Raw genomic sequence first — 54,747 nt, 5'->3', positions numbered from 1 at the left:
GCGCCGGTCGGCTGGGATCTCGCCCTCGCCCATCCCGACCGCGTTGCCGGCATCGTATCCCAGAACGGCAACGCCTATCTGGACGGGCTTGGCGAAGCGGCCTGGGCGCCGCTGCGGGCCTATTGGGCCAATCCGAACGAAGCTGCGAACGCGGCGGTGAACGCGGCGATCCGCGCCCGCATGACCTTCGACGGCGTCAAGGCTGCCTATACCCACGGCGTGCCCGATCCGTCCCGCATCGAACCCGAGGCCTACACGCTCGACGCCGCCATCCTGGCGCGGCCGGGCAATGCGGACCGTCAGGTCGCGCTCAAGCTCGACTACACGCGCAATCTCGCGCGTTACCCGCTGATCCAGGCCTATTTCCGTGCGCGACGCCCGAAGCTCCTCGCCATCTGGGGCCGCAACGACCCGTTCTTCATCCCGCCGGGAGCCGAGGCCTTCCGACGCGACATTCCGGAAGCGCGCGTCACGTTCCTCGATGCGGGGCATTTCGCACTCGAAACGAACGGCGATGTCATCGCGGAGGCGATCCGGTGCTTCTTCTGAGGTGCCCGGACCCTCCCCGCGCGATGCGCCGCGCCACGTCGGCTGCGCCAATGCCTTCCGCGACGGCCGGACTCGGTTACCCCCACGCCCGCGAGGCGCTACACTCTGGCCGTCTTGAGCGCCTGAATACAGCCGCACATCTCTACGGAGGGCGTGAATGCGTGTCGTCGTCGATCTCAACCGGTGCCAGGGCTACGCCCAATGCTGCTACGCCGCCCCGGAATATTTCGAGGTGCGCGGTCACGAGATTCTGTTCTACGATCCGGCGCCGCCGGAGGCGAAGCGGTCGCAGATCGAGCGGGCGCAGCAGGCCTGCCCGGTCCGGGCGATCGCGGTCGAGCCCGCCGGGCTCGCCGAGGATGACGAACCGTGATGGACGGGCAGCGACCGGGCATCGTCGTGGTGGGCGCCTCCCTGGCCGGGCTGCGCGGGGCCGAGGCGCTGCGGGACGGCGGCTATGACGGGCCCCTGACCCTGGTCGGTGACGAGCCGCACCAGCCCTACGACCGGCCGCCCCTGTCCAAGCACGTCCTCGCGGGCGAACTTCCCCCCGAGGCGACCGCGCTTCCGCGGCTGACCCGTCTGCGGGCGCAGTGGCGGCTCGGCCAGCCGGCGATCGCCCTCGATCGGGAGCGCCGGGTGCTGCGCCTCGCCGACGGCGCGGCGCAGCCTTACGAAAAACTCCTGATCGCCACCGGCGCCCGGGCGCGGCCATGGCCCGGAGCGGGCGCCGGACTCGCGGGAATTTTCACGATCCGGACCCTGGAGGATGCCCGCGCCCTGCGGAGCGCGCTCGCGAGTCGGCCGAGCCGGGTCCTGATCGTCGGCGCCGGCCTGATCGGCTGCGAGGCGGCCTCCTGCTGCCGCGACCTCGGCCTGGCGGTGACCCTCGTCGATCCCAACCCGACGCCGCTCGCCCGTCTGCTCGGCACCGTGATCGGGGCGACGCTGGCCGAACGGATGCGGGCGTCCGGTGTGGATCTCCGCCCGAACACCAAGGTGGAGGCCCTCTCGGGCGAGGCGGGACAGGTGCGGCACGCCCACCTGCCGGGCGGCGCGGTCATCGCGGCGGATCTCGTCATCGTCGCCCTCGGCGCGACGCGGGATACGGGCTGGCTCGCCGCGGCCGGCCTCGTCGCCGATGCGGGCGGCCTGACCTGCGATGCGGCCTGCCGCGCCATGGCCACGGCGGGGGCGCCCGATCCCGACATCTACGCCGCCGGCGACGTGGCGCGCTGGCCGAACCCGCTCACCGGCGGCCGCCCGGGCAGCATCGAGCACTGGGGCAACGCGGTGGATCAGGCCCGCCATGCGGCGGCGAACATGTGTGCTCCGGCGGGGGCCCAAGTCCCCTACGCGCACCTGCCGTCCTTCTGGTCGAGCCAGTTCGGCCTCAACATCAAGCTCGCCGGCCTGACCGCGGAGGCGGATGCCCTGGCGGTCGTCCAGGGATCGCGGGCCTCGGGCCGGTTCCTCGCCGTCTACGGCCGGGCCGGGCGCACGGTCGCGGCCCTCTCCTTCGATCAGGCGCGCTGGCTGCCCGCCTATGCCGACGCCGTGGCCGCCGGGGCGGCCTTCCCGCCCATCCTCGGCGCCACCGATCAGCCGCAGATCGAGGCGCGGGAGCCCGGCTTCGCCGGCCCGCGGCGATCCGCCGACCGAGCCGCGGCGACCCCGGAGACGGCCCATGCCTGACGAGACGCTGTTCGCGCAGGTCCTCGATCCGAGGAACCGGGCGAACCCCTACCCCCTCTACGCACGCCTGCGCGCGACGCCCGTGTCGCGGCAGGCGGACGGGAGCTACGTCGTCAGCACCCATGCCGCGCTCCGGAGCCTGATCTTCGATCCCCGGCTGAGCTCGGAGGACCTGCCGCCCTCGCGGCGGCCCAGAACGGGCAACCCCCTGAAGGACTGGATCCTGAACCCGATCCGGAACCGGGTGGTCAACGCACACCGTCCGCTGATCTTCCGCGATCCGCCCGACCACGACACCCTGCGCGGGTTCGTGATGAAGGAATTCACCATCGCCCGGGTGCGGGACTCTCACGCCAAGGTCGCGGCGCTGGTCGATGCCCTGATCGACAAGTGCCGGGGCCGCGACACGGTGTGCCTCGTGGACGACCTGTCCTATCCGCTGCCGGTGGCGGTCATCTGCGAGCTTCTGGGCGTGCCCGAGGCCGACGAGGCGCAGTTCCACGCCTGGGCGATCCGCCTCGCGACGGCGCTGGAGCCGGACGCCCGCCACGACGAGGCGGGGCGGCGGGAGATCACCGCGACCTTCGACGCGATCTCCGGCTACATGCGCCGGTTGATCCGCGCGAAGCGCCGCCATCCGGCCGACGACATGCTGAGCGGCCTCGCCGCCCGCGGCGACCGGAAGAACCCGGCCATGGGCGATATCGACCTGATCTCCACGGCGATCCTGCTCCTCGTCGCGGGCCACGAGACGACGGTGAACCTCATCACCAACGGCATGCTCACCCTGCTCCGGCATCCGGAGGAGCTCGAGAAGCTGAAGGCCGACCCCGAGCGGGCGCCCCGCGTGATCGAGGAGACGCTGCGCTACGAGCCCCCCGTCCATTTCCGCACCCGCAAGGCCCTCGGCGCCATCGAGATCGCGGGCACGACGATCCCGGCCGGATCGACGGTGGTCCTGCTCTTCGCCGCCGGAAACCGCGACCCGGCGCGGTTCGCGCATCCCGACCGGTTCGATCCGGACCGGCCGGACAACCAGCATTTCGGGTTCGGCGGGGGCCTCCATTACTGCGTGGGGGCGCCGCTCGCGCGGATCGAGGCCGAGATCGCCCTCGTCGCGCTCTGTCGGCGCCTCGTCGCGCCGCGGCTCCTCGACGACCCGCCGCCGTACCGGCCAGGCGCGTCCCTCCGCGGCCCCGAGAACCTCGCGATCGCCATAGCGGGCATCGCCTGATCCGCCTGGCGGTCGGAACGACGGCCCTCGCAGGGCGGGTACGCCGGAACCTGGCGGCGGAACGCCGGGCCGGATGTCGCCTCGGGTGCCGATTGTCTACCCGTCGCCGGCCGCTTGGCGCTGGCGGAGCGCGCGCTCGTCTGGGCTTGGCGGCTTCGTGGCGAAGCTGCCGGTCTGGACCGCGCCGTCCCGCGCGAAGGTCGCGACGTAGACGCCCTTCGACGCGTGCGCCTGCTCGACCAGCGTCCAGGTTCGGGCGGCCGACGGATCGTCCGCGTACCAGCGCTTGCCACGGCCGAGCATCACCGGGAACGTGATCAGGACGATCCGGTCGACGAGACCTGCCGGGAGCAGCGCCCGATAGAGCGTGCTGCTCCCCTGGATGAGGAGGTCGGGGCCATCGCTCTCCTTGAGGCGGGTGACCGCCGCGACGGGGTTCCCGACGAGACGCTGGCTGTTGGCCCAGCCGAGCGCCCGGTCGGACGACGTCACGACATGCTTGCGCACGGCATTGAAGGTCGCCCCGATCGGCTGATCGCCGTTATGCGGCCAGTAGGCTGCGAAGATCTCGTAGGTGCGCCGGCCGAGCAGCAATTCGTACGTGCCCCCGAGCAGCTTGCCCATCGGTCCGGCGAGCGAGGCGTCGAAATACGGGACCGTCCAGCCGCCCTGCGTGAATCCGGTCTGATCCTCTTCCGGACCACCCGGTGCCTGGATCACGCCGTCGAGCGACTGGAAGAGGGAGCCGGTGATCTTACGCATCGGCGGATTCCCCCCGGACGGCAGCCTCGATCCGCGCGATGTCGATCCTGCGCATGGTCATCATCGCCGCGAACGCGCGCCGGGCCGCGGCCCTGTCGGGATGACTGTTGGCGCGCAGCAGCGCGCGCGGCGTGATCTGCCAGGAGAAGCCCCAGCGGTCGGTGCACCAGCCGCACTGGCTCTCCGCCCCGCCGCCGCCCACGAGGGCGTCCCAGTAGCGGTCGGTCTCCGCCTGATCCTCCGTCAGCACCATGAAGCTGACCGCCTGATTGGCCTTGAAGGCGGGGCCGCCGTTCAGGCCGACGAACGGCCGGCCGAGGACGGTGAACGCGACCGTCAACTCCGCGCCCGCGGATCCGCCGGGGAAATCCGACGGGGCGCTCATGGGCGCGCCGACATGGCTATCCGGGAAGGTGGCGGCATAGAAGTCCGCGGCCCTGCGGGCCTCGCCGTGGTCGAACCACAGGCAGGTCGTCAGTTTGTCGCCTGTCATCACCGATCTCCCGTCACGCCGCCTGACGCGGACCGGCGAGGCCGATCCGGTTGCCCGCCGGATCGGCGATGTTGGCCGAGTAGCTGCCGCCGGGGATGGGATCGGGGCCCTGCAGCACCGTGCCGCCGCGCGCCCGCACCGTCGCGACCGCGGCGTCGATGTCGGCCACGTGGACGTACCAGTTCCACCGCGCCGGCGCGCCGGTGGCCGCGCTCGACATCACCGCGCCGGGTCTGAGATCGCCCCGGCCGATGAAGGTGTACGCGCCCATCGCGCCCATCGGCATCGCCCCGAGCTCGTCCCAGCCGAACAGCGTTCCGTAGAACGCCAGGGCCGCCTCCGGATCCGGCGTCGCCAGCTCGATCCACACGCCCTGCCCCAGGGTCCGCTCCGTCCCGAGCGGGACGGGTCCGAAGGCGCGGCTCTCGCCGGGGCGCGCCGCGTTCATCACGGCGAAGACCACGCCCTGCGGATCGCACACCATCGCGAAGCGACCGACATGGGGGATGTCGATCGGTCCGAACGGGATCCGGCCGCCGAGCTCGACGACGCGGGAAGCCAGGGCATCGACGTCGCGGGTCGCGAGGTAGACCGCCCAGCCGGGAAGGCCGGGCGCCTCGGGCATCGACCGCCGGATCCCGGCCACGGGCGTCCCGTCGGCGTGTGCGATCCGGTAGCCGCCATGCTCGGGCATCGGCGACGGCAGGACCTGCCAGCCGGCGACCGCCGCGTAGAAAGCCTGCGCGGCGTCCTGGTCGCTGGCGTTCAGCTCGAACCAGATGGGCGTCCCCTCGGCAGGTGGCATCGGGCGCTCCTCCGTGACACTCGGCGCGTCGGCCGCTTCGCGGCACGCCGCCCGGCCCCGTTTTGCTCAAGCTGCCAGGAGCGGTTATAGAAAGCAACCATGCAGTCAGAAAAAATAACTACCGCGGAATCCAGGCCGCGCGGGCGTCGTTACGACGATGCCTGCGGTACCGCGCTGGCCCTGGAGTTCATCGGCGAGCGCTGGTCGCTGCTGATCATGCGCGAGCTGGTCTTCGGCCCCCGGCGCTTCGGCGAGATCCGGATGAACCTCCCGGGCATCAGTGCCAACGTCCTGACGCAGCGTCTGGACAGCCTGGAGGCCGTGGGCATCGTCCGACATTACCGCCTGCCGTCCCCGGCCAACGTGCAGGTCTACGATCTGACCGCGTGGGGCCACGAGGCCGCACCGCTGATGCGCGCCTTGGGCCGCTGGGCCGCGCGCTCGCCCCGGCATGATCCGAGCCTGTTCATGTCGGCCGCCTCCGCGATGATGTCGCTCCAGGCCCTGGTCGAGCGCGCGTCGGCCGTGGCGTTGCCGGTGTCGGTCGCCTTCCACTTTCCCGGCGAGGATTTCGTCGCGGCTGTGCGCGATGGCGAGATCCACGTGAGCCGCGGCGTCGTGGAGGCGCCCGACCTTGCCTTCACGGGTGATACGATGGCACTGCGCCGCACGATCTACGGCAAGGCGCCCCTGGACCGGGACGGCGCGGGCGGCACGCTCGCCTTCGCGGGGGATGCCGCACTGGCGCAATCCTTCATCGACCTGTTCCAGCTGCCCGCCAAGGCCGCGTAGGGGCAGGCGGGTGCACGGGCGAGGGCGGGGTGCACCGGGGCGCCGAGAACCGGTCCGCATGCCGGATACGCGGCGGTTCCGGCCAGCCCCGCGCCGATCGGAGGCCCGCCCGGTTGCGCGGGGCACGTCGTCGAATCGGCCTCACCGGCAGCGCATGCGGCCGGCGACCAGCGCGACGGCGCCCGGCTCGGGACTGGAGAACATCAGCACGGTGTCGTCCTCACGCACGGCCTGGCCGGTTCCATCCCTGCGCGTGACGGCGATCGCGCGGGTGACGCGGGACTGCAGGTTGCTTTCGGACGATCCGGAGATGTGCGCGCCGAGGAAGGTCGCCGCGGCCTCCATCCGGGCCGCGTCGGCCGTCGTGCCCTCGGGGGGCAGAAGAAGGCCGGCTTCCTCGATCCGGTCGCCCGCCTCCTTGGTGAAGAACCGAACCAGGGTCGAACGGGAGTGATACATCGTCCCGCGCGGCGTCTCGATCGCGAAGCTCCAGTCTCCGGCTCCGAGCTGCTGCATCCGTATGCCGAAGGAGCTTCGAAGCTCGGTTGAGGTCTCAGGCATCGGCACCGGCACGCAGGCAGCCTGAACCGCGGCCGGTGCGAACGTCGCCAGCATCACAGCCAAGACCGAACGCATCGTCCGCCTCCTCGACAACCCGGGTTGACGGACGATGCGATGCAAGTGCGTCGCCAATCCCGGGACTGCCGGACGGCAGCCTCCTCAGGAGCGACCGGCCATCCGCGCCAGCACGTCGTCCCTCCAGAGGGCGCGGTGCAGCACCGCCATGGCGACGTGGCCGACCAGGATCGCCAGCAGGAGGAAGGCCAGCCAGTGATGCAGCAGGTCGCCCGGAGCGACCATCCAGGCGATTTTGTCGTCCCGGCCCGGCATGAGCGGGATGCCGTAAGGCGTAAACGGCTTGCCCGATCCGTACTGGCGCAGCAGCGCAAGGCCCGGCACGACGATCATCAGGGCGTAGATCACGGCATGCCCCGCCACCGCGGCGCGCCCCAGGCGACCCCGATGCGGCGGGCGGCGCGGGAGGTTGGCGAGGCCCCAGGCGCCGCGCAGCAGCGCGAGCGCGAACAACGTCGCCCCCAGGGTGAAGTGGCTCCCGCCGACGAGGCGCGTCACCGCCTTGTCGCCGAGGCCGACATAGAGCAGCGCCCCCGCGAACTGCCATGCGAACAGGGCCGCCATCAGCCAGTGGAAGGCGCGGCTGACGCGGCCGTAGCGCTGCGGCGTGTCGCGCCAGACGGCCCGCGCGGGTTCGGGACGGCCGCGGACCGCCCCCGCTCGGGAGATCCGGCTCACGGGGCGCCCCCATCCCACAGGTCGGCCACCCCCTCCCCGGCCGCCAGGATCTCCGCCGCCGCCCCGGTGAGCGCCCGGTCGGGCCCCGGCTGGCGCAGGTAGGTGGCGAGGTCGCGGGAGAGCTGCTCCAGGGGATGCCCGTGCAGGAAGCCCGGCAGGCCGACGGAGCGCTGGGCGAGCTGCAGCACGTCGAGCCCGGCCTTCTCCACCGCGAGCCGGGCGAGGTTGACGAAGGCGACGACGCGTGCGGCCGGCAGGGTCCCGCCGGTGGCCAGGGCCGCCGCCCGCGCCACCCAGTGCCGCGCCCCCTCGACCGCGATGGCGCCCTCGCCCAGCCGCGCGAGCTGATGGGGATCGGCCCCGCGCCCGAGGCGCACGAGATGGGCCCGCCACGCGTCGAACACGGCCTCGATGCCGCCGAGCTGCACCGCCAGGAACCGCCACGCGCCCCCTGAGAAGGCCGGCTGGCGGAAATAGTCGTCCGGGTTTCCGAGGATGGCGTCGTCCCGGAGGGCGATCGCGCCGAAATCGAGGGTTCCGGTGGCCGAGGCCCGCATGCCCTGCGCCCGCCATGCCGAGCGGTCGGCTCGGGTGCCGGGCTCCAGCGGCACCACCAGCATCAGGGTCCCGCCCCCGCGCGGACAGGGCGCCGTGACCAGGGCGCGGGTCACGAAGCCCGCGCCCGAGGCGAAGGATTTCGCGCCGCTCAGGCGCAGGCCATCCTCGTCGGCCTCCAAGACGAGGCCCGCCCCGGCCAGCTCGGTGTTCCAGACGCCGAACAGGTGGCCCGCGCGGGCATCGGCGAACAGGCGCGCGCGCTGACCGGCTGTGCCGTATTGGCCGATGAGCTGGAGGGCGTTGACGTGACCCTCGTAGAGCCGTCCGAGCGCCAGGCTGCCGGAACCGACGAGGCGCAGCACCTCGGCCAGCGCCCCGGCGCCCGGCTCCGCGCCGAGGCCCGCCCCGCCCAGAGCCGCCGGGACCGGCGCGGCGAGCAGGCCCAGGCGGGCGAGGTCGGCGACATCCGCGTGCGGGAACCCGTCGTCGCGATCCTGGCCCGCGGCACGCCGCGCCGCCGACAGGGCGATCGCGCGCGCCGCGGCCTCGGCGTCGCGGCTCAGATCGGGCGGTGTCCGCTGGTCCATGGTGTCCTTCCAACGGGCCGCATCGACCGGCGGAACCTTGCGACCCCGGGAAGACCCGGGATCACGGGTTCGTGAATCGTTGCACCATGCGACCAAAGGAGGCGCAAGCCGACGAAGAGCCGCGCATCGATCCGCTCGACGAGCCTCGGCGCAGGCCCGTCCGGCGCCAGGAGGCCGCCGGGGCTTGCCCTGGGGTATCCATCGTCTAGCCTCCAGGCCAATTCCACCGGGGGCCAGGCATGACGATCGAGACCGTCGAGGCAGCGGGCCGCCGCCGGGGCGCCGACCTCCTGGTGGAGGTGCTGCGCTCGGAGGGGGTGCGCTACATCTTCGGCAATCCCGGTACCACGGAATTGCCGCTGATCGACGCGCTCACCGAGGCGCCCGACATCACCTACATTCTGGCCCTGCAGGAAGCGACCGCAGTCGCCATGGCGGACGGCTACGCGCAGGGCGCGCGGCGCCCCGCCTTCCTCAACCTGCACACGGCGGGCGGCCTCGGCCACGCCATGGGCGGGCTGGTCAATTCCCAGGTCTCAGGCACGCCGCTGGTGGTCACCGCCGGGCAGCAGGACCTGCGCCACGCGCTGACCGATCCGCTCCTGATGGGCGACCTCGTGGCCATCGCCGACCCGGTGATGAAATGGGCGCGCGAAGTGACGAGTCCGGACCAGATCCCGATCCTGCTGCGCCGCGCCTTCCACGATGCGGGGGCTGCCCCCTCCGGCCCGGTCTTCCTGTCCCTGCCCATGGACGTAATGGAGGCGATGAGCACGGTTCCCGCGGGCGAGACCTCGACCATCGACCAGCGGGCGGTGGCGGGCTCCCTGGACCGGCTGGCGGAGGAACTCGCCGCGATCGCGCCGGGCCGCCTCGCCCTAATCGCGGGCGACGAGATCGACGCCTCGGACGCCTCGGCGCAGATGGTGGCGCTGGCCGATCTCCTGGCGGCGCCGGTCTACGGTTCGTCCTGGCCGGCCCACATCCCCTTCCCCACTGCGCACCCGCTCTGGGCCGGCAACCTGCCGACCCGGGCGGACGCCATCGCGGAGATCCTCGGGCGCTACGACGCGGTGTTCGCGCTCGGCGGCAAGTCGCTGATCACCGTGCTCTACTCGGAGGTCTCGGCGGTGCCACCGGGGGTGCAGGTGTTTCAGCTCTCCGCGGATGTCCGTGACCTCGGGCGCACCTACGCCACCGGCCTGTCGACGGTGGGCGACATCCGCGCCTCGCTGGAGGCACTGCTGCCGCTGCTCGAGCCCCGCCTCGCCGACCGGTCCGCGATTTTCGCGGACCTGCGCGACCGGGCCGTGACCGCCCGGGCCGAGCGCCGGGCGAAGCTCGCCGCCGCCGCGGATGCGGCCTTCGCGGATCCGGTGATCGCGCCGCTGGTGGCCGCCCGGGAGGTGGCCCGCGCGGTCGGGGCCGAGACCACCATCGTGGACGAGGCCCCCGCGACCCTGACCCACCTGCGCACCTTCCTCGATAGCCCCTCGGCCCATCAGTACGCGGCGATGCGCGGCGGCGTGCTCGGCTGGGGCATGCCGGCCGCGGTCGGCTTCTCCCTGGGCCTCGACCGCGCCCCGGTGGTCTGCGTGGTCGGCGACGGCGCCGCGCTATACTCGCCTCAGGCCCTGTGGACGGCCGCGCACGAAAAGCTGCCGGTCACCTTCGTGGTGATCAACAACGCCGAGTACAACATCCTCAAGACCTTCATGAAGGGCCAGGCACACTACGCCTCGGTGCGCGCCAACCGCTTCATCGCCATGGACCTCACCGACCCACGGATCGATTTTCCGGCACTCGCCGCCTCGATGGGGGTTCCGGCGCGGCGGGTGACGGCCGCCGCCGATATCGCCCCGGCGATCGAGGCCGGGATCCGGTCGGGGGGCGCCAACCTCGTGGAGGTGGTGGTGCGGGCGATGTGAGGGAGGGCGGTGGGGGCGAAAAGATCTTCTCTTCGTAAAGACGCGTGAAGGAGCTCCGATCGGATCGAGGTCCGTTCATGCTCCATCGTCAAGTCCAGGTTTTCGCGACTGAGAGATTATCCTCCATGCTGCGCACCATCTCGTCGTACGTCAGCACCAAAGCTGGTTGGCCTTCCACCTTAAGGTGATCGCGACGATGCTTGAACCTTTTACGTTCCACGTCGTCGGCCAAGCTCGCGTCGCGACCGCAAATGACGGCATAAGCATTCGTGGTGATCGGGCCACCAAAGCCGCCGAGCAGAACCGAATCGTTTGGATGATCGGATCGTACCCAAGCCCAATCGAGGATCTGGCTGAATCCATGCTCGATCCGCGGCGACCAGAAACGATATTGAGGGGTGCCTTTCTTGAAGATGCTCGTTGCTTCCGCATCCTCGAATTCGATGAGCCCGAACCGGCGTTGACCATCGTTACCAAGCACCAAGTCGGTGCGAAACATTCCTTTGAGCGCGAGTTCGAACTTGATCATATCAGGCGCTGGCAGACCTAACGTCGAAGCTAAAAGGCAGGCCATGTGTCGCCGCTTCTTGATTTCAGAAACAATAACCGTCTCGCCAACGAAATTCACCGCAGCGAGCCATGCCTTGAACGATGCCAATTCGGTGTCGGCGTGCCTCAGATCGAATTTGATTCTTTCAAAACTGCTCATTCAGGCTTGAGCAAACGAATGATCGACGATCGAGAGGATCTCCGGCGCGTTATCCGAGGATTGCCGACGCCACAGCACACGCTTGTTTCCGAGCCGGGATACGAAACGACCATCGCTGATCGGCTTCGTCGTTTCCGGCTGCTCGATCTCATCACTTGCGAACAGGCGCTTCAGGGCTGCCTTCTCGGCCTGGGGCAGCAACGCGAGCTGTGCAGCTGCCGGATAGCTGATCTTGAATTTGCCCGTGCGCATGACGCCATCCCCATAGCATAGACATAGGTCTCTCACGAGGCTCATGCTACGCGTCGGCTTCGCTTACCGACAACGCGTCATGTGAGCTGTGTGGGATTTTCGACATCTCTGCACAGCCAACCTGTGGGCTGCGGCTTGAGCCAACGATCGATCTGCGTCCGGTGACGCGAAGGCGTGGGCACGACAACCGCGCTGCGGGCTCTCACCCCAATCCCGGCACCGGCACCCCGAACGCCGCCGCCAGCAGCACCATGTTGAGTGCCAGCACCACCGCAGCCCCCGCCATGGCGGCCGCCTGGGTGAGCGGCCCGTTGGCAAAGGGCCCCATCACGCTCCGGCGCCGGGTGAACACCACCAGCGCCACCATTGGTACCGGCAGGGCCAGCGACAGCACCACCTGCGACAGGACCAGCGCCCGGGTCGGATCGACGCCGATCGCCACGACCACGAAGGCCGGCAGCATGGTCGCGAGCCGGCGGACGAGGAGCGGGATCCGCCAGCCGGTGAAGCCCTGCATCACCATCTGCCCGGCGAGCGTCCCGACCACCGACGAGGAGATGCCGGAGGCCAGCAGCGACACCAGGAAGGCCGCCCCCGCGGCGGGGCCCAGCAGCGGCGTCAGGGTCCGGTAGGCCTCGCCGATCTCTGCGATCTCGCTGTGGCCGAGATGGAAGGCCGCCGCCGCCATGATTACCATCGCGATGTTGACGAGGCCCGCCAGCATCAGGGCCACCACCACCTCGCGGTTCGAGTAGCGCACCAGCAGGCGCCGGTCGGCCTCGCTGCGGGGATTGCCCCGCCCCTGGGTCAGGCCCGAATGCAGGAACAGCGCGTGCGGCATCACGGTGGCGCCGATGATCCCGACCGCGATGGTGAGCGCCTCCGCGTCCGGAATTCTTGGGGTGACGAGGCCCTTGGCGGCCTCCCCCCAGGCCACCGGCGCGACCAGCAGCTCGACCGCGTAGCAGAGGCCGATCGTGCCGACCATCACGCCGATGGCGATCTCCAGGGGCCGGAAACCCTCGTGCTCCAAGAGCAGGATCGCATAGGTGATGACCGCCGTGACCACCATGCCGGCCATGAGCGGCATGCCGGTGAGCAGCGACAGGCCGATGGCGCCGCCGAGGAACTCCGCGAGGTCGGTCGCCATGGCGGCGACCTCACTGATGCCCCACAGGGCGAGGCGCACCGGGCGGGTCGTCGCGTCCCGGCAATGCTCGGCGAGGTTTTTTCCCGTGACGATCCCGAGCTTGGCCGAGAGCGCCTGGAACAGCATCGCGGTGAGGTTGGCGAGCAGCACCACCCAGAGCAGGCCGTAGCCGTAGCGAGCACCGGCCTGGATGTTGGTGGCGAAGTTTCCGGGGTCCATGTAGGCGATCGACGCCGTCACGGCGGGCCCCACGAACAGCAGAAACCGGCCCCGGCCGCTCCGACGCCCGTCGAGGACGTCGCGGATCGCGCCCTCGGTCCGCCGGCTCATCGCCCCGGGCGCGGCGCTTCCGGGGGTCGTCGCGGCGTTCGGTGACGCCATGCTCACCTTCTCCTCAAAAATATAGCGTTGGCTATATTCAGGGCTGAGCGCGCCGGATTCAAGCCCTAAATGGGGACTCTGTGGGACTCCCCTCCCGCGGGCGGTTCTTGCTAGACAGGGGCGGGGCGGCGCGTGCGTGCCGAGAGGGAGAGCCGATGCAGGAACCGTCCGAGCAGGGCCCGCCCGAGACCGTTCTGGTCGATCCCGAGCGGCACGTGGAGAGCTTTCGCCAGGCCCGCGAGGCCCGGCGTTCCGAGTTGGTCGAGGATTACGTCGAGCTGATCGACGATCTGATCGGCGATGGCGGCGAGGCACGGCAGGTGGACATCGCGGCGCGCCTCGGCGTGGCGCAGCCCACCGTCGCCAAGATGCTCAAGCGCCTATGCGAGGACGGGCTCGTCCAGCAGCGGCCCTATCGCGGCGTGTTCCTGACCGAGGCCGGCCGTCGGCTGGCTGCCCAAGCCCGGGAGCGCCACCGCATCGTCGAGCGTTTCCTCTGCGCGCTGGGGGTGAGCCCCGAGACTGCCCGGCGGGACGCCGAGGGGATCGAGCATCACGTCAGCGCCGAGACGCTCGAGGCGTTCCGTGCCTTCGCGGCGCGGCACGGGGGGGCGTGACGGGCGCGGATCCGCGTTGCGTTCGGGGGAGAGGGCTATCGTGTGCGCCATGAGTGTCCAGCGTCCGGACAGGCACGTGCCGCCCGCCGGGGCTGAGTGGACTGAGCCGGTTCGCGAACTCGATCGCGTGCGGGTTCTACTGCCTGTGACGGGTGACGACGACCTGACGGTGCCGGCCGGCGCGACCGGTACGGTGGTAGCTGTCTACACAGACGGTGCGGCGTTCGAGGTCGAGTTCACGGAGCCCTTCGACACGCTGGCCACGATCGATGCCGCTGCGGTGCGCCTCGTTGAACGGGCGGTCAGGTGACTACGAGCGAAGCGGATTGGCTGTCCCGCTTTCATATCGCTCCCGCCGAAATCGCGGATTACCTTCTCAACCCTATCACAAGGACGAAGCCGCGAAAGGCCGCTTCCTGGCGGTGTTCGGCCTTACGCCCCGTAACCCGGACGATGTTCGGGATGCGTTGCTCTCGCACTGTTGCCGGGCGCATTTCAAACGCGTCCTTACCGGCCACCAGGCCGTTAAGCTCTATTTCGAAAGGCCTCTCGCGGCGCTGATCGGAATGGACCCGCAGGTTCGGACCGTTTGGCAGACCGATGAGGGCGACCCGTCGCGGACGGCCCGGTTCATCACGCTGAAACCATTGCCGCGTCCCCGGCCGTGACCGGCCGCCGGGCCCTCACCCCGTCGCCGACGCTACCTTCTGGCGCAGGCCCATGATCACCGCGCGCAGCATCTCGGCCCCGGCCTCGCCGGCATCCGGCAGGGTGCCGGTGCGGGAGGCGTAGATCCGCTCGTGCACGAAGGCGAGCTTCGCAATCACTGTGGGCGTCAACTTGAACGGGTAGAGCGCCGACTGGCCCATGCTGTGGGACAGCGAATTGATCGCGTAGGTCAGCGGCAGCCACGCCGCGATCAGCCGGTCGAGGTCCAAGGTATTGTAGGGGTCGAAGTCGATGACCGTCGGCGACGCGGACCTATGGCGCAGGCGCGGGCGCACGTGCAACTCGAAGGTCGATGCGGTCTCGAGCGTGTCGACGATGTGCAGGTAATGCGCGAAGGTCTCGGCGAAATCCTCCCACGGGTGGGCCGTGGCGTAGGCCGAGACGTAGGATTCGTCCCAGTCGGCCGGCGCCCCCTTCGCGTAATGATCCTGCAGGGCTTGGACGTAGTTGCGGCGCTCGTCACCGAACAGCGCCCGGAAGGGCTCCCAGGCGGGGCCGTTCAGCACCAGCAGATACCAGAAATAATGTCCGATCTCGTGCCGGAAATGGCCGAGCAGGGTGCGGTAATGCTCGCCGAACAGGATCCGGCGGCGCTCCCGCTCGACGTCGTCGGCCTCGGCGATGTTCATGGTGATCAGGCCGTTGATATGGCCCGTCAGCACCGGCGGCCCGCCGGAAAAGCTCTCGGCGGGATCGACCAGGAAGTCGAAGGCCAGCCCGTCCGTGTACTGAGCGCGGGTGGCGAGCGGCAATTCCAGACGGAGCAGCGAGTAGAACAGCCGGTGCTTGGCGGCCTCGATCGGACGCCAGCGGGTCAGGTTCCAGGGCTGCGACAGGTCCGGCACAACCCGGTTGTGGCGGCAGGCGGTGCAGAAGATGTCGGTGCAGTCCTCCGGCACCAGCCAGTTGCAGGCCTCCGACAGGGCGTTGTTGCACAGGCGATAGCGTCGGCCCGGATCCGCGTAGGCGTGGAACACCCGCGCGCCGCCCATCAAAGGATGACCTGAGAGCCCCTGCGGCTCCAGGGCCGAGATCTCGTGAACTGCGCACACATAGCCGAGGCGCCGGGCGCAGCTCTCGCAGCCGGTCGCCTCGAAGGTGACCGGCTGGTCGCACGCCTGGCACTGGAAAATCTTCATCGGGCCGTCCCGGGCCGGCATCCGGCCCACCTGCCGATCAAGCGGGGCTGCGGGGCAAAGTTCCTGCCAGACAGCCGGGCCGCCGCACGGAAATTGCTTGTCGGTGGGTGTGTATCGCATAACTGCGCGGTTGGGTCCGGCGCCAGGGACCGGCATCGAGAACCGCGTTCGATCCTTTCGACGGAGCCATCGTGTCGATTAAAGCCGCCCTGCACCACGTCACGCATTACCGCTACGACCGGCCGATCAGCCTCGGGCCTCAGGTGATCCGCCTGCGCCCGGCGCCGCACGCGCGGACCAAGGTCCCGGCCTACGCGCTGACGGTGACGCCCGCCAACCACTTCCTGAACTGGCAGCAGGATCCGAGCGGCAACTGGCTCGCCCGGCTCGTCTTCCCGGAGAAGACCGACGAGTTGAAGATCGAGGTCGATCTCACCGCCGACATGGCGGTGATCAACCCGTTCGACTTCTTCGTGGAGGACTACGCCCAGACCCATCCCTTCGCGTATGACGCCGATCTCGCGGAGGAGCTGGCGCCCTATCGCCTGCCGGTCGACGCCGAGTGCCCCGAGATGGAGGCGCTGCTGGGCCGGCTGCCCGAAGAGCCCAACACAGTCCAGTTCCTGGTGGCGCTGAACGCCCAGATCGCCGGGGAGACCGCCTACGGCGTCCGCATGGAGCCCGGGGTCCAGACCCCCGCCGAGACGTTGCGGCTCAAGAGCGGGTCGTGCCGCGATTCCGCATGGCTGCTCGTGCAGGTGCTGCGCCGGATCGGTTTCGCCGCCCGGTTCGTCTCCGGCTACCTGATCCAGCTCGTGCCCGACACCACTGCGGTCGATGGCCCCACGGGAGCCTCGGCGGATTTCACCGACCTGCACGCCTGGGCCGAGGTCTACCTGCCGGGCGCCGGCTGGGTCGGCATGGACGCGACCTCGGGTCTGCTCACCGGCGAGGGCCACATCCCGCTGGCCGCGACGCCGCACTACCATTCGGCCGCGCCGATCTCGGGGGCGATGGAGCCGGCCCAGACCACCTTCGACTTCGCGATGAGCATCACCCGCGTCGCCGAGACGCCGCGGATCACCAAGCCGTTCTCGGAGGCGATCTGGACGTCCATGGACGCGCTGGGCGAGCGGGTCGATGCCGACCTCGCGAAGCAGGACGTGCGGCTCACCATGGGCGGCGAGCCGACCTTCGTGTCGGTGGACGATTTCGAAGCCCCCGAATGGAACATCGCCGCGGTCGGCCCGACCAAGCGCGGCCGCGCCGACGAACTGATCCGGCGCCTGCGCGACCGGTTCGGCCCCGGCGGGCTGCTCCATTACGGCCAGGGCAAGTGGTATCCCGGCGAGAGCCTGCCCCGCTGGGCCTTCGGGCTCTACTGGCGCAAGGATGGCAAACCGATCTGGCGCAACCCGGACCTGATCGCTCCGGAAGTTGCCCCCGGGGAGGAGGGAACGGCCACCATCGCGCAGGCCAAGGCGCTCGCCGACGCGCTGGCCCGTCGCCTCGGCCTGTCCGACTACGTCTTCCCGGCCTTCGAGGACGTTGAGCTCTGGGAGAAGAAGGTCGCAGCGCTGCCGGTCAACGTCACGCCGGCCGACGCCAAGTCCGGCTCGGTGGAGTTCGATGCGCGGATCAAGCGGGTCTACGCGCGGGGTCTCGGGGAGGCCGCGGGCTACGTCCTGCCGCTGGCCAGCCTGCCCACCGGCAAGGACGGCGATGCCGATCGGGTCTGGATCTCGGAGACATGGGAGTTCCGCCGCGGTGCCACCTTCCTGGTGCCGGGGGACTCGCCGTTGGGCTTCCGCCTGCCCCTGTCGTCCCTGCCCTACGTGCCACCGGAGCATTATCCCTACTACCAGCCGCAGGATCCCCTGGAGCCCCGCGCCGCGCTGCCCGACGGGCATCCCGGCGAGACGACCGTCAACGGCTCGGGCATCACGGGCGTGGCCGTGCGCACGGCGGTGTCGATCGAGCCCCGGGACGGGGTGGTGCGGGTGTTCATGCCGCCGGTGCAGCGCGTCGACGAATACCTCGAACTCGCCGGCCATCTCGAAGCGGTCGCCGCCGGGCTGAACCTGCCGATCCAGATCGAGGGCTACGAGCCGCCCTACGACCCACGGATCGGCATGATCAAGGTAACGCCCGACCCAGGTGTGATCGAGGTCAACGTCCACCCGGCCGCCTCCTGGCGGGAGGCGGTCGACATCACCACCGACCTCTACGCCGAGGCCCGCCAGACCCGGCTCGGCGCCGAGAAGTTCATGGTCGACGGGCGCCACACCGGCACCGGCGGCGGCAACCACGTGGTCATGGGCGGCGTCACGCCGGACGATTCGCCATTCCTGCGCCGGCCCGACCTGCTCAAGAGCCTCGTGCTCTATTGGCAGCGCCACCCTGCCCTCTCCTACCTGTTCTCGGGCCTGTATATCGGCCCGACCAGCCAGGCCCCGCGCATGGACGAGGCCCGCCATGACGGGCTCTACGAGCTGGAGATCGCGCTGGCGCAGATCCCGGCCCCCGACGCGCCCAACATCCCGCGCTGGCTGGTCGACCGGGTGTTCCGTAACATCCTGGTGGACGTCTCCGGCAACACCCACCGGTCCGAGATCTGCATCGACAAGCTCTACTCGCCGGACGGGCCGACCGGCCGCCTCGGCCTCCTGGAATTCCGCGCCTTCGAGATGCCGCCGGACGCGCGGATGAGCCTCGCGCAGCAGCTCCTGCTCCGCGCCCTCGTGGCGTGGCTTTGGCGCGAGCCGCAGACCGGGAGTTGTGTCCGCTGGGGCACGAACCTCCACGATCGCTTCATGCTCCCGCATTTCCTCTGGTCCGACTTCCTCGGGGTGCTGGAGGATCTGCGGGCGGCAGGGTACGCTTTCGATCCCGTCGCCTTCGAGGCGCAGGCCCTGTTCCGGTTCCCGGTCTTCGGCGCGGTGGAGCATGGCGGCGTCCGGATGGAACTGCGCCAGGCGCTGGAGCCCTGGCACGTGATGGGCGAGGAAGGGACAAGCGGGGGCACCGTGCGCTTCGTCGACAGCTCGGTCGAGCGGCTGCAGGTCAAGGTCGAGGGCTTCGTGCCCGAGCGGCACGTCATTGCCTGCAACGGCCGTCGCCTGCCCATGACCTCCACCGGCCGCGGCGGCGAAGCCGTGGCGGGCCTGCGCTTCAAGGCGTGGCAGCCGGCCTCCTCGCTGCACCCGACGATCCCGGCGCACGCACCGCTGACCTTCGACATCCTCGATGCCTGGAGCGGGCGCTCGCTCGGCGGCTGTCGCTACCACGTCGCCCATCCGGGCGGGCGCAACTACGAGACCCACCCGGTCAACGCCTACGAGGCGGAGGGGCGGCGCCTCGCCCGGTTCCAGCCGCACGGCCATACCCCGGGCCAGGTCGCGATGCCCCGGCCGGAACCGAGCGCGGAGTTTCCGCTGACCCTCGACCTGCGCACGCCGGCTCCGCAATGATCGGGGGGCCGTGATGGAGGCGGCGCTCGCGGAGAGCCTCGCCCGGGCCGAGCCGGCGGAGGACCCGCTGGCGCGCGTCGCCCGTTGGGCCGCGGGCTACCGGCCGGTCCCCGGGCGGCCGGACGAGTTCCTGGGGCCGGACGGCCAGCCCCGCGGGGCCTGGCCGCGCCTGCTCGACCGCCTCGGCGGCCTGACCGAGACGGAGATCCTGGCCCGCTTCGTCGCGGCGGAGCGGCACATCCGGGACGCCGGCATCTCGTTCCGCATCGCCGGCGACCAGCGCGAGCATCCCTGGCCGCTCGGCTGCCTGCCCCTGGTGATCGAAGGCGCCGAATGGGCTTCGCTGAGCGCCGGCATCGTCCAGCGCGCGGAGCTGATGGAGGCGATCCTCGCCGACGTCTATGGCGATGGAAGGCTGGTCGAGGAGGGGCTGCTCCCCGCCGCGATTGTGGCCGGCACGCCCGAATTCCTGCACCCGCTCCACCGGGTCATGCCCCCCGGCGGCCACTACCTGAAGCTCTACGCCGCCGATCTCGGCCGGGGACCGGACGGGCGCTGGCAGGTGCTGGCCGACCGGACGCAGGCACCCTCGGGCCTCGGCTGGGCGCTGGAGAACCGGATGGTCCTGGCCCGGACCTTCCCGGACCTCGTCCAGGACCTCCATGTCGAGCGCCTGCCGGCGTTCTTCCAGGCGTTTCGCGATGGGCTGACGCTGGGCGCCGAGCGGATCGACCCGCGGATCTGCCTGCTGACCTCCGGCCCCTACAGCAGCACCTATGTCGAGCAGGCGGCGCTCGCCCGCTATCTCGGCCTGATGCTGGTGGAGGGCGACGACCTCGTCATGCAGGATGGGCGCCTGCACGTGCGCACCGTCTCGGGCCTGAAGCGCGCCGACGCCGTGTGGCGCCGGATCGATTCCGACTTTCTCGATCCCCTGGAGCTGAACCCGGCTTCGCGGCTCGGCGTCCCCGGTATTCTCGAGGCCCTGCGCAACGGCTCCCTGGTGGTGACCAACATGCCGGGCTCGGGGCTCGTGGAGTCGGCCGCGCTCGCCCCCTATCTCGACGGCATCGCCCGCCGGATCTTCGGCGAGCCCCTGCGGCTCGGCCATCCGCGCACGTGGTGGTGTGGCGACCTCGAAGGCCTCGCGCACGCGCAGGCCAACCTCGACAGCCTGACCCTGCGCCCGGCCGCGACGCCCCAGCGTGGGGCGGGGCGCGACGCGATCCTAGCGGGCCCCGTCCTGGCAGCCGAGCGGGAGCGGGTGGTGGCGGCCCTGCGCGATCGACCGTTCGACTACGTCGCCCAGGAGGCCGCGCCGCTCTCGACCATGCCGGGCTGGGAGCGCGGCCCGGACGGCCTCTCGCTGGCGCCCCGCCCCTTCGTTGTCCGGGTCTTCGCCACGCGGACGCCGCTCGGCTGGCAGGTCATGCCCGGGGGCTTCTGCCGGGTCGCGGAACGCGAGGATGTCGATCCGATCGAATTGCGGCTCGGCATCCGCTCGGCGGATGTCTGGGTGCTCTCGGAAAAACCGGTCGCCGCGCCCGCGATCGGTCTGCACGCGGCACCGCGGGTGCGGCGGGTCGGCGGACACCTCCCCGCGCGGGCGGCCGACGGCCTGTTCTGGCTCGGCCGCTACCTGGAACGCGCCGAGGCAGTGATCCGGCTGGTGCTGGCTCATCTGCGCAGCGTCGGCGACGCGGTCGGGGCCGATATCTCGGGCGCCCTCGACACGCCGGCCGCCCTGGCTTTGCGGGCCCTCCTGTACGAGTGGGCCACCATCGGCGCGGCCGATCTGCCCACCGCCCGCCTCGCCCAGGAGGCCCTGGCCGGGCGCGAGCGGCCGGGTTCGGCCTGGGCCCATGTCGAGTCGGCCCGCCGCAACGCCGCCGCCTTGCGCGCCCGCCTCTCCGGCGAGGCCTGGAGGGTGCTCGCCGATCTCGGCGAGTCCCTCTCCCTCGACACCGGGTGGGCGCTGGCCGAATCCCAGCTCGCGGGCCGCGCCGAGCGGGCGCTGAGCCAGCTCGCGGCTTTGTCCGGCCTCACCCACGAGAACATGAGCCGGGCGGAGGGCTGGCACTTCGTCGAGCTCGGCCGGCGGATCGAGCGGGCGGTCAACACCTGCACCTTCGCGCTCGCCTTCGCCAACGACGAGGCGACGCCGGGCTGCCTCGGGGTGATGCTGTCGCTCTGCGACTCGCAGATCAGCTACGGGCGCCGCTACCTGCAGGGTGCGGCCCTCGATCCCGTGCGCGACCTGGTGCTGCTCGACCCCTACAACCCGCGCTCGATCGCCTTCCAGGCGGAGGCGATCACCCGCCACCTCGCCGACCTGCCGGCGCTCGCCGCCGACGGTATCCCGGAGCCGCATGTCCGCCTCGCCACCCGGATCCTGGCGGAACTGCGCAGCGGCAAGGCCGCCGATTTCGATGCCGTGCGCCTGACCGCCCTGGAGACCGACCTCGAACGCCTCGCCGACGGGATCGCGGCGCGCTACTTTCCGACGGGCCCGAACGCGCTGCGCCCGGAAAAACTGACGGGGCTGGCGTGATGATGGGCGTTCTTGACGCTGTCGCTTCAAGAACAATCCGCAGCACGAGCTGCGACGCGCCTTCGCTCTTGCCGGCGTCCACGGGCGACAGACGTCTCACGGCATGGCCGCCGGGATGATTTATACGCTGCGCCACCGCACCACCTACCGCTACGGCCGGCCGGTGCGCTTCGCCCGCTGCACCCTGCGGCTCAAGCCGCAGGACGGTGAGGGCCAGAGCGTGCTGGCGAGCGCCGTCACGATCGATCCGAGCCCCGCCACTGCGGTGACGCGGCACGACTATTTCGGGATCGACGCGCTGGCGATCACCCTGGAGACGCCCCACACCGTCTTCAGCGTCGAGGCGCTCTCCACCGTGCGAGTCGAACGCGCGGCCCCGCCGCCGCCGGAATCCGGGACGGCCTGGGAGCGGGTCCGCGACGCGGTGGTGGCCGGGTGCGATCTCGGCGGCCGGGCGCCGGTGCATTTCCTGTTCCCAAGCGGCCGGGTGCCGCTGCTGCCCGAGGTGACCGCCTACGCACGGCCGAGCTTTTCAGCCGGCCGCAGCGCCTACGGAGCGGCCCATGACCTGATGCTGCGGATCGGCAGGGACTTCCGGTTCGATGCCCGCGCCACCAACGTCTACACGCCGCTCTCCGAATCCTTCGCCCTGCGGGCCGGGGTCTGCCAGGATTTCGCCCACGTGATGATCGCGGGCCTGCGGGGCATGGGCCTGCCGGCGGCTTATGTCAGTGGCTACCTGCGCACGGTGCCGCCGCCGGGGCGCCCGCGTTTGCGCGGTGCCGATGCGAGCCACGCCTGGGTCGCAGTCTGGTGCGGCGCGGGCTGGCTCGGCCTCGACCCGACCAACGGCGTGCCGGTGCGGGACGACCACATCGTGGTGGCGCGCGGCCGCGACTACGGCGACGTGGCACCGCTGGACGGCATCGTCAGCGGCTCGGGCAAGCAGCGCCTCAAGGTCGAGGTCGATGTAATCCCCGATACCGAGACGCAGGATCTGGCGCTGGTGGGGTAAGGGCCCTCCGACCCGCACGCCCAGCGGCCTGATTCCGGCAGCGGGTCGGCTCATCCTCCATGCCGGCACGTGTCCTCCAATGCCGGAAGGTGCCCGACCAAAGTCAGGCCAGATACCGAAGATCGATCCCCAAGGCGGCGCACGGTCAGCGCCAAGAAACGCAGTGCGGAAGGCTATTTCTCTCCGGATGGCGTGCTGTTAAATCATGGCCCCGAGGCATGAGAGCGGCTGACGCCGCCAGGATGACTTGGAGTCTTCATGGCAAGGCGGCGACTCGGCTTGACCGCATCGACGGTCGTGGGACTTTCGCTCGCCGGGCCGGCGTCGGCGCAGACCGAGATGCAATGGGCCCGGCGCGATGGCGAGGGAACCATCCTGCTCGCTTACGAGGCGCCGGAGACCGACGACCAGAGCCTCGTGCTGATCTGCGACACACGAAGCCGCCGGTTTACCGTCTCCTACATCGATGGTCGGGACCGGACGCGTGACGGGACGCGAGCCAAGGTCGTGTTCGCGTCCGAGGGCGGCAAGCTCGCTTTGCCGATGCGCGCGCAAAAACAGGAACTCGACGACACCATCATCCTTAAGGCCGAGCCGGCTCTGAGTCCCGAATGGGTCCGTATTCTGTCCGGCCAGACACTCCGCATCACACTCTCGGATGACACGGAATCGATCCCGCTGGCCGGTGCCCGAAAGGGAGTCGCCGCCCTGGCTGCCGGTTGCAGCCGGGAGGGAGCCGCAGCGGAGTAAGCTTCGGCCCCTGAAGGCTGAGCTGAAACCGTACGGGAGCGGATCGGGTGCAACCGTTCCACGAAGGCGTCCGGACTGCAGCGGCGCAGCCCGTGGACCTCACCACATCGTCTTGGCCGCCCGTCCCGGCCATTCCGCATCGTAGCGCTGGCCGCCGACTTCACCCGCGGTCAGCGCGGCCAGGATCGCCCCGGGGGTTGGCAGGCTCGCTTGATCGACCCGGGCCTCCGGATCCCACAGCTTGGCCCGGATGATCGCTCGGGCGCACTGGAAGTACACCTCCGCGACCGTGATCACGATTGCGGTGCGCGGCACGTGGCCGTCGACGCTGAAGGAGGCGAGGAGGTCCGGATCGGCCGAGATCACCGCCCGCCCGTTCACCCGCAGCGTCGTGCCCGAGCCCGGGATCAGGAACAGCAGGGCCACCCGCGGATCGCGCACGATGTTGCGCAAGGAATCGATCCGGTTGTTGCCGCGCCGGTCCGGCAGGATCAGCGTGTGCGGATCGGCGACCCGCACGAAGCCCGGCCGGTCCCCACGGGGGCTGCAATCGAGCCCTTCTGGGCCGGAGGTCGCCAGTACCGCGAAGGGCGAGGCCGCGATCAGCGCCGCATAGTCCGGCGTGACCGAGACCGCCACCTTCACCGTGGAGGCGGGCGCCAGGGGTGCGTGGTAGATCGCCTCAAGGGCGGCGAGGCTGTCGACGATCATCGCAGGCTCAGGCCGCATTCTTGCCGGCCGTGAAGGCCTCGTGCTCGGCCACCAGCGCGCCCGACAGGGCCGCCGCGATCAGGCCCCGCGTCTCCTCGACGCCGTAAAGGGCCACGAAGGAGCCGAACCGGGGCCCCCGGGCCTCGCCGAACAGCACGTTGTAGAGGCTCGTGAACCACGCCTGCGACACGCCGGGCCGCCCGTCCGGGCTCTTGGCCTTGCCGGACGTGTCGGGGAAGTGGCGCCGCCCGACCTCGTAGACCGCTGCCTGCAAGGCCTCCGGATCGGTGGAGCCGGCATGGTCCGCCAGCGTCTCCGACAGATCCTCCAGGGCCGCCCGCTCCTCGGGGGTCGGCGCCCGATAGGTCTTGGCCGGCCGCACGAAATCCGAAAAATACGTCAGGGCGTGGACCACCAGCCGGTCGAGGCCCGGATGGGTCTCCGGCCCGGTCCGCGGCGCGTAGCGGCGGATGAAGCCCCACAGCACCGCCGGATCCTCGGTGTTGGCCACCGCCGCGAGGTTGAGCAGCATCGCGAAGGTCAGGCTCGCGCCCTCGACCCGCTCGGGCTCGGGCGGGGTGCCGGCGTGCAGGTGCCAGACCGGGTTGCCGAGCCGCAGCTTCGTGTCCTGGCCGGCGTAGCGGTCGAGGAAGCCGATATACTCGTCCACGTGCCGCGGGATCACGTCGAAGAACAGGCGCTTAGCCTCGCGCGGCTTGGTGTACATGAACAGGCTCAGGGATTCCGGCGTGCCGTACTTGAGCCAATCGTCGATCGTCAGGCCGTTGCCCTTCGACTTCGAGATCTTCTGGCCCTTCTCGTCCAGGAAGAGTTCGTAGTTGAAGCCCTCCGGCGGCTCGCCCCCGAGCGCCCGGGCGATCCTGCCCGAGAGCTTGACCGAATCGATCAGGTCTTTGCCGGCCATCTCGTAATCGACGCCGAGCGCGACCCAGCGCATCGCCCAATCGGGCTTCCATTGCAGCTTAGCGTGGCCGCCGGTCACCGAGGTCTCGTAGCGCTCGCCGGTGGTGGGATCGCGCCACACGATGGTGCCGCTCTCGGCCTTCACTTCGTCGATCGGCACCTGCATGACGTGGCCGGTGACCGGGTGGAGCGGCAGGAACGGGGAATAGCTCGCCGAGCGCTCCGCGCGCAGCGACGGCAGCATGACCTCCATCACGGAATCGTAGCGCTCCAGCACGCGTAGCAGCACCGTGTCGAACACGCCCGCGCGGTAGCATTCGGTGGCCGAGCGGAACTCGTAACTGAACCCGAACGCGTCGAGGAAGCGGCGCAGTTCGGCGTTGTTGTGCGCCCCGAAGCTGTCATGGGTGCTGAACGGGTCCGGCACGCGGGTGAGCGGCTGATTGAGATGGGCGGCCAGCATCTCGCGATTCGGCACGTTGTCGGGCACCTTGCGCAGCCCGTCCATGTCGTCCGAGAAGGCCATCAGCCGGGTCGGCACCGCGTCGCGGGTGAGCACCCGGAAGGCGTGCCGCACCATGGAGGTGCGGGCGACTTCCCCGAACGTACCGATATGCGGCAGGCCCGAGGGGCCGTAGCCGGTTTCGAACAGCACTTCTTTCTTGCCGGTCTTCTCAAGCCGCGCCACGAGCTTGCGCGCCTCCTCGAAGGGCCAGGCGGCGGCGGTGGTGGCGGCCTCGATGGTGTCGGGATCGAGTGTCAGGGCTGGGGGAGCGGGGGGCATGTCTTCTGGGATGAGCGCGAATTGGGAGCGCGCACCCTAGAGCGGTTCGCACCGGAGCGGAACGCCCGGCGGTGCAAGGCGGGGATTCAGGGCCGCGGACCAGAGGCGACACGGCGCCTCCGCTGGCGTTCAGGTTTGCGGCTGCCGAGCGGTGTGTCGAATCCCGAGGACGATGATCTCGTCATCGGCAACGCGATAGGTGATGGCATAGGGATACGGACGTGCCGCGACGGGCCTGATGCCGCCGCGGGCGGTCATCGAACCCACGAAGGGATGGTGCAGCAGAAGATCCATGAGCGCTCGCAGACGCTTCTGCACACGACGAGCCCCTTGCGGGTTCCGCTGGGCGCAGTAGGCGAGCACGCTATCGAGCTGGTCGGCCAAGGGGCGGATTAGACGCAGTCTCACAGCCCATGCTTGGCCCAAATGGCGCGCACCTCCGCATCCGTGGCGTAGTCGCCACGTGCAGCCGCAGCTTCGGATTCGTCGAGTTCCGCCTCCTCCTCCGGCATAAACCGATAGACGGAAGCCCCATCATCCACGATGGCCAGCATCAGCCGGGCAATCTCGTCCTGCATCTCCGGTGCGAGGACCCGTGCCTTCGCCACGGCCTTCTCGAGCAGATCCGTCATGCGCCGCTCCTGATCCATGGAGACCCGACGCCGTGCAGGATTCCCGCTTCGCGCTTCCAGTGGAAGCCTTGGTGTGTCTCAGAACGGGCTAACCGGAAAGAACCGCAGGTACAATTCGGTGTACTTGCCGTCGTCCCAGACCCGCTGGAGCGCATCGTCCAGGGCGCGCGAGAGGGCCGCGTCCTCCGGGCGGGTGATCAGGCCGATCCCCTCCCCAAAATAGCGGTTCTCCAGGTAGTCGCCGCCGGTGAGCGCGCAGCAATTCTCCGCGTCCTGGCCGCCGACATAGAGGGCGAGGTTGAGGCCGTCGGCGAAGAGGTAATCGATCTCCCCGCGCTTGAGCGCGCCCTCGGCCGCCGTCAGGTCGGTGAAATCCTTCGGCACCGCCTTCGGGAAGAACGCCTTCAGGTAGGCGGCATGCGCGCTGCCGGCCATCACCCCGACGCTGCGGCCGGCGAGTGCCGCAGCCGAGGGGACCGGCAGGCCCTTGTCGGTCCGGGCCGCGAAGCGCGCGGCCCATCGGAAATACGGGCGGGTCGCCAGGAATTTCTCGCGCAGGCCCGCCGTCAAGGGGATCGCGGCGGCGACCACGTCGCCCTGCTTGGTGTCCAGCGCGTCCAATAGGGTGTCGAAGCGGCGCGCCTGAACCGTGCAGGTGATGGCCAGTTTCTCGCAGACCGCGCGGGCGAGTTCGACCACGAAACCCGTCGGGTTGCCGTCTGGGCCGGCGAAGTGCAGCGGCGGGAACTCGTCGTCGGTGAGGAAGCGGACCGCCCGGCCGGTCTGGGGGGCCTCGACCCGCTCGCCGCGGCTGCGCGGATTCCAGAAATTCGGCACCGTGACGACGGGCGTCGCAGCCTGACTCTCCGCCGCCGCGGCGCTCCGTGGCGGCCCGCCCCACACAATGCACAGGGCGAATGCGAGCACGGCCGCCGCGAACCGGATGGGACTGCACCGTCCGCCGTGCCGCGCCGCGCGGGCGTTCCCCGGACGAGACGCAAGGTCAGCGCAAGAGAGCGGGCTTAGACTGGGCCTTAGAGCCGCCTTTGAGCGCGCCACATCCGTGGGCGCTTCCGAGAGGTGGGCTGTGCTCCGATCGGAGCGTGGGGACAGGGACTGGCTCACCCGCCGTCCCTATCACGTCCGGGGGCCACCGGGGGAGCGTGGCGTGCCGTTCCATCGCTCGTCGGCAGGGCCGGGGGGCCTGCCGCCGGAGATCGCCTTCCTGCGGGGGGAGGGAGTCGAGAGCCGGCTGCTGATCCGGGCCGCCGCCGACGCGGCCAAGGCCGGCACAGATGCGGCGACCGCGCTGCTGAATGCCGGCCTGATGGAGGAGGCGGCGTATTACCGTGCCCTCGCCCGGGCGCTCGGGGCCCCCTATCTGGCCGGCCCGATCCGGTTCGGTCCGGGCCTGCGCTTTCCCGAGAGTCTGGTCACCGGTCTCGCGCCGCTGGCCTCTGACTCGGCGGTGCCCTGGGTGGTGGCGCCGCGCGGCCAGATCATCGCGAGCCTGCTCGGCAGCCCACGCCGGATCGGCCCGGTGGCTATCACCAGCCCGACCCACCTGCGCGAGGCTGTGTTCGCCGCGATCCCGAAGCGGGTGGCGGATTACGCCACACAGGATCGCGCGTGGCACGCGCCCGGGCAGGCGAATGCGCGCGAGTCCGCCGTCTGGTGGTTGCTGGTCCTGGCTCTCACGCTCACCGCCGGGCTCTCGCTCTGGGCCGCACTTCCGGCGCCGCTCGCCCGCGCGGCGGTGCTGATCGTGCAGAGCCTGTTCCTGGCCCTGACGACCGTCCGCCTCGCAGCCCTGGCGATCGCGGCCCCGATCACGGCTGCGGTGCCGCCCCTCACCGATTCCGCCCTGCCGGTCTACACCGTCCTGGTCCCCCTCTACCGGGAGGCCGCGGTGGTTCAGGCGCTGCTGCGGGCGCTGGCGGCGCTCGATTATCCGGTATTATGCAGCAACCTCACCTAAAAGCGTTGAGGTCGATTGACGATTTCAGTACTTCGAAGTTTCGAACCTCCGGAGGTCCCAACCTCCTAACCTCCCAACCTCCCAGGTCGGATGAGAGGAGTGGCTTGCAAATATATTTAGAGTCGGGCACCTTGCTACCGCAACCGGAGCGCGTGGCGTGGCTGAGTCGTCACCTTGGAGCTTTAGCTTGACCCGCGAGGATATCCTCGCCCGGAAGGCAAAGCGTGATCAGATCGCAGAACAGATTGACACGCTTCAGCAAAAGCTCGCTGCTGAGGATCGGTGGCTTGACGCAGTCCGGTTGATTGTCCCCGCTCACTTCCTCTCCGGCATCGTTGAAGCGTCGGACAAAGAAGGCGATGGGACGGAACGATCCTCCGTCTGGCGACAAGCTGTTATGGAAGCGTTGGACGCTGCTACTACGGGCATGCTTCCCAAAGATATCGCTCTGTTCATCCGAGAGAATGGAGGTTTAGAGGCTAAAGATAAAATCACGCGCAATCCGAATGGTCTCTACAATGCGCTCAATCGGTTGCACAACGACGCCCAAATTACAAAGCATGGTGACAAATTTTATCGCCATAGCTTGTTTGAAGAACTGTCTGCGGCGGATACAATAGATGAAGACGCTGGATTTTCAGGCCTAAAAGGATCTAATCTCTTCATCTTTAACGCCATTCGAGAGAATGGCGAGCTAGCCCCGAGATCAATTATTGAGATGTTGCGCGAGAGCGACGAGTTTGGAGAACGCCAAAGCGGTAATCCGCAGTATGGCTATAGCGCTATTCAGCGCCTCGTTCGCCAAGGGGTGATCGAGAAGACCGGACTCGGTTGCTATAAGCTTGTCTCTAAAGAGAATGAGCCGTCCGACGTTCCAGCGTCGAACGGCTCAGATGCCGGGTCGGATGATGACGGGCGCCTTAAGGCGCTTCGTCTCGTCTGACCTATCCGTTCCACCCCGCGTCTGTCCGGCGCTAACAGAGGAGAACGCCATGGCCGACAACCATGCCCTCAGAAGAGGGTAACGGCTTCGGCCGGTGCGCTAACACCAGCCGAAGCCAGAACCATCATTTCAATTGCTATCCGGCTTGGACAGCGACCAAAAGCGACAGCCCCACAGGCTCAGAGTCGCACTTTTGGTCGTCTCGTTCAAGCCGGTCCCCTTCAATTCGCCTGAACGGCGTTAAGGACCAGCTATGACCACTTACGCTTGTGACCACCTCACCGCTTGCCACATCCTCCACGCCGTCAAGGTTCTCGGCTGGAAGCAGGATCGGGCCGCCTTCTACTTCTGCGTCAACGGCGGCACGGTCTCCAAGATCGTGCGCGGCCTCTCCCATCATGGGGCGATGCCCGTCCCGTTCTTCTCTGACGCTGCCGAGTAAGTGATCCCGGCCGGCTCATCCGTAAGGGTGATGCCGGCCTCTTCAAACGCGCGTCGCATTGCCAGCAGGTTGTTGGCGATCGGGGTGCGCAATCCGTTCTCAAACGAGCGGATCGTGCTCAAGCCCACGTTTGATCTTGTGGACAGATCGTTTTGCGACCAGCCCAACCATCCTCTCGCAGCTCGACAGTGCTCTGGCGTCATCGTGAGTTGGATCTAGCGCGTTCGCTTTTTTGCGTCAAGGCACCGAAAAGCGTTGACCTGATCCCAAGCAACGCATATCGTCCACCTCAATGCAAAACGTTCGGGTGGCCGCGATGGTTCAGCACTTCCTCCTCTCCAAAGCCGCTCGCTCCCTCTCCCTTGCTCAGGTCGCCCGTCTGTCCGACGACGCGGCTTGGGAGACGTTCAAGGCGATCCGCTGGGAGGCCACCGAGGGGCAGCCGTTCTGCCCGCGCTGCGGCTGCCTCAAGCACTCGTTCATCGCCACTCGCAAGCTGTTCAAGTGCGCTGGGTGCCGCCACCAGTACAGCGTCACCAGCGGCACCATCTTCGCCTCGCGCAAGCTCCCGATCCGCGATCACCTCCTTGCCATCGCGATCTTCGCCAACGGCGCCAAGGGTCACTCTGCCCTACAACTTTCCCGCGACCTGAACGTCCAGTACCGCACGGCGTTCGTGATGGCTCACAAGCTTCGTGAGGCTGTCGCGGCTGAGACGGCCGAAGCTACCGTGTCCGGCACCGTTGAGGTGGATGGCGCCTACTTCGGCGGCCACGTCCGCCCTGAGAACATGAAGGCGGATCGGCGCGACCGTCGCCTCGCTGAGAACCAGACCGGCAAGCGTCGCGTCGTCGTCGTGATCCGTGAGCGCAACGGTAAGGCCCTCACCTTCGCCTTCCGATCTGAGGCCGAGTCGGTGGAGACGATTGAGGCTCGCGTGCTGCCCGGCTCCGTCGTTCACGCGGACGAGGCGAAGGGCTGGGACCGGCTGCACAAGAGCTTCACTACCCACCGCATCAATCACCAAGAGAGCTACAGCGACGGCGAGGCCTGCACCAATCAGGCAGAGAGCTATTTCGCCCGTCTGCGCCGTTCTGAGATGGGCGTACATCATCGGATCGCCGGCCCGTACCTCGCCGCCTACGCGCGTGAGATGGCTTGGCGCGAGAACTACCGCCGCATGTCCAACGGCGGCCAGTACGCCATCATCACGGGCGCCGCGCTCGCCCATGCCCCGTCTCGGGTTTGGAAGGGCTACTGGCAGCGCCATCAGCTTCTGAAGGGGGCGGTCGCCTGATGGCCCTCCCTCAGATCGTCAACACCCTCACTGGGAAGCGTAACGAGATTGAGGCTCATATCCGTGAGCTTCGGCGCCAGCTCGCCGCTGCTGAGCGCGATCTATCCAGCGTCAACGCTGTGCTGGCGCTTTATGACCTATCCCCGTCCACACAGACCCGCTTCCCGGCCTACGCCAACCTCAACCGGTTGTTCGCCTATGGGGAGATGTTCAAGCTGTGCAAGGCAGCCATAGCGGAAGCTGGGAAGCCTCTGGATACGCGGGAGATCACGCGGGCCATCATCCGCGCAAAGGGCTGGGACGAAGATGACGTGATGCTGCGGAAAGCCATAGCTTACCGCATAGTTCAAAACCTCTCGCGGGCTGCGATGCAAGAGCGAATTGGCGATGCGGGCAAGCGGAAAGGTGTGCGCATGTGGCGCCTTTCTACCCTGGGCGCCTCAATAAGCGTCTGATCCGGTTCTGTTATTCAGAAACTCACAAACTTGGGCTCAAGGGATTCCCAGCGAGAATCGCTCCTTCTATGGTGTCAACCCCTAGAATCACCATATACCGATGATCGTTCACAGCTATGAAGCTAGCTGAGTCGGCGCTCGACACGACAGGCCTGTGTGCGCGTGGGACAGAATGCCACACACCATGCCTTGTTCCGGCCGGTAAGACCTTGGCAAGCTGGGCTGTAGCATGATCCTGAGGAGGAAGCCGTGTCCGTATCTACATTTGTGACTGGCGGTCACAAAATCGGCTTCGGCACTGGTATTAAGGTGTCTGCCGTGAAGCGCAAGTCGTTTTGGAGCGGCGTACTGCAAGGCCTATCCGGTCCTAGCATGATGGGTGCTCAGCCAGAAGTTCTAAATAATATGGTTGAGGTTCGAAATAATAAGATAAATTTAAAAACGCTTGAGGGCTCGCGCAGCTATGCATTTAACACTCAAGAGGATGCATCGATTATTGCGCAAGCCCTGACGGAAGCCATGAACAAGATCGCAACAAATAACCATCTGCTAATCACCACTGAAATTGTGCGCCGACTCGACCAAGAGGGCAAATTGCGTCAAGTACGCCGCCCAAAGGTTATGAGGCGCGCTCAGAATGGCCCGGAATAAGGATCACGAAAGGACGCACGTGACTGCGACCAAAGAGATCCGTGGGGAAGTGGAGCGCGCACTAAGCGGGACCACGCTCCCTGCGCAAGCGCGTCAAGAGGTCGTGACGCGCGCGAGCGCAGTAGTCGAACGGTACGCGAGTGCCTATCCTCATCCTGACATTCTGCGGCAAATTGAGCAGCTTGCCCCCGGATCCACTGCGCTAATCGTCAAAACTGCTTCCGACACAATATTGCACAACAATGAAATCGAGAGGCGGGAGCTTGATATTAAGCAAGAGGAGCTTGGCTTAATCAGAACAATAGCGACAGAGGATTTTTCGTCGGTGCGGCAGGGGCGCCGTTATGGTTTAGCTGCGTTTTTCTTCTTAATAATATTTTCTGGAGTCATGTATTATTTAGGTGCCGAAAAACTTTCATATATCGCATTTGGTGTTGGCTCGTTGGGTATTGTGGGCCAGCTTATCACCGGTGGTCGCAAGGTATCGTTTTTGTCGGCGGGTTCAGATGAAGCTGGGGATTCTGAAGTGCCAACTACGGAAGTTATTCCAGCTGGTAAGAAAAGTTGACGTAGCCTACCTCAACGCTTTTGGGTGAGGTTGCTGCATAATACCGCGATTATCCCCCGGCCAAGCTCGACATCAAGCTGCTGATCGAGGCCGACGATCTGGGGATGCGGGCGATGCTCGCGCGGATCCCCCTGCCCGCCCGGTTCGAGGTGATCGTGGTGCCGCCGGGCGGCCCGCGCACCAAGCCGCGGGCGCTCAATGTCGGCCTGCCACTGGCCCGGGGGGACCTGCTCACGGTCTACGACGCGGAGGACGATCCTGATCCCGGGCAATTGCGCCTGTCCGCCGCGCTGTTCGCACGCCTGTCCGTGCGCACCGCCTGCCTTCAGGCGCGGCTCGTGATCGACAATGCCGACGATTGCTGGCTCACCCGCGCCTATGCCGTGGAATATGCCGGCCTGTTCGACGTTCTGAACCCGGCGCTCGCCCGGTGCCGGCTGCCGGTCCCGCTTGGCGGCACCTCGATGCACCTGCGCGTCCGGGTCCTCCGGGCCCTGGGCGGCTGGAATGCCCACAATGTCACCGAGGACGCCGATCTCGGGATGCGGCTGGCGCTCGCGGGCTACACGGTCGGCGACCTGCCGAGCGCCACCGCCGAGGAGGCGCCCAACCGGTTCAGGCCGTGGCTCGGCCAGCGCATCCGCTGGCTCAAGGGCCTCGTCCAGACGAGTCTCGCCCACGGGCGCAGCCCGTTCTCCAATGCGCGCCGCCTCGGCCCGCTGGAGACGCTCTGCGCGGCAGCCCTGGTCCCCGGCACCGTGGTTTCGGCCCTGGTCTACCCGGCCTGTCTCGCGGCGGCGATCTGGGCCTTTCTCGTCCGCGAGATCCCGGCCGCCCCCCGCTTCCTGGACAATCTCGACACGGGGCTCGCCATCACCCTGTTCGGGACGGGGCTCGGAGCCCTCATCCTCCCCGCCCTGCTGGGCTGCATCCGCCGCGGCTGGGGCAATCTCGTCCCGTACGCCCTGGGGATGCCGGTCTACTTCCTGCTGGTGAGCGTGGGGGCTTGGCTGGCGCTGGTCGAGTTGGTCCGCGCCCCGGAGCACTGGAACAAGACGCAGCACGGCCTGGCGCGCACCTCGCGACGCGGCCATCTGCGGCACCACGCGCGAGCCGGCGCCCGGAAAACCCGGCGAGTCCTGATCGCGATCCGCCGGACCCGGCATGCGACGCGCTGACGACGCCGGCGCAACGCTTCGCGCATCCGCGTCGTTGTCGTCTTGGTATGTCTCATCAACCCTGGATCGTCATCATGGCCACGATCGCGATCCTGATCGGCACGAAGGCGGGGGCGCGCCTGCTGGCGGCCGGCTCCGAGCGGGAGGCGGCCCTGTCGGCCGAGGCGTTCCTGCTGCGCCTGCCCGTCCGGGCCCTGCCGGCGCCGCTCTGGGTGCAATGCGCCGATCCGGCGGTGAGCGGGCGGCTGACCGGCTATCTCAACGCCCTGCAGGCCGAACAGGTGCGCGAGCGCGGCGCCGGACCCTGACGCGATCGCGAAGCACCCGGCCGACGCGATCGCGAAGCAGGCCGCGCAGACCCGGATCAGGCCCCCGCGTGGAAGGGCTTGAGCCGCGCCGGATCCCGATCCTTTGCCGGCGCATCGCGGACGATCCGGCCCGCCTCCGGAACCACGATCCGGTCGGTATGGGCCAGCGCCCCGGCCGGTGGACCGGCCGACCTCGACCAGGGGCGCGTCGGCGGCATTGGTCACGGGGATGAATGTCGAGCGCCCGAACGGCTCCTGGATCGCCGGATCGGTGATGCCGGCGAGCGCCGCCCGCAAGCGCTCGGTGAAGCCCGCACCGGAGGTCTGATCCCTGTCGCCCCGGACGGTCCATTGTTCACCGGGGACGGTCGGGCTCGCCCCGATCACCGAGACGGTTTGTCGGTCGACCTTGCCGGCCTTGGTGTCGCGGTCCCAGACCGAATCGTCGACGGCGCCGACCGCGAAGGCGCCGGACTGGACGAGCTGGAGGGTGCGGCTGTGATCGCCCGTGACGCCGACCCGGGCCAAAACCTGCTCGGGGCTCGTCCCCGGAAAAGCCTGCCGGATGAAGTCTTCCGGCATCAGCCGCCCGGAGGTCGAGGCGCGGGCGCCGAACGTGCAGGTTTTTCCCGCGATGGCCTTCGGGAAATCCTGGCCCGGCTTCAGCCCGGTGGCGGCGTTGGCGATGCGGTGGTCTTGAACGCCGCGTCCTCGGCGCCCTGCGCGATCGCCTGGGCGCCCGGCACGGCTTTGCGGGCCTGGACCCCGGTGAAGCCGCCGAACCACGCGCGCTGCACCTGCCCGTTGGTGAAGGCGGTGACCGCCGCCGGGTAGCTCTTTACCGCGAGCTAGCGCACCGGCACGCCGAGCTTGGCTTCGAGGGTGGTGGCGACCGTGTCGAGGCGCGCGACGAGGCGGCTCTCGTCCTGATCGGGGATGCCGGTGAAGACCAGGGGTGGGACCGGCTTGGTCTGGACCTACGCGGGTGCGATTGTGGCGAGCGCCACGAGGCATCCCAGGGCGAACCGCCCCAACCGTCCCGCTCCCAGCATCCCATCCTCGCGGTGCGGCCCCTGCACGGGTGGGGGCTAGAGACCGGGGGCGTAACAGAAGCTGCGGGCGCGGGCACCCGCATTGACGGGAGCGCCCTGTGTCGTGCGGATGGTGCCAGTTCTGGTTTCGAAAGGTCGAGACCTTTCGCGGGTCCGGGACAGAGCCCTGGAGACCGTCTCAGGGCCCAAGATCTCAGGGCTCTGCCCTAAAACCCGCCAAAGGGCATGGCCCTTTGGAAGCCCAGGATCCCCGGTTCGAACGGGCTCTGAGACTGCTCGAACCGGCGGATGCGATGCTCAGCGCATATGACGGCGCATCATGTGATGACGGTGGTGGTGCCGGTGCATCATGCGGTGGCGCATCATCCGCGACTGCATCCGGGCGTTGCGGTGCATACCGCCCATATTGGTGTTGCCCGTGGCGGCGGCGTTGCGGTCGAGGCCGTCGCCGGGGGCGGCCAGGGTCGGGCTGGCGGCGCCGAGGACGAGGCCGAGCGCGAGCGTCGCGCCGAGGATGAGCTTGTTCATAGACTTTCCGTTCTCCGCGACGCTGCGCCGCGACGACCGAACGGATTCAAATCCTTTCGGGTTCCGGCACCGGGCGTCATGGCGTGGGGCGGCTCAGGCCATGGCGCCGGAGGCGGGCTAGGGGAGCCGCACAGCGCCAGCGGATAGCGACGCGGGCGGCAGAGCGTGGCCTTCTCCCTCTCCCCGCGTGCGGGGAGAGGCCCGCATGGACCTCGTCGTCCATGCGGGAAGCGCAGGCGAAGCCTGAGCGGCGGTGAGGGGGCGATTCCGGAGGAGTCTCGTCCTCAACCGCCCCCTCACCTTCGGCTGCCGCCTCGCATCCTGCCCCGACGAGGGGGCAGGAAGCCCTCTCCCCGCAAGCGGGGCGAGGGGATGCACACGCGGCCATCGTCGGCGGACGACATGTGGATCTGCAGGCCCCCACGCGAGCGGGGCCCCGCGCTCAGCCCTGAGCCGGTGCGGACGGACCCGATGCGGGAATCCGCATGCGCGGAAGGGCCGGATCGGGATCCGGCTCCCCCGCCACGGCGAACAGGGTGAGCGGCTCGGGCAGCACGGCCCCCGGCACCGGAACCGCCCGGATTCCCTCCGGCAGCGCCCCACGTAAAAGATCCACAAAATCCCCCGAGGCGGCGAGTTCGAGCTCGGCCGCCTTGGCCTGGGCCTCGATCCGCGACAGGGCGTTCATGGCCGGGCCCAGCACCGTGTATTCGGCCCGGACCCCGTCGTCGAACACCCCGACCAGCAGGTCGCCCGCGTGCAGCGCGACCACGACCCGGAGCGTGAACAGCCCCTCCGCGGCCCGCGCCGCGTTGAGGGCCGCGATCCGGCGGCGGAGCGACAAGGCGCAGGCCAGCGCCGCCCGCGCCTGCGCGTCGGGCGAGCCGATCACGAACTGCACCAGCACCGCGTCGCCGATATACTTGTCCACGAGGCCCCCCGCCTCGGCCACCGCCGCCTGCGCGGCCGCCCGCACGGCGAGCAGCGCCAGCACCATGGTCTCGGGCGGGTGCTCGCCCGAGAGCCGGGAGAAGCCGCGGATGTCGAGGATCATCAGGCAGGCGTGGCGCCGGTGGACGCCCAGCGCCGAATCGCCGCCCTCGGCCGAGAGATCGAGGGCGACCGCGTCGGGCACGAAGCGCGCCAGCAGGGTCCGCTCGTGCTCCATGCGCAGGGCCCGCGCCACCGCGGCGCGCAGGCGGACCACCCCGTCCACCACCAGCAGGCCCGCCGCCGCGAAGGTGGCCAGCCCCGTGAGCTGCGCGGTCGGGAAGGTTTCTTCGTTCGGGAACAGGTCCGGATGCAGCAGCCCGATCAGGAACGTCGCGCTCCAGCAGGCGATGACGACGCCGCAGAACACCACGGTCTGGGCCACCCGCATGCTCAGGCCGGTCTGGAGCAGGAGCAGGAAGGCCGGGAGGCGGCTCACCGCGTCGGCGCCGAGGCCCGCCCCGCCGCCGGCCAGCATGTGCTCGATCAGCACGTAGACGGCGAGCCCCGCGTTGAGCCCGGTGCCGGCCCAGCTATAGGCCGACGCCGCCGGCCCGCCGCCCCGCTCGCGCAGCCCGAACCAGACCGTGCCCAGGCCGTAGAGGGCGAGGATGAACCAGTGGCTCAGGGCGTGCAGCGAGCCGTCATAGGCCTGGGCCGCCATCAGCAGCACCAGCACGATCACGATGCGCAGGCCGAGCAGGCGCAGGCCGCCACCGGCCTGCATGGCCCGCAGCACCGCGTCCTCGTCCTGATCCGGCGGCACCGGGCGGTGCGCGACGGGGGTCCGCGCCGTCCGCAGGCCGGGGAGCGGCGGGTTGCCGGCGCGGCCTGAGGCCATCAGCCGCCCCGGCCGAGGCGCCGCGCCGCCGTGAACCGGTTGAGGAAGCGCGGCTCCTTCTCGGGGGCGATCCGCACCGCCAGATGCAGGGTGCCGTCGGCCTCCGACCGGCGGTCCAGAATCTCGGCGTTCTCGTAGAGCCAGTTCAACGCCGCCCCGTCCTCCGGCGGCAGCGCCACCGCGAAGCTCGCGCGGTTGCGCCCGATCCGCGCCTCGATCCGGCTGGTGAGGGCCGCGAGCCCCTCCCCGGTCAGCGCCGAGACCAGGACCGGCGCCGCGCTGTCGCGGTCGTTGCGGGTCCTGGCCTGGCCGCTGAGGTTCAGGAGCCGGGTGCGCTCGTCGTCGTCGAGCAGATCGGCCTTGTTCCAGACCTCGATGATCCGGTCGGCGCTGGTCTCGATGCCGAGTTCGCGCAGCACGTCGCCGACATCCTCGGCCTGGGCCTCGGAATCGACGTGGGAGACGTCGCGCACGTGGAGCAGCACGTCGGCCTCGATCGCGTCCTCCAGGGTCGCCCGGAAGGCCGCGATCAGCGCGGTCGGCAGGTCGGAGATGAAGCCGACCGTGTCGGACAGGATCACGGTCTCGCCGTGGGGCAGCTTGGTCGCCCGGGCGGTGGGATCGAGGGTGGCGAACAGCATGTCCTTGGCGGTGACCTCGGCCTGGGTCAGCGTGTTGAACAGGCTCGACTTGCCGGCATTGGTGTAGCCGACCAGCGCCACGATCGGGTACGGCACCCGCGCCCGGCTCTGGCGGTGCAGGCCGCGGGTGCGGACCACCGCGTCGAGGTCGCGCTCGATCCGGGTCATGCGCTCCTGGATCATGCGCCGGTCGGCCTCGATCTGGGTCTCGCCGGGGCCGCCCAGGAAGCCGAAGCCGCCGCGCTGCCGCTCCAGGTGGGTCCACGAGCGCACGAGCCGTGACTTCTGGTAGGCGAGGTGGGCGTGCTCGACTTGAAGGGTTCCCTCCCGCGTCGAGGCGCGCCGGCCAAAAATTTCCAGGATCAGGCCGGTGCGGTCGATGACCTTGGCGCCCCAGGCCTTTTCCAGGTTGCGCTGCTGCACCGGCGAGAGGGCGCAATCCATCACCACGAGGCCGATCTCGCGGGCGCGGATCAGGCCGGCGATCTCCTCCACCCGGCCCTTGCCGAGATAGGTCGAGGGGCGGATCCGCGGCAAGGTGATCGCGAGGCTCTCGAGCACGTCGAGTTCGATCGCGGCGGCGAGCCCCGTGGCCTCGTCGAGGCGGGCTTCGACGGAGCGGGTGGGCACGGCCTGCCCCGGCCCGGTCCCGTAGGCGCCGCGCGCCAGATAGGGGCCGATCACCAGGGTGTGGGTCGCCGCGGCGATCTCGCCCTCGGGGGCGGCCTGCGCCTGGAGGCGGGCTTCGCCGGAGGTCAGCGTTTCGGTCATACGGCCTTTAGCGCCGCCGGGCGGCCGGCGGTTTCGTTGGAGCGATCGGATTCGTCAGAATGGGGATGCGGGCGGGCCGGGCCAAGATGGCGGACGGGGATGGCCGCAGATATCCGCAACGCGCACGCGGTGCCGCGTCGCGTGCTCTCCGCGGAGGCTACGCGCGGTTCGATCTGGTCGACGACTGCAGAGCAATCCAAGTCGAAGGCCACCGCGCGTCTCCCTCCCCCTCTGCGGGCTACGATATTAACACATCGTTGGCCGAGACGCGCTCTCCTCCCCCTTGCGGGGAGGAGTTGGAGGTGGGGGTGGCGCAGGATCGAGCGTGACGGTGCCTTCTGTACCACCCCCACCCCTGGCCCCTCCCCGCAAGGGGGAGGGAAAAGCGCTTTACTCTGTGAGGGGTCGGCCTCGGGGGGAGAAGTGTGAATCCGCTAGCCCGCTCGGGAGAGGGAGACGCGCGGATCCAGCCTCCCTAACCCCATCACAACATCACGCCTTCTCGGCGGTCTCGTCCGGCTCGAACAACTGCACCGGGTGGCCCGGCATGATCGTCGAGATCGCGTGCTTGTACACCAGCTGCGAATGACCATCGCGGCGCAGCAGCACGCAGAAGTTGTCAAACCACGTCACCACGCCCTGGAGCTTGACGCCGTTGACCAGGAAGATCGTCAGCGGGATCTTGTTCTTGCGGACATGATTGAGAAAAGTGTCCTGAAGGTTCTGTGCGCGTTCGCCCGCCATCTTCTTGGCCTTCTTGTTGTCCCGGCTCGCTCGGCCCGGGATGGGTATGCCGCGGGCCGGATCGTCCGATCACCCCGTCCGCAGCCGTGTATACAACATGACGTCGTCAAAGGGTGGGCGCAAGCAACCCCTATACCCGGGCGATCCGTAACGGATCGGCGCCGTCCTCAACGCGTCCCTTTGCCCTAAAGCATGGCCCCGGGCATTGGAATTGCGGCGCGGCGTCAAGGTCCGGGTTGTCCATCGCCCCGTTCCGAAAGCCGGCGATTTTGTTTCGGGAGGCGGCTTCGAGCCCTCGGTCCGGCGGCGCGCGTGCATTCCGGACCGGCCGGACCGGGGCCCGCCCCGGCTCACGGGCCGATGCCGAGGGACTTCAACTTGCGGTGCAGGGCCGAACGCTCCATGCCGATGAATTCGGCGGTGCGGGAGATGTTGCCCGAGAACCGCGCGATCTGCGCCACGAGGTACTCGCGCTCGAAGATCTCGCGGGCCTCCCGGAGCGCCAGGCTCATCAGCTTCTCGCCGCCCGCGCCGCCCGGCGTCGTCGGCACCAGGGCCCCGATCTCGGAGGGCAGCATCTCCGATGTGACCTCCTGCTCCGGGTCGGCCTGCGTGAGGATCATCAGCCGCTCGACGTTGTTCTTGAGCTGGCGGACGTTCCCCGGCCAGTTGTGCGACTGCAGCACCGCCATCGCGTCCTCGGCGATCCGGCGCTTGGGCAGGCCGGTCTGGGACGAGATGTTGTCCATGAAGAACTGGATCAGCTCGGGCACGTCCTCCCGGCGCTCCGACAGGGCCGGCACCCGGATCGGCACCACCGAGAGGCGGTGGAACAGGTCCTCGCGGAACCGGCCGGCGGCGATTTCCTCCTGGAGATCCCGGGAGGACGAGGAGATGATCCGGACATCGACATGGACCCGTGTGGTGCCGCCGACCCGCTGGAAGTTCTGGTCGACCAGCACGCGCAGGATCCGGTTCTGGGTCTCCCGCGGCATGTCGGCGACCTCGTCGAGGTAGAGGGTGCCGCCATGGGCCTCCTCCAGGGCGCCGACCCGGCGGCCGCTCTCGCCCTCGACGCCGAACAGCTCCGCCTCCATGGTCTCGGGCAGGATCGTGGCGGCGTTCAGGAGCACGAACGGGCCGTTCGACCGGGCCGAGGCCTTGTGCAGGCTGCGGGCGGCGAGCTCCTTGCCGGCGCCGAGCGCCCCGGTGATCATCACCCGGGCGTTGGTCGGCGCCACCCGGTCGAGGGTCTGGCGCAGCTGGTTGATCGCGAGCGAGCCGCCGACGATGCGGTTGGTGGTACCGGAGCGCGCCGTCAGGTCGCGGACCTCGCGCCGGAGCCGCGAGGCTTCCAGCGCCCGCTCGGCCACCAGGATCAGCCGGTCGGCCTTGAACGGCTTCTCGATGAAGTCGTAGGCGCCCGCCTTGATGGCCGAGACCGCGGTCTCGATGTTGCCGTGGCCCGAGATCATCACCACCGGCAGGTCGGGATTGGCGGCCTTGATCAGGTCGAGCACCTGCAGGCCGTCGAGCCGGGAGCCCTGCAGCCAGATGTCGAGGAAGACGAGGTGCGGCCGGCGCGCCTCGATGGCGGCCAGCGCCTCGTCCGAGCCGCCGGCCGTGCGGCAGCGGTGGCCCTCGTCGTCCAGGATGCCGGCGACGAGGTCGCGGATGTCGGCCTCGTCGTCGACGATCAGGATATCGGCGCTCATGCGTGCATCTCCGCGATCCGGGGGGCCGTCGGTGCGGCGCCCTTCTCCTCTGTCGTGACGGGACGGGTCTCGGGGGACGCCGACGGCTCGGGCCCGTGCTCGCGCGGGATCCGCATCCGCACCTGGCCGCCCCGGCCGGCGGGATTGTCGTTCAGTTCGATCCCGCCGCCGTGCTCCTCAAGCACCTTGCTCACGATGGCAAGCCCCAGACCGGTGCCGCCCTCGCGCGTCGTCATGTAGGGCTCCAGCAGCCGCTGGCGCCCCTCGGCGGGGAAACCCTTGCCGTTGTCGGTGACGGCGATCACCGCGAACCCGTCCTCGACGGCGAGGCTCAAGCCGATCTTGCCCTTGCCGAGCTCGGCCTCGGGCACCTCGGCCACCGCCTCGACGGCGTTCTTGAGGATGTTGGTGATCACTTGGCTGAGCAGCCTGATGTCGAAGGCCGCCACGATCTTTTCCGCGCTCCCCGCGCCGCCCTGGGCCGAGAACGCGAAGTCGATATCGGGGTGCGCCACGCGCATCATGAACAGGTTCTGCTTGGCGATCTCGGTCAGGTCGTTCGGCGCGATCGCGGGCTTGGGCATCCGCGCGAAGGCCGAGAACTCGTCGACCATGCGCTTGATCTCGTCCACCTGCCGCACGATCGTGGCGGTGCACTGGTCGAACACCTCCTTGTCGGTGGTGATGACCTTGCCGTATTTGCGCCGGATCCGCTCGGCCGAGAGCTGGATCGGGGTCAGGGGGTTCTTGATCTCGTGGGCGATGCGGCGCGCCACGTCGCCCCAGGCCGAGCTGCGCTGCGCCTGGACGAGGTCGGTGATGTCGTCGAGCGTCACCACCCAGCCGCGGGTCGACCCTTGCGCCTGCTCGCTCGTGACCCGCACCGTGATGGTGCGCTCGCCGCGCGACCGGGTGAGCTGGATCTGCTGCTGCTGCAGGCTGCGCGGGCGGGCCTCGCTCTCGGCGAGCACCGGGGCGAGTTCCGGCACCGCCTGGGCGAGGGACTGGCCGACCAGGGCATCGCTCGCCAGATCGAGCATCCGCTCGGCGGCCGGGTTGGCGATGGTGACGAAGCCCGCCGCGTCGAGGCCGATCACCCCGGGCGACACGCCTGAGAGCACGGCCTCGGTGAACCGGCGGCGGGTGTCGATCAGGTCGCTCGCCGCGATCAGGCCGGCATGCTGGCGGCGCAGCTCCTGGGTCATCTTGTTGAAGCTCTCGCCGAGATGGGCGAGGTCGCCGCTGGTCTTCTTGGTCGGCACCTGGGCATAGAAATTGCCCGACGCCACCTGATCGGCGGCGTTGATCAGCCGGCGGATCGGCGCCACGAACCGGTTGGCGAAGTTCATGCCGAACCACACCGCCGAGAGCAGCGCGATCAGCGCGATCAGCAGGAACACCGACGCGAAGGTGATCTGGATCGAGCGCCGGAGCGAATCGTAGGTCAGGTACTCGGCCGCCGCCGCCCGGGACACGCCGGGGAAATCGATGGCGAGCTGGCTCACCTCCCGCTGCACCATCAGCACGGCGTCGTCATAGGCCGGCATGCGCATCAGCGCGGCGAAGACCCGTCCCTCGGTCGGCAGCAGGCAGATCGGATCCGCGGAGGATGCCGCATCCTCGAAGGCCGCCGCCGAGGGCAGGCGGTTGGTCTTCAGCACGTCGATCTTGGCCCGGGCCACCACCTCGGTCGGCCCGCGCATGATCTGGGCCACCGGCAGGCCGAGATTGCTCGCCCGGGTGGTCAGGAAGTTCTCGAACCAGTCCCGGTTCACGTCGAAATTCGGCCTTGCCCGGGTCAGGTCGTCGGCCAGGATGCGGATCTCCCGGGCGAGGCTCTGGCACTGGTTCTCCTGGTAGGCGTCGGCCACCTCCACGGATTTCAGCACCACGTCCCGGACCCGGTCGGTGAAGCCGAGCGACAGGCCGCGGTCGATGGTCACGGAGGCGACCACGGCGAGCAGGATCGTCGGCAGGATCGCGATCAGGCTGAACAGGCCGACGATGCGGGTGTGCAGCCGCGCCACCGCGGCGTTGGCCTTGCGGGCGTGCAGGAAGACCCGCGCCTCCCAGGCGATGATGATGGCGAGCCCGAGCACCAGGGCGGCGTTGATGGCGAGCAGCGTCACGCCGTAGGCGGGCGTGGGCGTCACCCGGATCACGCCGGCCAGGATCAGGAAGGTCGCCAGCGCCGAGATCAGGGCGGTGACCACCACGACCGCCCCGATCCAGCCCGGGCCGCGGGGGCCCGGCCGCAGCGACTCGGCCAGAGCCGCGTCCGGACCGGTTCCCTCGGCCGGCCCATATGAGTCCGACCCATGTGGGTCCGACCCTTGTGGGTCCGACCCATGTGAGTTTGACCCTTGCGGGTCCGGCGCGGGGCCTTCCACTATGGGTGAGCGCTGCAGGAACGGCATGACTGGTGCAGGGCCACAACAGTGTGGCGGAATTAATACGAATAGCCCCCGGTGATTACGCGTTCAGGTTGAATTCGCAACGGGTTTACCATCGCACGGAGCGAGGCGGCCCCGACGGGCACACCGAACTGACTCAGCCTCACAAGCATCCTTGGCGCGGCGGTTGGCGATGCGGTAAGCTTGACCGGAAGGTCGCCATGCACAAAGCCGCCCGGAACGAACGCATCTAGCTGACTGCGACCTGGTTGAATGGTGCGGCCGCGGCTGCCCTCGCGGACGGATGCTTTGCTCCGATCGTGACATCCATCACGTCGACAGCGTCGATCGCGCTCACGGGCTTGAATGTTCTGGTGATGACTCGGTTGTCCCTGAGCGTGGGCCTACATCTGATCGGGCGGCGCGTACTGCGGAGGATCGAGGAATGACGGGCGGTTTCCTGTCTGCTGCCATCATCGCCCCACTGATGCTCATGGTCGCCGCAGGCTTCGTCTCCTGGTTCACGGATCGGCACGACGCTTCGGAGCGTAGGCCCTAAGCAGGTTTCGCTAAAGTGGTCACCAGTTTTGCGACAAAAATCTGCGCTATAACAAAGACCTCAGCAGATGAAGCGTTGGCTTGCCAACGCAAATCCGCTTGGAGGCACCCTCCGACGAAGTGGACACAGGTTCGGCGCAAGAGTGCGCGTCACAACAAGAGCTTAGAGCCGCGCATGATTGCACAGCGCACAGGACACGACACTTGTTTGCCGACAGGGTTGGCAAGCGCGACAGGCCCCCTCTCCTGTGCGGGAGAGGGTTGGGGTGAGGGTCGAGAAGGTTCAGGATCGAGCATACTCTTGAGGCGCGGACAGGGGGCGCCTCGTTTTGAAAGTTCTCATCCCTCACCCGGCTTTCTGCGAAAGCAGACCTCTCCCGCACGGGAGAGGGGACCCGCGCCTCGTTCGGCGAAGATGGCGCCAGTGTCGCGTACCGTGTGCAAAGCGATCGGGCACGGCTCCAAGGCCTATCGGCAGCGGCCGAGGTCGAGCATGGCGATCCGGTGTTCCAAGCGTGCTGCCCGGCGCCGTCCGCGCGGCACAGGGACGACGCGGCGATGAGGGCCACGCCTGCGATCCGGGTCGGCCTGATCGGCTACGGCTATTCCGGCCGGACGTTTCACGCGCCCCTGATCCGTGCCGTCCCGGGGCTCGACCTGCGGCTGATCGGCTCGCGCGATCCCGCCCGGGTCGCGGCCGACCTGCCCGGTGTGGCGGTCGTCGCCGACCCCGTCGCGGTCGCCACCGCGGAGGCGGTCGATCTCGTGGTGATCGCCGCCCCCAACGACACCCACGCCCCCCTGGCGCGGGCTGCGCTCGTAGCCGGCAAGCATGTCGTGGTCGACAAGCCCTTCACCCTCGACGTGGCCGAGGCCCGCGGGTTGCGTCAAGCGGCCAGGAGCCGGAACCGGCTGCTCGCGGTGTTCCACAACCGGCGCTGGGACAGCGACTTCCTCACCGTCCGGGCGGCCATCGCGGACGGAATCATCGGCCCGATCCGGCATTGGGAATCGCATTTCGACCGGTTCCGCCCCCAGGTCCGCGACCGCTGGCGCGAGGGCGCCGGCCCCGGCAGCGGGATCTGGTACGATCTCGGGCCCCACCTCCTCGACCAGGCGCTCCTGCTGTTCGGCCTGCCCGAGCGGGTGACCGCCAACCTGGCGCGGCTCCGCCCCGGCGCGCAGGCGGACGACTGGGCCCACGTGGTGCTGGACTATCCGGACCTGCGGGTGGTGCTGCACGCCAGCATGCTGGTCGCCGGCGGATCGCCCCGCTTCGTGGCGCATGGCGAGGCCGGCAGCCTGATCAAGCGCGGCGCGGATCTCCAGGAGCAGCACCTGCTGGCGGGCCTCGCCCCCGGCGCCCCCGGATGGGGCGCGGATCCGGACGCGCTGGAGATCCATGACGGGACCGGACGGGTGAGCCGCGTGCCGGCCTCGGCCGGGGATCAGCGCCGGTTCTACCAGGGCGTGGCCGCGACGATCGCCGAGAGGCCGGTCGATAACGCGCCGGTCGACGATACCGCGGCGCTGGAGGCCGTCCGCGTGATGGCCTGCCTCGAGGCCGCCCGCATGTCGGCCCGGACGGGGGCGTCGGTCGGCCTGTCGCTTGCGCCGGACGAGCGGGGGATCTGAGGGTCGCGGCCCGGGCGCGACCTTTGCGCACGTCCCGGCGAGCTGGGACCTTGGCATGGGCCGAGCCCTTGACCCGGCTGGTGGCGGCCCGTAACCCCGATCCCGGAGGCGAACGGGGTCTGGTGGCCCTCCTGGTCTTCAAAACCAGCGGTACGCCAACAGCGTACGGTGGGTTCGATTCCCATCCGCTTCCGCCAAGATCCCGATCGGCATGCTCCGCTCATTCGGACCTATAACCGAGTCGTTATTGGTGATGAGGCGACACACGCGCTAAAACCGGCGATCCCGATCCGCCGATATGGTCGTTCCCGGCCGTCTCTGCGCCGACACGATCCCGCGCTGGTGCCCCCGTGAAGAACCGGTCCGCCCGCCCCGATCCGGCCGGCCGCCGGCCGCGAATTCTGAGGCCGGTCATGCTGGACACGCTCGTCGCGCTTTTCCCACCCGGCCTCCGCGAGGCGCTGCGCGCGCTGGCGACGCGTCGGCCTGTCGACCGGGCGCCGGGCGGGCCGGGCCCGATGCCGGGCTTCGACCCGATGCCGGCACCGATGCCGGTGGTCGCCCCGCCGGCCGCCACGAACGACAATCCGCTCCGGGCCGTCCACGACGCCGTGGAGCGGGACCTGCGCGCCAGCGGCCATCTGCGCTGAGGATCGTTCGCGCGGAAGACCGTCAGCGCCCGGCCGGTCCGGGCCGGTCGACCGCCCCCGCCTCGACCCAGTGGCAGACCGTGGTGTTGCGCAGGCTGGCGCAATCGTAGCTCCGGCCGCCGAGCGAGACCCGGTCGGCGATGCCGGTGACGTCCCCCCGCGGCAGGACGCTACAGCCGAGATGGTCCGCCTTGGGATCGGCCAGCAGCGCGGACGCCGCCGGCGCGCCGTCGTGCATCAGCATCCGGTAATTGGCCAGCGACGGACAGCCGATCACCGGCGGCCCGCCCCGCCGGTCGACGGCCTTGTCGGGACCGGGCCGAGCCGGCGCCCGGCTTGCCGTCTGGCTGGAGGCCGGCAGGACCGAAAGGCCGAGCGCCAGAACGGCGATGCGGAGTGAGACGCGTGTCATGACGTGCTGATAGCACGCCGCGCGGCCGGTCTTGCAGCGCCGGTCTTGCAGCCGCCGTAGGGTGCCTGAACAGCGGGCCTGCGGCCGAGGCGGGGCTCGGATGCGGCGTTTCAGGCTTGACCGGAGCCGCGCCATTTGCGAGCGCCGCGGATGCGTGTGGATGGCTGAGCGCGGAGGCGTGACCATGACGACGGCGATCGATAGCGACCAGAAGCTCCATTTGGTCTTCGGCGGCGAGTTGCAGAATCTCGACGGCATCCGGTTCCGGGATCTCGCGAATCTCGATATCGTCGGCATCTTCCCGGATTACGCCTCCGCGCAGGCCGCATGGCGGGCCAAGGCGCAGGCCACCGTGGACAGCGCCCAGACCCGTTATTTCGTGGTCCACCTGCACCGGCTGCTGGAGCCGCCGGCCGTCTGAACGCGGCACGGCCTGTGCGCGGCATCCGTAAGGACTGCGTGAAGGCATTGTGACACTTCCGGCCCGCTGCTAAGAGCCTCGCCCGTCATCGCATCGTTCCGGCCTGCAAGGGCCGGCCATCGGAGCGCGGCGGGCAGACCGGCCGCGAGTGAGCGGCCGCCCATGAAATCCTCGATCAAGATCATCGCCGGGAATTCCAGCCGGCCCCTGGCCGAGGCGATCGCGGCCTATCTGGAATTGCCGCTCGCCAAGTGCATGGTCCGGCGCTTCGCCGACATGGAGATCTTCGTCGAGCTCCAGGAGAACGTGCGCGGCGAGGACGTGTTCATCGTCCAGTCGACCTCGTTTCCGGCCAACGACCACCTGATGGAACTGCTGATCATGATCGACGCCGCGCGCCGGTCGTCGGCGCGGCGCATCACGGCGGTGATCCCGTATTTCGGCTACGCCCGGCAGGACCGGCGCACTTCGGGCCGGACCCCGATCTCGGCCAAGCTGGTGGCGAACCTGATCACCCGGGCGGGCGCCGACCGGGTGCTGACCCTCGACCTCCATGCCGGCCAGATCCAGGGCTTCTTCGACATCCCCACCGACAACCTGTTCGCCGCCCCCGTGATGGTGCGCGACATCAAGGAGCGGCTGCCGAACGCCGACCGGATGGTGGTCTCGCCCGACGTCGGCGGCGTGGTCCGGGCGCGGGCCATCGCCAAGCGGATCGACTGCTCGCTCGCCATCGTGGACAAGCGCCGGGAGCGCCCGGGCGAGTCCGAGGTGATGAACATCATCGGCGAGGTCGAGGGCCGGTCCTGCATCCTGGTCGACGACATCGTCGATTCGGGCGGCACCCTGGTCAACGCCGCCGAGGCGCTGCTCAATGCCGGCGCCAAGGACGTCTCGGCCTACATCACCCACGGGGTGCTGTCAGGCGGCGCGGTCTCGCGCATCGCCGCCTCGCGGATGAAGGAATTGGTGATCACCGATTCGATCCAGCCGACGCAAGCGGTGAAGCTCGCCCGCAACATCCGGGTGGCGACGATCGCGCCGCTGCTCGGCGAGGCGATCGGGCGGACGGCGACGGAATCCAGCGTCTCCAGCCTGTTCGACTGAGCGCCGGACAAAGGCATGGTTTCGAAAGGTCGAGACCTTTCGCGGGTCCAGGGCGGCGCCCGGATCTTCGTCAGGGCCTTGCCCTGACGACCCACCAAAGGGCTTCAGCCCTTTGGAGGCCCGGGGTCACAGTACCCCCTGCGCGCGAAGGCCCTATGTGCTGAGCCGAACGCGGCGTTGGTTCGGGAGCGGACACTGGGTCGGGCGCATATCATCGGCATCCACGGGCTCGCCAACAAGCCGCCGCGTGACGAGAAGGCGGGCTGGTGGCAGGCCGCGATCCGCGAGGGGCTCGACCGCAATCGCGGGATGCACGTGCCGGAGGGCCGCCTGCGCTTCACCTTCGTCTACTGGGCGGACCTGCGCTACCCGCAGCCGCTCACCGACGACAGCAACCGCGAGCCCTACCGGCCCGATTACGGGCTCGGCCCGTTCCCGTCGCCGGCGGGCGATCCCGAGAGCGCCGCGCCGACCCTCACCGACCGGATCTACCGCGGCCTGTCGCACCTGCAGGAGGCCGCCGGGCTGACCCCGGTGGACGACCTGATCCTCGAATACCGCCTCGACGACCTCTGGGGCTACTACACGGATGCGGGCTTTCGGGCGGCGGCCCGGGCGCGCCTGCGCGCGGTGATCGCCGAGGCCGCCGGCGACGACGTGCTGATCGCCGCGCATTCGATGGGTGGCCTGATCGCCTACGACGTGCTGCGCGCCGCCGAGGCGGACGGGACCGCCCTGCCCCGCTGCGCCCTGGTCACCCTCGGTTCGCCTTTGGCGCTGGCCGAGCTGAAGCTGAAGCTCGCCGACGAGCACGGCGCCCTGCGCGTCCCGGCGGCGCTGACCGCCTGGACCAACCTGATGGACCGCCAGGACATCGCCACGGTGGGCGACGACCTCGCGGAGATCTACGCGCCGAACGCCGCCGGCGTGCGGGTCCGGGACGTACCGGTGATCAACGCCTACCGGAGGCCGGATGGCACCGAGAACCGGCACAAATCCTACGGCTACCTGCGCACGCCGGAATTCTCCACGGTCCTGAACGGGTTCCTGGGCGCCGGCGGCTGAGCGGCGCCCGCCCGGTCCTCAGAGCCGGCCCGGGATCGCTTCGCGCAGGACGCGCTCGGCGGCGGCGTCCTCGATCTTGTTGATCAGCCGGTTCGCCTCGTGCTCGTCGCGCAGGGTCTTGGCCAGGGTGAAGGTCGTCCCCGTGAGGAACAGCGACGCCATGGCGAGGTAGCCCTTGATCCAGATATCCGCGGGCAGGAAGAAGATCCCGATCGTCAGCATGGCGGCTGCGGCGGCGAAACTGACCAGCGTGAAGGTCTTCCAGGCGCCGGTATGGGGCATCTGTGGGATCATGGTGCGGATTCCTGTTTGCTGTTCGAAGGATTGGGATGGATGCGGTTTGATCAGGTCGTCGCCCTGAGGCGGTCGAGCACCGCCCGCGGGTCCGTGCGGGGGCGGCCGTAGCCGGCGGTTTCCAAGTCGGCCTTCAAGTCGGCCTCGATCCCGCCTGCGGCCTCGGTCTCCAGCTCGCTCAGCGCCGCGGCGACATCCGCCTCGGCCTCGTGCCGGGCGCGCAGGCGGGCCAGCGTCCGCTCCGCCTCGCCGAGGGCGCCCGCCGAGAGGGTCGTGGCCCGGCGGCCCTCAAGCCCCGCCCGGCGCAGCGCCTCGGTGGTGCGGGCGGTCTGGAGCCCGCGGTCGAGATCCCGCAGCCGCTCTCCGCCTTGTGCGACCAGGCGTTTCAGCCGCTCGACCTCGGCGGCGAAGCGGTCGGCGGCCTCCCGACGGTCGGTGCGCTCGTCTTCCAGGGCGGCGATGTGGATCGCCGCCTCGGTCCCGAGATCCGCGCGGCCGTCGCCGAGCGCCCGCCGCGCCCCGTCCGACAAGGTGTCGATCCGGGTTCCGATCGCGTCGAGGGCGCGGGCCTCGGCGGCGTGGTAGGCCATGGCCACGGCGAGTTCCCGCCGGGCGGTCGCCAGGGCGCCGGCGGCGTCCCGGATCTGCTGGCGCAGGATCGTCACGGCATGGGCGTCGTGGATTGCCTGGGCGTTGTCGGCGATCACGCCGCGCATCAGGAGAGAGAGGGTCCTCGTCACGGTTCACCTCGCGGGAACGACGGTCCGGAGCCGGTCTGGATTTGATTGAACGTCGTTCACAAAACGAGGTAACCATGCGGCGGCGTCCGGCGCAAGGGATAAAATGAACGAGGTTCATAAAAAGATACGGGGGCGTCCGCGCAAGGCCTCGGTCGATCGTGCGGCGGATCGCCAGGCCCTGATCGACGCCGCGGTGGCGATCCTGAACGAGGCCGGCGCGGGGGCGCTGACCGCCCGCGGCGTCGCGGAGCGGGCCGGCACGGCGGTCGGCTCGGTCTACACGCAGTTCGACAGCCTGGAGGAGCTGCGGCTGGAGGCCAACGCGGTCACGATGCGGCGGCTCCGGGATGTCCTGGCGGCGGCGCTGGCCGCCTGCCCGTCGCGGGACACGGAGGCGCGGCTCCTGTGCCTGGCCGACGCGTATCTCGCCTTCGCGGCCGGGCACCATGCGGCCTGGGCGGCGATCTTCGAGCGCCGGACCGTGGCGGCGCCGGATTCGGTGCAGGCCGACATCGCGGCTTTGTTCGCGGTCCTCGAAGGGGTGCTGCGGGACGGCGGCGGCCTCGCCGAGCCGGCGATCCCCGTGATGGCGCGGGCGCTCTGGTCCAGCGTCCACGGCATGACCTACCTGGCCGATCTCGGCAGCCTCGGCCCGCTCGGCATGGACGACGTGCGGCCGATGATCGACGCCCTGGTCCGGGCGGCGGTCCGCGGCTTCGCGCGGCGCTGAACGCGCAGGCCGCCTTCACCTGCGTGAGGAACGCCCGGACCGTCCGGTCGAGGGCCTCCGAATCCCGGGTCAGCACCGCGTCCGAGGCCGTCGAGTCGGCGCCCTGGGCCTGCGCCCGGGACAGGTGCCCGGCCCGCGCCTCACCCGCGAAATAGGCCGCGACCCCGTAGGCCGTGTCCACGCGGTTGCGGGTCTTGGCCATGCGGTCGTGCTCGACCTGCGTCGTCCGGCTGACGTGTCCGATGCCCGGGACCGTGACGATGCCGACCGGCGCGGCCGCCGCGAGGGTGTGGAGCTTCGCCCCGATGCCGATCCTCACCCCTCGCCCCCGCGATGGTCATCCAGCGCGTCAAACCATGACGCGTCAGCATGAGCGGACGGTGAAGACGGGCGTGGGGCCTTGCGCTCGGCTGCGCGAGCCTGTCCACTCGTGTCCAATCACAAGCTCGGCACCGATACCAAGAAAACGCCGGGCCACAGGGAGAAGCGTCATGATGCGTACGGGCTCGTTGCGGCTGGGCGGGGTCTTTCGGATCGGGCCGGCTGCCCTGCTGCTGGCCGGGCTGGCCCTCTTCGCCCCCGCCCGGGCCGACGACGCCAAGGTCCGGATCAGCCGGCAGCCGGGCTTCGTCTACCTGCCGGCCGTGCTCGCCGAGCAGCACAAGCTGATCGAGAAGCACGCCAAGGCGGCGGGCCTCGGGGACGTGGCGGTGGAGTGGGTGAACCTGACGAGCGGCGCCGCCGGCAACGACGCGCTGCTCTCGGGCAACATCGACATCGTCGACAGCGGCTCCACCAACATGCTGCTCCTGAACGACCGGACGCGCGGCGACGTGAAGGGGCTGTGCGGGGTCGGTTCGACGCCGATGCTGCTGCTGACCCGCAACCCGGATGTGAAGGACCTCAAGGACTTTTCCGGCAAGGACAAGATCGCCCTGCCCTCCGTGAAGGTCTCGTCCCAGGCGGTGCTGCTCCAGATCGCCGCCAAGAAGGCGTTCGGCCCCGAGAACGCGACCAAGCTCGACCCGCTCACCGTCCAGCTCGGCCATCCGGACGCAGTGGCGGCTCTGGGCAGCCCCCACAACGAGGTCAACAGCCACTTCTCCCTGCCGCCGTTCCAGCAGCGCGAATTGCAGGACCCGGCGATCCACACAGTGCTGAACTCGTACGAGCTGGTCGGCGAGCCGGTGAGCAACGCGATCTTCTACGCGCGGACCGGCTGGTTCAACCGCAACCCGAAGCTCGCCGCCGCGATCGTGGCCGCCATCGACGAGGCCAATGCCGAGATCGCCAAGGATCCGCTCCAGGCCGCCAAGGACTACGTGGCGGCCACCAAAGAGAAGACCCCGCCCGAGACCCTGGTGGCGATCATGAAGGAGCCCGGGACCAACTTCTCGACCACGCCCTACGGCATCATGCTGCAGGCCCGGCACTTCTACGCGATGAAGACCATCAAGGCCGAGCCCAAGGACTGGAAGGACACGTTCTTCCCGATCGTCCACACCCTGCCGGGCCGGTGAGGCCGCTTGGGTCGGAGCCGTGCCGGGTTCCGACGGCGCTCTGACGATCGTTCCCGGCCGCCGACGCGGCGGCGGCGTCTGGTGCGATCGCGCTTGACCGGTCTCGAATCGCGCGCCCTTGTCGCCGGCACTTGGGGGCCGGTCGCCGGCACTTGGCGGCTGGTCGCCGGCACTTGGCGGCTAATCGCCGGCGAAGGGGGCGGTGCATGCGGCGACGGAACATCATCGGGCTGGTCGCGGGCTTCATCCTGATCTCGGGCCAGCCTGTCGTTCCGGCGGTCCCGGAGCGGCTCCGCCATGTGGTGGTCCTCTTCCCCATGCCGAAGAGCGACCCGCAATTCGGCGAGACCGAGCGGCTCCTCAGGAACGCCCTCGTCAAGCACGGGTGGGTGGAGGGCCGGAACCTCGTGCTGACCTTCGCCGCCGTCGGCCGCGACCCGGCGCAGATCGATCCGCTGCTGCCCGCAATCCTGACGCCCGAGCCGGACGTCATCGTCAGCCGCTCGACCGCGGTGGCGCTCGCCCTGCACCGGCGGTCGCAACGGACGCCGGTGGTGTTCACGCGGGTCGCCGACCCCGTCGGCCTCGGCCTCGTCGCGACGTTGCAGAAGCCCGGGGGCACCATGACCGGCCTGACCGGAACGGAGCCGTCCATGGGCCGCAAATGGGTGGGGCTGCTCCGGGAGATCGCCCCGGACCTGAAACGGGTCGCCTTCCTGATGCATGCGGCGAGCAGCCCGATCGCGCCGGTTCTGGCCGAATCGATCGAGCAGGTCAGCCCGTCCCTCGGGCTGGAGGCCGTGATCGTGCCGCTGCGCGAGCGCTCCGATCTGGAGCCCGCCTTTGCGAGGCTGGCCGCCCTGGGCGATGTCGGGATCCTGGTTTCCCCCGGCGCCTTCACCCTCGAGACCTGCCCCCTGATCGCGACCCTGGCGGCGCGTCATCGGATCCCGGCCGTCTACCCGTACCGGCCTTGCGTGACCGCCGGTGGCCTCGCCTCCTATGGGTCCGACGAGAGCGTCTGGTTCCAGCAGGCGAGCGACTACGTCGATCGCATCCTGCGGGGCGCGCATCCCGGAGACCTCCCGGTCCAGGCGCCGAGCCAGCTGAGCTTCATCCTGAACGCGCGGGCCGCGGCGGGGCTGGGCATCGCCGTCACGCCGGCTCTCCTGGCGCGGGCCGACGAGGTTCTCGACTAAGCAGGTTTCGCAAAAGTGGTCACCGGTTCGGCGTAAGAGAGCGCGGTCAAACAAGGGCTCTGAGCAGACTTGCGTGGGCGAGCCACACGGTACACGACACTTGTCTGCCGCCTGGGTCGGCAAGCGCGACAGGCCCCCTCTCCCGTTCGGGAGAGGGTTGGGGTGAGGGTCGAATAGGTTCAGGACCGGACGCACCTTCAAGGCTCCGGCAGGGTGCGTCTCTTCCGGAATCCGCACGTCCCTCACCCGGCTTTCTGCGAAAGCAGACCTCTCCAGCACGGGAGAGGTGACCGGCCCCTCATTCCCGGATGGTGGCGTCGCTGCCGTGTACCGTTCGTGTTTGGATCGGGTAAGGCTCTACGACCTTGTTTTGCCCCCTGCTCTTGCTCC

The 54,747-nt window shown here is 69.4% G+C and carries 56 protein-coding genes, 1 tRNA gene and 1 pseudogene (1 of these 58 only partly in view); 30 read left to right on the top strand and 28 right to left on the bottom strand.

The genetic code is table 11. The features are described 5' to 3' along the window. The 4 genes from MKK63_RS02120 to MKK63_RS02105 all read left to right on the top strand — a co-directional run. Nucleotides 1-549: the 3' portion of an alpha/beta fold hydrolase gene (locus tag MKK63_RS02120; protein WP_243998277.1), read on the top strand. Its footprint begins 471 nt before the window's first position; the window shows 549 of its 1,020 coding nt (coding positions 472-1,020); the start codon falls outside the window, past its left edge; the stop codon is at nucleotides 547-549. A 157-nt stretch (nucleotides 550-706) separates the two neighbouring features. Continuing rightward, nucleotides 707-922 (top strand): ferredoxin, encoded by a 216-nt coding sequence (locus MKK63_RS02115; RefSeq protein ID WP_243927402.1) that lies wholly within the window; start codon nucleotides 707-709, stop codon nucleotides 920-922. Then, the gene (locus tag MKK63_RS02110) at nucleotides 922-2,244 is read left to right on the top strand and encodes an NAD(P)/FAD-dependent oxidoreductase (protein ID WP_243998251.1); all 1,323 of its coding nucleotides are present in this window, start codon (nucleotides 922-924) and stop codon (nucleotides 2,242-2,244) included. Before MKK63_RS02115 ends, MKK63_RS02110 begins: the two co-directional genes overlap by 1 nt. Further along, the gene (locus tag MKK63_RS02105; protein ID WP_243998249.1) at nucleotides 2,237-3,478 is read left to right on the top strand and encodes a cytochrome P450; all 1,242 of its coding nucleotides are present in this window, start codon (nucleotides 2,237-2,239) and stop codon (nucleotides 3,476-3,478) included. The genes MKK63_RS02110 and MKK63_RS02105 overlap by 8 nt, the downstream gene beginning before the upstream one ends. 96 nt (nucleotides 3,479-3,574) lie before the next feature. Here the strand turns inward: MKK63_RS02105 and MKK63_RS02100 are convergent, their stop codons facing one another. From MKK63_RS02100 to MKK63_RS02090, 3 genes are read right to left on the bottom strand one after another with little or no spacing between them, the layout of a single operon-like run. Further along, nucleotides 3,575-4,240 (bottom strand): dihydrofolate reductase family protein, encoded by a 666-nt coding sequence (locus MKK63_RS02100; protein ID WP_243998247.1) that lies wholly within the window; start codon nucleotides 4,238-4,240, stop codon nucleotides 3,575-3,577. Beyond that, entirely contained in the window at nucleotides 4,233-4,733 is a 501-nt protein-coding gene (locus MKK63_RS02095; protein WP_243998246.1) for a VOC family protein, read from the bottom strand. The genes MKK63_RS02100 and MKK63_RS02095 overlap by 8 nt, the downstream gene beginning before the upstream one ends. Before the next feature lie 13 nt (nucleotides 4,734-4,746). Continuing rightward, nucleotides 4,747-5,538: a VOC family protein gene (locus tag MKK63_RS02090; protein WP_243998244.1), complete on the bottom strand. Its 792-nt coding sequence runs from the start codon at nucleotides 5,536-5,538 to the stop codon at nucleotides 4,747-4,749. A 99-nt stretch (nucleotides 5,539-5,637) separates the two neighbouring features. Between MKK63_RS02090 and MKK63_RS02085 the strand changes: the two genes are divergently transcribed. Further along, complete coding sequence (locus MKK63_RS02085) at nucleotides 5,638-6,330, top strand: winged helix-turn-helix transcriptional regulator (protein ID WP_243998241.1); 693 nt, start codon at nucleotides 5,638-5,640, stop codon at nucleotides 6,328-6,330. Nucleotides 6,331-6,471: 141 nt separating this feature from the next. Here MKK63_RS02085 and MKK63_RS02080 read toward each other — a convergent pair whose 3' ends face one another. From MKK63_RS02080 to MKK63_RS02070, 3 genes are all read right to left on the bottom strand, one after another. Continuing rightward, nucleotides 6,472-6,966, bottom strand: coding sequence for a hypothetical protein (locus MKK63_RS02080; protein WP_243998240.1), 495 nt, complete (start codon nucleotides 6,964-6,966; stop codon nucleotides 6,472-6,474). 84 nt (nucleotides 6,967-7,050) lie between these two features. Continuing rightward, nucleotides 7,051-7,644, bottom strand: coding sequence for a cytochrome b (locus tag MKK63_RS02075; protein ID WP_409564464.1), 594 nt, complete (start codon nucleotides 7,642-7,644; stop codon nucleotides 7,051-7,053). Then, on the bottom strand, nucleotides 7,641-8,789 hold the full coding sequence (locus MKK63_RS02070) for an acyl-CoA dehydrogenase family protein (protein WP_243998238.1): 1,149 nt from the start codon (nucleotides 8,787-8,789) through the stop codon (nucleotides 7,641-7,643). Before MKK63_RS02070 ends, MKK63_RS02075 begins: the two co-directional genes overlap by 4 nt. 239 nt (nucleotides 8,790-9,028) lie before the next feature. Here MKK63_RS02070 and MKK63_RS02065 point away from each other — a divergent pair, with 239 nt between their 5' ends. Continuing rightward, a complete protein-coding gene (locus MKK63_RS02065; RefSeq protein WP_243998236.1) occupies nucleotides 9,029-10,717 on the top strand; it encodes a thiamine pyrophosphate-binding protein in 1,689 nt (562 codons plus the stop codon). An 88-nt stretch (nucleotides 10,718-10,805) separates the two neighbouring features. On the opposite strand, the gene MKK63_RS02060 is transcribed toward MKK63_RS02065, so the two are convergent. The 3 genes from MKK63_RS02060 to MKK63_RS02050 form a co-directional block, all read right to left on the bottom strand. Beyond that, nucleotides 10,806-11,426 carry a Shedu anti-phage system protein SduA domain-containing protein gene (locus MKK63_RS02060; protein WP_243998234.1) on the bottom strand — a complete coding sequence of 207 codons (621 nt, stop codon included), beginning with the start codon at nucleotides 11,424-11,426 and terminating at the stop codon, nucleotides 10,806-10,808. Then, complete coding sequence (locus tag MKK63_RS02055; protein WP_243998232.1) at nucleotides 11,427-11,678, bottom strand: hypothetical protein; 252 nt, start codon at nucleotides 11,676-11,678, stop codon at nucleotides 11,427-11,429. A 202-nt stretch (nucleotides 11,679-11,880) separates the two neighbouring features. Next, nucleotides 11,881-13,209, bottom strand: coding sequence for an Nramp family divalent metal transporter (locus MKK63_RS02050; RefSeq protein ID WP_243998229.1), 1,329 nt, complete (start codon nucleotides 13,207-13,209; stop codon nucleotides 11,881-11,883). Nucleotides 13,210-13,364: 155 nt separating this feature from the next. On the opposite strand from MKK63_RS02050, the gene mntR reads away from it, so the two are divergent. Both mntR and MKK63_RS02040 read left to right on the top strand, forming a co-directional pair. Next, on the top strand, nucleotides 13,365-13,826 hold the full coding sequence (gene mntR, locus MKK63_RS02045; RefSeq protein ID WP_243998227.1) for a manganese-binding transcriptional regulator MntR: 462 nt from the start codon (nucleotides 13,365-13,367) through the stop codon (nucleotides 13,824-13,826). A 49-nt stretch (nucleotides 13,827-13,875) separates the two neighbouring features. Then, nucleotides 13,876-14,136 (top strand): DUF4926 domain-containing protein, encoded by a 261-nt coding sequence (locus tag MKK63_RS02040; RefSeq protein ID WP_243998273.1) that lies wholly within the window; start codon nucleotides 13,876-13,878, stop codon nucleotides 14,134-14,136. Between the two features lie 373 nt (nucleotides 14,137-14,509). On the opposite strand, the gene MKK63_RS02035 is transcribed toward MKK63_RS02040, so the two are convergent. Further along, entirely contained in the window at nucleotides 14,510-15,694 is a 1,185-nt protein-coding gene (locus MKK63_RS02035; RefSeq protein WP_243998225.1) for a putative zinc-binding metallopeptidase, read from the bottom strand. Nucleotides 15,695-15,885: 191 nt separating this feature from the next. Here MKK63_RS02035 and MKK63_RS02030 point away from each other — a divergent pair, with 191 nt between their 5' ends. The 4 genes from MKK63_RS02030 (at nucleotide 15,886) to MKK63_RS02015 (ending at nucleotide 23,480) form a co-directional block, all read left to right on the top strand. Continuing rightward, entirely contained in the window at nucleotides 15,886-19,164 is a 3,279-nt protein-coding gene (locus tag MKK63_RS02030; protein ID WP_243998224.1) for a DUF2126 domain-containing protein, read from the top strand. A gap of 13 nt (nucleotides 19,165-19,177) precedes the next feature. After that, on the top strand, nucleotides 19,178-21,715 hold the full coding sequence (locus MKK63_RS02025) for a circularly permuted type 2 ATP-grasp protein (protein WP_243998270.1): 2,538 nt from the start codon (nucleotides 19,178-19,180) through the stop codon (nucleotides 21,713-21,715). A gap of 115 nt (nucleotides 21,716-21,830) precedes the next feature. Beyond that, entirely contained in the window at nucleotides 21,831-22,730 is a 900-nt protein-coding gene (locus MKK63_RS02020; RefSeq protein ID WP_243998268.1) for a transglutaminase family protein, read from the top strand. A 279-nt stretch (nucleotides 22,731-23,009) separates the two neighbouring features. Beyond that, on the top strand, nucleotides 23,010-23,480 hold the full coding sequence (locus MKK63_RS02015; protein WP_243998223.1) for a hypothetical protein: 471 nt from the start codon (nucleotides 23,010-23,012) through the stop codon (nucleotides 23,478-23,480). 99 nt (nucleotides 23,481-23,579) lie between these two features. On the opposite strand, the gene MKK63_RS02010 is transcribed toward MKK63_RS02015, so the two are convergent. From MKK63_RS02010 to MKK63_RS01990, 5 genes are all read right to left on the bottom strand, one after another. Continuing rightward, nucleotides 23,580-24,191: a pyridoxamine 5'-phosphate oxidase family protein gene (locus tag MKK63_RS02010; RefSeq protein ID WP_243998222.1), complete on the bottom strand. Its 612-nt coding sequence runs from the start codon at nucleotides 24,189-24,191 to the stop codon at nucleotides 23,580-23,582. A 7-nt stretch (nucleotides 24,192-24,198) separates the two neighbouring features. Beyond that, complete coding sequence (locus MKK63_RS02005; RefSeq protein WP_243998220.1) at nucleotides 24,199-25,899, bottom strand: lysine--tRNA ligase; 1,701 nt, start codon at nucleotides 25,897-25,899, stop codon at nucleotides 24,199-24,201. Nucleotides 25,900-26,028: 129 nt separating this feature from the next. Continuing rightward, on the bottom strand, nucleotides 26,029-26,307 hold the full coding sequence (locus MKK63_RS02000; protein ID WP_267427177.1) for a type II toxin-antitoxin system RelE/ParE family toxin: 279 nt from the start codon (nucleotides 26,305-26,307) through the stop codon (nucleotides 26,029-26,031). After that, entirely contained in the window at nucleotides 26,304-26,531 is a 228-nt protein-coding gene (locus tag MKK63_RS01995; protein WP_243998218.1) for a hypothetical protein, read from the bottom strand. The genes MKK63_RS02000 and MKK63_RS01995 overlap by 4 nt, the downstream gene beginning before the upstream one ends. A 78-nt stretch (nucleotides 26,532-26,609) precedes the next feature. After that, nucleotides 26,610-27,434 carry a transporter substrate-binding domain-containing protein gene (locus MKK63_RS01990; RefSeq protein ID WP_243998265.1) on the bottom strand — a complete coding sequence of 275 codons (825 nt, stop codon included), beginning with the start codon at nucleotides 27,432-27,434 and terminating at the stop codon, nucleotides 26,610-26,612. 265 nt (nucleotides 27,435-27,699) lie between these two features. Between MKK63_RS01990 and MKK63_RS01985 the strand changes: the two genes are divergently transcribed. The 3 genes from MKK63_RS01985 to MKK63_RS01975 all read left to right on the top strand — a co-directional run bounded on the left by MKK63_RS01985 (nucleotide 27,700) and on the right by MKK63_RS01975 (nucleotide 29,894). Beyond that, nucleotides 27,700-28,509, top strand: coding sequence for a hypothetical protein (locus MKK63_RS01985; protein ID WP_243998216.1), 810 nt, complete (start codon nucleotides 27,700-27,702; stop codon nucleotides 28,507-28,509). Between the two features lie 187 nt (nucleotides 28,510-28,696). Beyond that, entirely contained in the window at nucleotides 28,697-29,452 is a 756-nt protein-coding gene (locus MKK63_RS01980; protein ID WP_243998213.1) for a hypothetical protein, read from the top strand. 253 nt (nucleotides 29,453-29,705) lie between these two features. Further along, nucleotides 29,706-29,894: a hypothetical protein gene (locus tag MKK63_RS01975; protein WP_243998211.1), complete on the top strand. Its 189-nt coding sequence runs from the start codon at nucleotides 29,706-29,708 to the stop codon at nucleotides 29,892-29,894. On the opposite strand, the gene MKK63_RS01970 is transcribed toward MKK63_RS01975, so the two are convergent. After that, complete coding sequence (locus tag MKK63_RS01970) at nucleotides 29,849-30,097, bottom strand: multiprotein-bridging factor 1 family protein (protein WP_243998209.1); 249 nt, start codon at nucleotides 30,095-30,097, stop codon at nucleotides 29,849-29,851. The two genes, MKK63_RS01975 and MKK63_RS01970, sit on opposite strands and share 46 nt — an antisense overlap. A gap of 113 nt (nucleotides 30,098-30,210) precedes the next feature. Between MKK63_RS01970 and MKK63_RS01965 the strand changes: the two genes are divergently transcribed. The 6 genes from MKK63_RS01965 (at nucleotide 30,211) to MKK63_RS01940 (ending at nucleotide 34,351) form a co-directional block, all read left to right on the top strand. Beyond that, nucleotides 30,211-31,191 (top strand): IS1595 family transposase, encoded by a 981-nt coding sequence (locus MKK63_RS01965; RefSeq protein ID WP_243998206.1) that lies wholly within the window; start codon nucleotides 30,211-30,213, stop codon nucleotides 31,189-31,191. After that, nucleotides 31,191-31,646, top strand: a complete 456-nt coding sequence (locus MKK63_RS01960) for a hypothetical protein (protein WP_243998204.1) — start codon at nucleotides 31,191-31,193, stop codon at nucleotides 31,644-31,646. The genes MKK63_RS01965 and MKK63_RS01960 overlap by 1 nt, the downstream gene beginning before the upstream one ends. A 249-nt stretch (nucleotides 31,647-31,895) precedes the next feature. Further along, entirely contained in the window at nucleotides 31,896-32,297 is a 402-nt protein-coding gene (locus MKK63_RS01955; RefSeq protein ID WP_243998202.1) for a hypothetical protein, read from the top strand. A gap of 19 nt (nucleotides 32,298-32,316) precedes the next feature. Further along, nucleotides 32,317-32,865, top strand: a complete 549-nt coding sequence (locus MKK63_RS01950) for a hypothetical protein (RefSeq protein ID WP_243998200.1) — start codon at nucleotides 32,317-32,319, stop codon at nucleotides 32,863-32,865. Nucleotides 32,866-32,936: 71 nt separating this feature from the next. After that, nucleotides 32,937-34,043: a glycosyltransferase family 2 protein gene (locus MKK63_RS01945; RefSeq protein WP_409564466.1), complete on the top strand. Its 1,107-nt coding sequence runs from the start codon at nucleotides 32,937-32,939 to the stop codon at nucleotides 34,041-34,043. Nucleotides 34,044-34,117: 74 nt separating this feature from the next. Further along, a complete protein-coding gene (locus MKK63_RS01940; protein ID WP_243998197.1) occupies nucleotides 34,118-34,351 on the top strand; it encodes a hypothetical protein in 234 nt (77 codons plus the stop codon). A gap of 56 nt (nucleotides 34,352-34,407) precedes the next feature. Here the strand turns inward: MKK63_RS01940 and MKK63_RS31895 are convergent, their stop codons facing one another. The 9 genes and pseudogenes from MKK63_RS31895 to MKK63_RS01905 form a co-directional block, all read right to left on the bottom strand. Continuing rightward, nucleotides 34,408-34,569, bottom strand: coding sequence for a hypothetical protein (locus tag MKK63_RS31895; RefSeq protein ID WP_313901738.1), 162 nt, complete (start codon nucleotides 34,567-34,569; stop codon nucleotides 34,408-34,410). A gap of 55 nt (nucleotides 34,570-34,624) precedes the next feature. Then, nucleotides 34,625-34,987: pseudogene (locus MKK63_RS31890) on the bottom strand (PhnD/SsuA/transferrin family substrate-binding protein); the annotation flags it as partial. A gap of 26 nt (nucleotides 34,988-35,013) precedes the next feature. After that, complete coding sequence (locus MKK63_RS31885; RefSeq protein WP_313901737.1) at nucleotides 35,014-35,148, bottom strand: hypothetical protein; 135 nt, start codon at nucleotides 35,146-35,148, stop codon at nucleotides 35,014-35,016. A 552-nt stretch (nucleotides 35,149-35,700) separates the two neighbouring features. Continuing rightward, the gene (locus MKK63_RS01930; RefSeq protein ID WP_243998195.1) at nucleotides 35,701-35,931 is read right to left on the bottom strand and encodes a hypothetical protein; all 231 of its coding nucleotides are present in this window, start codon (nucleotides 35,929-35,931) and stop codon (nucleotides 35,701-35,703) included. A 442-nt stretch (nucleotides 35,932-36,373) separates the two neighbouring features. Then, the gene (locus MKK63_RS01925) at nucleotides 36,374-37,762 is read right to left on the bottom strand and encodes an adenylate/guanylate cyclase domain-containing protein (protein ID WP_243998193.1); all 1,389 of its coding nucleotides are present in this window, start codon (nucleotides 37,760-37,762) and stop codon (nucleotides 36,374-36,376) included. Next, nucleotides 37,762-39,174, bottom strand: a complete 1,413-nt coding sequence (hflX, locus tag MKK63_RS01920) for a GTPase HflX (RefSeq protein ID WP_243998191.1) — start codon at nucleotides 39,172-39,174, stop codon at nucleotides 37,762-37,764. The genes MKK63_RS01925 and hflX overlap by 1 nt, the downstream gene beginning before the upstream one ends. Before the next feature lie 492 nt (nucleotides 39,175-39,666). After that, nucleotides 39,667-39,918 carry an RNA chaperone Hfq gene (gene hfq, locus MKK63_RS01915; RefSeq protein WP_007563033.1) on the bottom strand — a complete coding sequence of 84 codons (252 nt, stop codon included), beginning with the start codon at nucleotides 39,916-39,918 and terminating at the stop codon, nucleotides 39,667-39,669. Between the two features lie 350 nt (nucleotides 39,919-40,268). Then, entirely contained in the window at nucleotides 40,269-41,633 is a 1,365-nt protein-coding gene (locus MKK63_RS01910; RefSeq protein ID WP_243998189.1) for a sigma-54-dependent transcriptional regulator, read from the bottom strand. Next, nucleotides 41,630-44,050: a sensor histidine kinase NtrY-like gene (locus MKK63_RS01905; RefSeq protein WP_243998187.1), complete on the bottom strand. Its 2,421-nt coding sequence runs from the start codon at nucleotides 44,048-44,050 to the stop codon at nucleotides 41,630-41,632. Before MKK63_RS01905 ends, MKK63_RS01910 begins: the two co-directional genes overlap by 4 nt. 1,092 nt (nucleotides 44,051-45,142) lie before the next feature. Between MKK63_RS01905 and MKK63_RS01900 the strand changes: the two genes are divergently transcribed. From MKK63_RS01900 to MKK63_RS01890, 3 genes are all read left to right on the top strand, one after another. Continuing rightward, nucleotides 45,143-46,219, top strand: a complete 1,077-nt coding sequence (locus tag MKK63_RS01900; protein WP_243998185.1) for an oxidoreductase — start codon at nucleotides 45,143-45,145, stop codon at nucleotides 46,217-46,219. A gap of 104 nt (nucleotides 46,220-46,323) precedes the next feature. Then, nucleotides 46,324-46,416 (top strand) — tRNA-Sec (locus MKK63_RS01895). Between the two features lie 216 nt (nucleotides 46,417-46,632). After that, a complete protein-coding gene (locus MKK63_RS01890) occupies nucleotides 46,633-46,869 on the top strand; it encodes a hypothetical protein (RefSeq protein WP_243998183.1) in 237 nt (78 codons plus the stop codon). A 22-nt stretch (nucleotides 46,870-46,891) separates the two neighbouring features. Here the strand turns inward: MKK63_RS01890 and MKK63_RS01885 are convergent, their stop codons facing one another. Continuing rightward, nucleotides 46,892-47,281, bottom strand: coding sequence for a hypothetical protein (locus tag MKK63_RS01885; protein ID WP_243998181.1), 390 nt, complete (start codon nucleotides 47,279-47,281; stop codon nucleotides 46,892-46,894). 184 nt (nucleotides 47,282-47,465) lie between these two features. Here MKK63_RS01885 and MKK63_RS01880 point away from each other — a divergent pair, with 184 nt between their 5' ends. The 3 genes from MKK63_RS01880 to MKK63_RS01870 all read left to right on the top strand — a co-directional run bounded on the left by MKK63_RS01880 (nucleotide 47,466) and on the right by MKK63_RS01870 (nucleotide 49,874). Next, on the top strand, nucleotides 47,466-47,702 hold the full coding sequence (locus tag MKK63_RS01880; RefSeq protein WP_243998263.1) for a DUF4170 domain-containing protein: 237 nt from the start codon (nucleotides 47,466-47,468) through the stop codon (nucleotides 47,700-47,702). 162 nt (nucleotides 47,703-47,864) lie between these two features. Further along, the gene (locus MKK63_RS01875) at nucleotides 47,865-48,809 is read left to right on the top strand and encodes a ribose-phosphate pyrophosphokinase (RefSeq protein WP_243927331.1); all 945 of its coding nucleotides are present in this window, start codon (nucleotides 47,865-47,867) and stop codon (nucleotides 48,807-48,809) included. Between the two features lie 177 nt (nucleotides 48,810-48,986). Beyond that, entirely contained in the window at nucleotides 48,987-49,874 is an 888-nt protein-coding gene (locus tag MKK63_RS01870; protein ID WP_243998179.1) for a hypothetical protein, read from the top strand. A gap of 18 nt (nucleotides 49,875-49,892) precedes the next feature. Here the strand turns inward: MKK63_RS01870 and MKK63_RS01865 are convergent, their stop codons facing one another. Continuing rightward, the gene (locus MKK63_RS01865; RefSeq protein ID WP_243998177.1) at nucleotides 49,893-50,168 is read right to left on the bottom strand and encodes a YiaA/YiaB family inner membrane protein; all 276 of its coding nucleotides are present in this window, start codon (nucleotides 50,166-50,168) and stop codon (nucleotides 49,893-49,895) included. A 50-nt stretch (nucleotides 50,169-50,218) separates the two neighbouring features. Next, nucleotides 50,219-50,908: a PspA/IM30 family protein gene (locus MKK63_RS01860; protein WP_243998175.1), complete on the bottom strand. Its 690-nt coding sequence runs from the start codon at nucleotides 50,906-50,908 to the stop codon at nucleotides 50,219-50,221. Nucleotides 50,909-51,011: 103 nt separating this feature from the next. Between MKK63_RS01860 and MKK63_RS01855 the strand changes: the two genes are divergently transcribed. The 3 genes from MKK63_RS01855 (at nucleotide 51,012) to MKK63_RS01845 (ending at nucleotide 54,357) form a co-directional block, all read left to right on the top strand. Next, entirely contained in the window at nucleotides 51,012-51,638 is a 627-nt protein-coding gene (locus MKK63_RS01855) for a TetR/AcrR family transcriptional regulator (RefSeq protein ID WP_243998173.1), read from the top strand. A gap of 491 nt (nucleotides 51,639-52,129) precedes the next feature. Further along, nucleotides 52,130-53,158 carry an ABC transporter substrate-binding protein gene (locus MKK63_RS01850; RefSeq protein WP_243998171.1) on the top strand — a complete coding sequence of 343 codons (1,029 nt, stop codon included), beginning with the start codon at nucleotides 52,130-52,132 and terminating at the stop codon, nucleotides 53,156-53,158. A 206-nt stretch (nucleotides 53,159-53,364) separates the two neighbouring features. Then, entirely contained in the window at nucleotides 53,365-54,357 is a 993-nt protein-coding gene (locus MKK63_RS01845) for an ABC transporter substrate-binding protein (protein WP_243998170.1), read from the top strand. Nucleotides 54,358-54,747 lie beyond the last annotated feature (390 nt).

This window comes from Methylobacterium sp. J-088, assembly GCF_022829295.1.
Taxonomy (GTDB): domain Bacteria; phylum Pseudomonadota; class Alphaproteobacteria; order Rhizobiales; family Beijerinckiaceae; genus Methylobacterium.
The sequence above is the reverse complement of the archived record's forward strand: the minus strand, read 5'-3'. Positions and strand labels throughout refer to the sequence as shown.

Bases quoted from the DNA above. Each gene is read 5' to 3' on its own strand.
- MKK63_RS02115 (WP_243927402.1), top strand. From the start codon at position 707: ATGCGTGTCGTCGTCGATCTCAACCGGTGCCAGGGCTACGCCCAATGC.
- MKK63_RS02110 (WP_243998251.1), top strand. From the start codon at position 922: ATGGACGGGCAGCGACCGGGCATCGTCGTGGTGGGCGCCTCCCTGGCC.
- MKK63_RS02105 (WP_243998249.1), top strand. From the start codon at position 2,237: ATGCCTGACGAGACGCTGTTCGCGCAGGTCCTCGATCCGAGGAACCGG.
- MKK63_RS02100 (WP_243998247.1), bottom strand. From the start codon at position 4,240: ATGCGTAAGATCACCGGCTCCCTCTTCCAGTCGCTCGACGGCGTGATC.
- MKK63_RS02095 (WP_243998246.1), bottom strand. From the start codon at position 4,733: ATGACAGGCGACAAACTGACGACCTGCCTGTGGTTCGACCACGGCGAG.
- MKK63_RS02090 (WP_243998244.1), bottom strand. From the start codon at position 5,538: ATGCCACCTGCCGAGGGGACGCCCATCTGGTTCGAGCTGAACGCCAGC.
- MKK63_RS02085 (WP_243998241.1), top strand. From the start codon at position 5,638: ATGCAGTCAGAAAAAATAACTACCGCGGAATCCAGGCCGCGCGGGCGT.
- MKK63_RS02080 (WP_243998240.1), bottom strand. From the start codon at position 6,966: ATGCGTTCGGTCTTGGCTGTGATGCTGGCGACGTTCGCACCGGCCGCG.
- MKK63_RS02070 (WP_243998238.1), bottom strand. From the start codon at position 8,789: ATGGACCAGCGGACACCGCCCGATCTGAGCCGCGACGCCGAGGCCGCG.
- MKK63_RS02065 (WP_243998236.1), top strand. From the start codon at position 9,029: ATGACGATCGAGACCGTCGAGGCAGCGGGCCGCCGCCGGGGCGCCGAC.
- MKK63_RS02060 (WP_243998234.1), bottom strand. From the start codon at position 11,426: ATGAGCAGTTTTGAAAGAATCAAATTCGATCTGAGGCACGCCGACACC.
- MKK63_RS02055 (WP_243998232.1), bottom strand. From the start codon at position 11,678: ATGCGCACGGGCAAATTCAAGATCAGCTATCCGGCAGCTGCACAGCTC.
- MKK63_RS02050 (WP_243998229.1), bottom strand. From the start codon at position 13,209: ATGGCGTCACCGAACGCCGCGACGACCCCCGGAAGCGCCGCGCCCGGG.
- mntR (WP_243998227.1), top strand. From the start codon at position 13,365: ATGCAGGAACCGTCCGAGCAGGGCCCGCCCGAGACCGTTCTGGTCGAT.
- MKK63_RS02040 (WP_243998273.1), top strand. From the start codon at position 13,876: ATGAGTGTCCAGCGTCCGGACAGGCACGTGCCGCCCGCCGGGGCTGAG.
- MKK63_RS02035 (WP_243998225.1), bottom strand. From the start codon at position 15,694: ATGAAGATTTTCCAGTGCCAGGCGTGCGACCAGCCGGTCACCTTCGAG.
- MKK63_RS02025 (WP_243998270.1), top strand. From the start codon at position 19,178: ATGGAGGCGGCGCTCGCGGAGAGCCTCGCCCGGGCCGAGCCGGCGGAG.
- MKK63_RS02020 (WP_243998268.1), top strand. From the start codon at position 21,831: ATGATTTATACGCTGCGCCACCGCACCACCTACCGCTACGGCCGGCCG.
- MKK63_RS02010 (WP_243998222.1), bottom strand. From the start codon at position 24,191: ATGATCGTCGACAGCCTCGCCGCCCTTGAGGCGATCTACCACGCACCC.
- MKK63_RS02005 (WP_243998220.1), bottom strand. From the start codon at position 25,899: ATGCCCCCCGCTCCCCCAGCCCTGACACTCGATCCCGACACCATCGAG.
- MKK63_RS01995 (WP_243998218.1), bottom strand. From the start codon at position 26,531: ATGACGGATCTGCTCGAGAAGGCCGTGGCGAAGGCACGGGTCCTCGCA.
- MKK63_RS01975 (WP_243998211.1), top strand. From the start codon at position 29,706: ATGACCACTTACGCTTGTGACCACCTCACCGCTTGCCACATCCTCCAC.
- MKK63_RS01970 (WP_243998209.1), bottom strand. From the start codon at position 30,097: ATGACGCCAGAGCACTGTCGAGCTGCGAGAGGATGGTTGGGCTGGTCG.
- MKK63_RS01965 (WP_243998206.1), top strand. From the start codon at position 30,211: ATGGTTCAGCACTTCCTCCTCTCCAAAGCCGCTCGCTCCCTCTCCCTT.
- MKK63_RS01960 (WP_243998204.1), top strand. From the start codon at position 31,191: ATGGCCCTCCCTCAGATCGTCAACACCCTCACTGGGAAGCGTAACGAG.
- MKK63_RS01940 (WP_243998197.1), top strand. From the start codon at position 34,118: ATGGCCACGATCGCGATCCTGATCGGCACGAAGGCGGGGGCGCGCCTG.
- MKK63_RS31895 (WP_313901738.1), bottom strand. From the start codon at position 34,569: ATGCCGCCGACGCGCCCCTGGTCGAGGTCGGCCGGTCCACCGGCCGGG.
- MKK63_RS01930 (WP_243998195.1), bottom strand. From the start codon at position 35,931: ATGAACAAGCTCATCCTCGGCGCGACGCTCGCGCTCGGCCTCGTCCTC.
- MKK63_RS01925 (WP_243998193.1), bottom strand. From the start codon at position 37,762: ATGGCCTCAGGCCGCGCCGGCAACCCGCCGCTCCCCGGCCTGCGGACG.
- hflX (WP_243998191.1), bottom strand. From the start codon at position 39,174: ATGACCGAAACGCTGACCTCCGGCGAAGCCCGCCTCCAGGCGCAGGCC.
- hfq (WP_007563033.1), bottom strand. From the start codon at position 39,918: ATGGCGGGCGAACGCGCACAGAACCTTCAGGACACTTTTCTCAATCAT.
- MKK63_RS01910 (WP_243998189.1), bottom strand. From the start codon at position 41,633: ATGAGCGCCGATATCCTGATCGTCGACGACGAGGCCGACATCCGCGAC.
- MKK63_RS01905 (WP_243998187.1), bottom strand. From the start codon at position 44,050: ATGCCGTTCCTGCAGCGCTCACCCATAGTGGAAGGCCCCGCGCCGGAC.
- MKK63_RS01900 (WP_243998185.1), top strand. From the start codon at position 45,143: ATGAGGGCCACGCCTGCGATCCGGGTCGGCCTGATCGGCTACGGCTAT.
- MKK63_RS01890 (WP_243998183.1), top strand. From the start codon at position 46,633: ATGCTGGACACGCTCGTCGCGCTTTTCCCACCCGGCCTCCGCGAGGCG.
- MKK63_RS01885 (WP_243998181.1), bottom strand. From the start codon at position 47,281: ATGACACGCGTCTCACTCCGCATCGCCGTTCTGGCGCTCGGCCTTTCG.
- MKK63_RS01880 (WP_243998263.1), top strand. From the start codon at position 47,466: ATGACGACGGCGATCGATAGCGACCAGAAGCTCCATTTGGTCTTCGGC.
- MKK63_RS01875 (WP_243927331.1), top strand. From the start codon at position 47,865: ATGAAATCCTCGATCAAGATCATCGCCGGGAATTCCAGCCGGCCCCTG.
- MKK63_RS01865 (WP_243998177.1), bottom strand. From the start codon at position 50,168: ATGATCCCACAGATGCCCCATACCGGCGCCTGGAAGACCTTCACGCTG.
- MKK63_RS01855 (WP_243998173.1), top strand. From the start codon at position 51,012: ATGAACGAGGTTCATAAAAAGATACGGGGGCGTCCGCGCAAGGCCTCG.
- MKK63_RS01850 (WP_243998171.1), top strand. From the start codon at position 52,130: ATGATGCGTACGGGCTCGTTGCGGCTGGGCGGGGTCTTTCGGATCGGG.
- MKK63_RS01845 (WP_243998170.1), top strand. From the start codon at position 53,365: ATGCGGCGACGGAACATCATCGGGCTGGTCGCGGGCTTCATCCTGATC.